The sequence below is a fragment of the Prosthecobacter dejongeii genome (genome assembly GCF_014203045.1).
Lineage (GTDB): Bacteria > Verrucomicrobiota > Verrucomicrobiia > Verrucomicrobiales > Verrucomicrobiaceae > Prosthecobacter > Prosthecobacter dejongeii.
Genome location: NZ_JACHIF010000006.1, coordinates 1 through 57192, shown reverse-complemented (window position 1 = coordinate 57192; position 57192 = coordinate 1). Strand labels below are relative to the sequence as shown.

Below are 57192 nucleotides of genomic sequence, written 5' to 3'. Positions count from 1 at the left end.
CGCTTATTTCTTGCGGCGGGAGACACGCACGCCCATGCGGCTTTCCAGCGGATTCGGAGAATGCTGCGCATGGATGCGGTATTCCGTACCGGGTTCATCCGGGGTCTGGTTGCGGTCCAGCAAACCTGCAGGCTCATTGCTGCTGACGCTGCCAAATAAAGTGCCATCAGACACACGACCTTCCGCCACGGCTGGAGCAGGCTCAGGGGTGGTGGTCTTCACACGGACGAACTGCACCCCCATGCGGCTTTGCAGGGGCGTGCTGGCGCCGTAATATTTGCGCCCATCACGCTCCTCCGTGCTGCAACTGACGGAAACAAAGGCGAGGGATAACACGACCAGGGACAGGAGAGAGAGTTTCATGATTTCAGGAGATGGAACCACGGCCTCATACCACAGGCTGTGCTGCGTGGAAGAAAAAACTTCTTCCCCTCGACACCTGTTTATCTGGCAGAAACGACGCTTGAGCCACGTTCGACTCTGCCCGACTTTCCCCTTCGCATGCGCTTGCTTACTTTCCTTTGCCTTCTCCCCATCCTTGCCACCGCAGCACCGCGCACGGAGCACGTCTTCGTTTTCAGTTTCGATGGAGGCAATCCGACCATCATCCAGCAGGCTGAAATGCCTAACTTCAAGCGACTCGCGGCGGAAGGTGCCCACTCCTGGCAGGCCAATACCATCATCCCTTCTAAGACCCTGCCCTCCCACACCGCCATGCTCACCGGGGTGGACATCGCCAAACACGGCATTGACTGGAATGACTACTTTCCCCTGCGCGGCACCGTGAAAGTGCCCACGGCTTTTTCCCTCACCAAGGCCGCTCACCCAGACTATATCACCGCCCTCTTCTGCGGAAAAATCAAATTCCGCCATCTCTGGATCAAAGACAGTCTGGACATGTTTAGCTGTGGCAGCCCCTACACCTACGGCCCCATCCCGGCCACAGAGGAGAAAAAACTGGTCCCAGCCCCCCAGGTTGCCACCCAGGCAGCCGCCTACATCGTGGAAAAGAAACCTCAGCTCTGCTTCATCCACTTTCCCGATGCCGACAGCGCCGGCCACAAATACGGCTGGGGCAGCCCCGAGCAGATGGAGGCCTTCAAGGTCTGCGATGCCGCCCTTGGCGAAGTCCTGGCCGCCATCGAAAAAGCCGGGCTCACCCCCAGCAGCACCGTCATCCTCAGCGCTGACCACGGAGGTCGTGATAAAAACCACTTCGACCCTGTGGTGAATAACACCACCATCCCCTGGATCATCTGGGGCAAAGGGGTGAAAAAACAGCACGCCATCGCGAAAAAGACCATCATGACCTATGACACCGCCGCCACCGTCCTGACTCTGCTGGACGTGCCGCTGCCCGCGCATTTCGATGGGGAGCCCGTGCTGGAGGCTCTGGAGTAACTGCCCTCGCCTTTCTCCTGACCACCAGCTTTCCAAAAGGTTGCTTCCTGTGGCAGCTTGGGCATGGTAAAGCTTTGCTGTGACCCTCACTCACGACAGGCATTTACAAACAGGCATCGCCGGCTCCGTGGCGATCCATGCCGTGTTGTTACTGCTCATTGCCTGGGGAGTCAGCAGCCAGGCGGGGCGAAATTTTGCCGAACAAGAAAAAGCGGCTGCGGAAAAGCTCCCCGAGGTCGCCCTCATCTTCCCGGATCAAATCATCGTCGAGCCACCGCCGGTCATCCTCACGAACGAGCCTCAGTTCTTCATCAAAACGGATAAAAATGCAGCGGTCGCCACGGCACCGAAGAACGCCAAATTTCAGTCGGACCGCAATACCGTCGCCGCCAGCCTGCTACCGCCCACCACCACCTCTGCCCTGCCCATGCCAAAGCTGGATGGCCGCACCGATGTCAAACCCCAGCTCAACAACAGCGGCTATCAAGACGGCAGCCTCACCCCCAAGTCCCAACCCAAGCCTGCTACGCCCCTGACCGACTTGATCGCTCAAGCGGAGGCTAAAAATAGCGTCCCAGGCCAAAACCTCCTGCCGCTGGAGGTGAGGAAAGCTGAAAATTCTGAAGCGCCCCAGACCAAGCTGCAGATCCGCATCCCAGAGGACACCCCGCCCCAGATGACCAGCCCCTCTCAGGAGGATGATTTCTCGGCCTTTGATCGCATGAGCAAGTCCGAGGGCTCCGTGAGCCGGGAAGGCGAAAATGCCGTGGATGCTGCAGCCACCCCGCGCGGCATTTACCAGTCCCAGATCAAGTCCGCCATCGAACAAAAATGGCAAGCCATGGTGGAGGCCAGCACAGACATCGGCACCGGCCACGTCCACTTCCGCTTTTACGTGGATCAAAAAGGCGTACCGCAGGACCTCGTCATCCTTTCCGATGCCCGCGATGCCGACCCAAGGATGCGGGAACTCACTCTCCGCGCCATCCTTGATTCCAAAATCCCCCCGATTCCGGCCGATCTTTTGCCCACTCTCGAAGACGGGAGACTCAAGGCCGAATACAGAGCCACTCTCTACTAAATGCACCCCCTCCTCTTTCTAGCCGCCACTGGCAGCAGCCCTGGCCTTTTCACTCAGATCTACGATTTCTTGGCGATTGGCGGTTTTGTCATGCTTTTCATCGTGCTGTGCTCCATGGCAGCCGTCACGGTCATGATCTCCGCCTGGCTTCGGCTGCGGGACCCGCTGGTATTGCCGCGCCCGGTCATCGCCCAGCTCCGCAGCCTACCGCAATACGCCCTGAAGGGGGACATCAAGCCCCTGCAAGAGTTCTTGGAAAAAGACCCCTCCCTCCTCGCCCGGTTAGGGGCCCTCGCCATCAGCGGCACCTTTTCCAGCCGTCAAGAGTGTGTGGAGACCATCACCGCCCGGGCCAAAGAAGACCTGCACCACCTGGAGCGTGGCGTGTCCATCTTGGAGGTCATGGTCACTGTGGCTCCTCTGCTGGGGCTGCTGGGGACCACGGCAGGTCTAGTGGGTATGTTTTCCGCCTTTGGCAGTGATGCTGGACCTGACACGGCCACCATCGCCAAAGAGATCGGCGTGGCGCTACGTTGCACCATCGCAGGTCTGTTTGTGGCGGTGCCTTCCGTGCTGGCTCACACGTATTTTGTCCGTCGGCTGGATAACATCGCCGTAAGGTTGGAGTCCATCCTGCATGAGACCATCCAGACCTTCTTTGCCCATTTTGAGGTGAAGCGTGAGGCGGAAATCCGCAGCCCTGAACCGGAGCGCCTGAGATGAATCTCCGCCCCCGCCGCAGGCCCGTCCCTGCCATCCCCATCGTCTCCTTGATTGATATCATGGTGATCTTGCTCATCTTTTTCATCGCCACGACGTCCTTTAACGACGCTAAAAAGCAGGTCAAAGTCACCCTCCCCACCTCCGAAAGCCTGGGTGAGTCTGTGCCGCAGCAAGAGCAGCGAAAAGCCCTCACCATCACCCAGGCCCAGGAGATCTTCCTGGATGGCACCCCCGTGAAAGTCGAGGAACTAGGGGCGGCGCTGTTGCAAATGAAGGAGCGGAATCCCACCGTGAAACTGGAACTCCAGGCCGATACCCAAACCTCTTTGGGCCTGCTGCTCAAGGTCTGGGATGCCCTGCGCAAAGGTGGCCATTCCGTCAATGATGTACCGGCCCGCATCCTCAGCCCCCAATAAAAGACGTTTTCTAAGCTGCGGTTTCGAGTTAAGAAGGAGGCCGCCAAGCCGTCTTTCTAACCGTTCCAGCCCTGTCTCCCCATGGTCCTGCCCATCGTTCGTTACCCAGATCCTGTCCTCCGCGCCAAATGCCGTGCCGTGACAGAAGTCACCCCCGAGATTCGCCAATTTTCTGCGGACATGATCGAGACGATGAAAGCTGCCAATGGTGTGGGCCTCGCCGCCCCCCAGGTGGCCCGCGACATCCAACTGGCCGTCATAGACGTCTCTCACAATCCGCAGTGCATCACCTACCTGCGGATCAATGGCCAGCCTGCCGACATGGTGGCCCACATGCCCGTCATCTTTCTCAATCCCCAGCTCGAACTCGGCAAGGACAAGGACGTGGATGAGGAGGGCTGCCTCAGCTTCCCCCGCCTGCGCGGTGACATCCGCCGCAGTGAAGACGTGAAAGTGACCTTCCAAACCCTGGAAGGGGAAACTCAGACCTGGGAAACTGATGGCCTGCTGGCCCGCGCCTTCCAGCACGAGATTGATCACCTCAATGGCATTCTGTTTATTGATCGTCTCTCCGCCGCAGCCAAAGTGGGCCTGAAGCGCAAGCTGGGCCGCCTCATGCAAGAGTGGACGGAAGACGAGGGCGAATAGACCTTTTTGTGACCTTTCCTCTCTAAAGAGGAGCAAAAGAGTGCAAAAGTACCGAATTCCAGTCTTGGAATCTGGAGCACTATTTTGCAATCTCGTCACATGCGGTTAAAATTCCTCCTGGTAAATTACCTAAGCTTCTGCTTTTTAATGGCCCCAGAGGTCAGTCAGGCGAAAGACAGTGCGGCCTGGAAAGTCGGGGCTGCCAGTGTGGATATCACGCCGGAATTTCCCGTCCGCCTCAGTGGGTACGGCAGCCGCACGGGCCCGCATGAGGGCATCCAAATGCGCCTGCACGCCAAAGCATTGGCGATGACCTGGGCAGCCACACCCACCGCTGTCATGCTCACGGTGGATAATTGCGGCGTGCCCGCCACCCTGCGGGCGGAGCTGCTGAAACGCCTACAAGCCGCAGGACATCCTGTGGACGATGATCGCTTCTCCCTCCACTCCAGCCACACACACTGTGCCCCCGCTCTACCCGGCGTGCTGCCCTTTCTTTTTGGTGCCGACTTACCCGCCGAAGAACAGGCCGCTGTTCAACGCTATGCGGAAGATTTAACACAAAAACTCGTCGCCGTGGTCACTGAGGCCCTGGGTAAACAAGAACCTGCAAAACTGGACTGGTCCACGGGCAAGGTCAACTTCGCCATGAACCGCCGTTTTAAAACGGACAAAGGCTACGCCAACAGCCCAAATCCCTATGGCCCGAGCGACCGCGCCCTGCCTGTGCTACGAGTCACCACCCCCGAGGGGAAACTGCGCGCCATCTTCACCAGTTATGCCTGTCACTGCACTACCCTCGCCATCAATAAAACCCACCCCGACTGGGCAGGCTGCGCCCAAAAGGAGCTGGAATTGCGCTTTCCTGGCATCGTCGCCATGACCGCCATCGGCTGCGGTGCCGACCAAAATCCCTACCCACGCCGTGAGCTACCCCATGCGGACCGCCACGGTGTGGAACTGGCCAAAGAAGCCGTTCGGCTCATCAATGCGCCCATGAAACCCGTTCTCGGCCCCCTCACCTGCGCCAGTAAAGAGGTGCAACTGCCCTTCGACACTCCCCACGACCGCGCCACCTGGCAGCAGCGCACTCAAGATGCCAACAAATGGACCGCCCTGCACGCCCGCCACTTTCTGGCCGCCCTTGACCGTGGAGAAAAAATCCCCACCGCCCTGCCCTACACCGTTCAAGTCTGGTCCTTTGCCAATGACCTCCTCACCATCAATCTCCCCGGTGAAGTCGTGGTGGACTACTCCCTGAAGCTGAAAAAACAAAACGCGCCAGACCGCACCTGGGTCAACAGTTACACGAACGATGTCCCCTGCTACATCCCTTCGCAGCGCGTCTGGGAAGAAGGTGGCTATGAAGCGGCCGGAGCCATGATTTATTATGGCCGCCCCAATCGCTTCGCCTCCGGCATCGAAGAAATCATCGTCAACGCCGTCACTGAACTGGTCCCCGCCGGGTTTAAAGCACCGTGATTTGGTAAGTCGTTCGAGAGGTTTAAAAACATGTGGCTTCCTCATTCTTGGCCACGTGGGGAATCTGATTTCTGGGTAGGTTACACACGTCTTGAGCCTGATGTGTTACCTATGTCCTGACCTCACCGAGACCACTCCACCGCCCCTCCCCCCTGGCCCAGCTCCCCGCAAGCGGGGCAAGGGGGGATGTCTTTTCGACTCCGTTTGCTGGAGACTAAATTTCCCTCTCGCTGAAGCCGCTATCATTCGTTCCCAGGCCTAACAAGCCATGATTTTACTCTTTCCGCGTCTTCCGGCTCTTCCGTGGTTGCGCCCAGACTGTCCCGCGTGCGGGACGGGACTACAATGCACGGAGCCAAGCCCACCCTCCCTCGTTCGCCAAAGGGAACCCCTTCCGGAAAACAACGCTTCGCCAGACCTCAGGGCGATGAGCTTCTCATGACCTTGAGGAAACTCACCAGATCTCTGTTGTCACCAAGTGATCCTGCCTCTCACCCCACAAAAAAAGCACCCGGCCAAAAGGCCGGGTGCCGAGAGTGCATTTCGTGAAACGAAACTTTGCGATGGATTAAGCGAAGATGTCCACCACGGGCACGCCCTTGTCACCGACGGTGAATGGACGGTTCGAAGGTGACATGACGACTTCGTCCACAGGCAGGCCCATGGCGTGACCGATGGTGGCCAGGAAGTCCTGAGGGCTGGTCTGCTTGTCAGCAGGGCGGCGGCCTTCTTTGTCGGTGGCACCGTAGGCGAAACCACGCTTCGTACCACCGCCGGCGAAGACCGTGGAGTAAGCAAGGGGGTAATGGTCACGACCATCGTTCTCGTTGATGTCCGGCGTGCGGCCGAACTCAGAGCCGAGCACTACCAAGGTGGACTCAAGCAGGCCTTTGGCTTCCAGGTCCTGAAGCAGGGCAGAGAAGCCATTGTCCAGGGTAGTGCCGTTATTGGTCATGCCGTTATCAATGGTGTTGTGCATGTCCCAACCACCCATCTGCACTTCAACGAAGCGGACACCACTTTCCACCAGGCGGCGTGCGAGCAAGCAGCCCTGTCCGAAGCTGGTGCGACCGTACTTCTCACGCGTTTCAGCGGATTCCATCGTGAGGTCGAAGGCCTTGAGGTCTTCGCTCTTCATGAGCTTCAGCGTTTCGTCGTAGAATTCCGTGTAAGCCTTCACATCTTCGGTCTGGAACTTCTTGCGGAAAGAAGTGTCAAACTCGTTCATGAGGCTGATGCGCTTGCCAAACATGGAATCATTTTCCGTGGTGGGCTTGATGTTCTGCAGGCCGGTTTCCGGATTGGAAATCGGGATCGGAGACATGGCCGGTGGGAAGAAACCTGCCCCTGGGTAGGCGCTGCCGCTGTTGACGATGACGCTGTCTGGCAGGGTCTTGTCCTTGATCTTGCCCAGGAAATGAGAGGCCCACACGCCCATGCAAGGATGGACGATGGTGGTGCGTGGCTCATAGCCGGTCTTCATGATGTAAGTGCCAGACTCATGCACGCCCGTCTTGGAAGACATGGAGCGGATGATGGACAGCTTGTTGGCGTTTTCAGCCAGCTTCGGCAGGTAGCTGCCGAGGTAATCAATGCCTTCAGCTTTGGCCTTGATCTGTTCGCCCGGGCCTTTGGTGGCGCCAGTCTTCGGATCGAAGGTGTCCAGGTGGGTCATGCCGCCATTCATCCAGAGGAAGATGACGTGCTTGGCCTTGCCAAATCCAGGGGTGCCAGGGCCGGAAACGGAGGCACCTTCAGCGGCAGACATTTTGGAGGCGATGCCTGGAAGCAGGCTGACGCCGAGAGCCGTCTTGGCCGTGGTCAGCATGAACTGGCGGCGGCTGTGGTCGTTCAGTCGGAGTAATTCGGTTTTCATATTCAAATCAAGTCTTCGGTTATCGTTAAAGCGTTTCGTGATTACTGAATGAACATGAATTCACGGGTGTTGATGAGCGCCCAGATCATGTTGCCGTAGCCATCTTCGCCATTGGAGCTGAGGGCCCGCTTGGCGATTTCCTTCTCCTGCAGGGTTGGGCGGCGGCTCATGATGGTCATGAACATGCGCTCCACCTTGTCAGAAGGGCTGTTGACCTTGTTCATGGTGCGGAGGACCAGGGAGTCACTGCTGGTGAGCATCTTCTGCGCCTTGCCGTTCATCATCATCAGCACCTGCGGCACGTTGCCGATGCGGGAGCTGCCATCAATGATGTTGCGTGGGGACTGACCGAAATCGATCAAGAAGTGACCTCCTGGCGCTGGCTGCTGGATTTCCGAAGAGCGCATCAGGCGCATGCCTTCGTAGCTCAGGATCTTGCCTGGGCCATCCGTAGCAGCGGTTTTATCCGCAGCGGAGCCTTTGGCACCACCTTCCATCATCATGGCATCACCGCCAGCCATGTCCAGGCCGCCACCCATGAGGGCGTTTTCCTTCTGCTGCATGCGGCGGAAAGCGTCGTATTTGATCAGCACGGTCTTGGCGTCCACCTTGGTGAGGTCAAGGTCGATCGAGCGAGCGTACAAGTCTTGGAGAGGAGCCTTGTAAGCATCGGGCTGGCCGAGAACGAGGGTCATGTAGGAATCCCAAGCCTGCTCAGCCGTCATGCGGCGCAGCATCGGCCCCTGGAAGTAATAGACTTCACCCAGAGCGATGTTTTCAGAGGTGGCTTCCGACTGATAAGCGCGGGTGTTGTAGATGATGCGCATGAACTGCTTGAGGTCGAACTCAACGCGCTTCATTTCCTGAGCCAGGTGCTTGAGCAACTCAGGATTGGAGGCCTGCTCGATGTCGTCAATGTTGGTCACAGGCTCATTCACACCGGCACCAAAAGCACGCTTCCACATGCGGTTGGCGATGGTCATGGCAAAGCGTGGGTTTTCTGGATGGGTCATCCAGTTGGCGAAGGAAGTGCGCAGCTTCTCTTCGTTGTTCTTCTTCTGCTTGTAGGCAGGATTGTTCTTGTCCTGGGCGGACCAGGTGACGAACTTCGGTGCCACTGGGTCACCTGGTTTGCCGTCCTTATACTGGTAGTCATGCGGCAGCTTCATGCCATTCATGTCACGGTCTTTGATCGAAGACTGGTTGGCGCTGATGTAGTTCTCAATGCCATTGCGCACGCGGCGAATGTCTTGATCCGAGCTAGCGATCATGGCCTCAATCTGAGGCATCAGACGTGTCCGTGGATTTTCGCCATTCAGGTCCTTGCCGTTCAGACGAGTGGTGGTGGCACCGAAGAAAGAAGCCATTTCGTAGAACTGCTTCTGGGTCCACTCGGCGAAGGGGTGATCATGGCACTGGGCACAGGCCACATCGGTACCGAGGAACACGGTCAGCGTATTCGCCAAGTTATCCAGCGGCATGCCAGCATCACGCAGGAGGTAACCTGCGGCGCCGTTGTAGCTACCGTCTTCTTTTTTGTCCCACATCTTGCCCGTGGCCGTCACCATCTGATAGACGATTTTGTCCCACTTCTCGTTCTTGGCGATCTGGTCCTTGAACCAGTTGATGTAAGGAGTGCCGCGCACGTTATCCTGCTCGAAGTTGTCCTTGATGCGAAGCATCTCGGCAAAGTAGTTGAACGTGTGCGCTTTGTAGCCGTCGGACTCCAGCAGCATGTCAATCAAGTTCGCGCGCTTCTTGGGGCTGGCGTCTTTGATGAAAGCACTGGCTTCTTCATAGTTCGGGATACGACCGGCGATGTCCAGATACACACGGCGGACGAACTGCTCATCACTGGCCAGAGGGTTAAAGCTCTTGATAGGTTCCTTGCCAGCAGTTGCGCGGGCAGGGTTGGCCTTGATCAGACCATTGGCCACCAGTTGGTCAATCTTTGCAGCAGCCTGGGCCACTGTGGCGTTTGCCACCATCTGAGGGGCCGCAGCGGCAGGAGCCAGGGCTGCCTGAGCTGTCTTGGCGATGGCCTGATCTTCAGCAGAAAGGCGGGCCAGAGGGAAGCGGTGCTGGACGCCTTCGTCCGTCTGCAAAACGATGGCATCACCTTCGATCTGGACGAAGGAAGCGGAAACTTGGCGGCCTTCGACGTCGGTCCAGGTGCGTACTTCCGCCGCTGTGGCGGAAATGCCCCCGAAACCGGCGATCAAGAGACCGGCGAGCATGGATTTAGTGGCTTTCATAGGTGGTGTTGGAGAGTGGAGACGAGTCTCTGCCCCAAAAACGCACCAGTCACGGCTTCATTAGCTCTTTTCTGGCAATTTTATTCAAAAGCTACTCTTTTTGGTCCCACCTACTCTGCCAAAAAGCCAAATGCCGCTCCCGGAACCGGGAACGGCATCTGCAAAGGTTCTAAAATCTGGCTTATTTCACCAATTCGCAGGTGACAGCCCCGCTCTTATCCATCTCACCCAGCACCACAGCGCCCGTGCCCACTTTGAGGGCCTTTTTCGCCTGCTTAGCGTCCACGATGGCCACCCAGCCGATGCCCATGTTGAAAGTATCCCAGCAATCCGTCGGGTCCGCATGGCGCAGCACCTTCTGCACCACGTCATTCTGCCAGAAGGGCACTTTCAGATGGCAGCCCAGACCGCGCTTGGTGAAGATGCGGCCCAAATTTTCCACCAGACCACCGCCGGTGATGTGGGCCATGGCAGCGGGTTTCACCTTAGCCTTCTTCAGGCCCCAGCACTGCTCATGATACAAAAGGGTGGGCGTCAGCAGTTGCGCGGCGTCCTTCTTGCTCAGCTTGATGCTTTCCTTTTCCAGGATACGGCGCACGAGGCTGAAACCGTTGGCGTGGAAGCCTGCGCTGGGCCAGCCGATGAGGACATCGCCCTCTTTGATCTCGGCAGGATTTAGCACGTCTTTTTTCTCAGCAGCTCCGATGGCGAAGCCTGACAGCTCCACCATGCCGTCCAGGACAGCGCCCGGCATTTCAGCGGTTTCGCCACCGGCCAGGATACAATTGCAGGAGACGAGATACTCAGACATCCCGGCGATGATGCGCGCGAGCTGCTTTTTCTTGATCTGATTCACGCCCACATAATCGAGGAACAGGATCGGATCTGCACCGCAGGTGAGCACGTCGTTCACATTCATGGCCACCAGGTCCTTACCGGCATTTTCCAGAAGGTCGTATTTCAGCAGCAACTCAAGCTTGGTGCCCACGCCATCGCAGCCCGTAAAGATCATCGGCTCCTTGTATTTGCTGAGGTCATACCCGGCTGCAAAAAGACCAAAGGCATTCGCCAGCTTGCGCTTCTTTTGGGTGGCCTTCACCAGCGCGCCGATGTCATCCACAAAGGATGCTGCTTCATGGATATCAACGCCGGCCTGTTTGTAAGTGTGCTTGGACATGGGAAAAAACCGGCGCGCTCAGCCACCGGAAAGCCTGAGAGTGCCTCGGGAAGGGCGGGATGCAAGTGCGGGCTGAGGGCAATCCCATTTCCCAGAGAGTCACCATCGGGGCTGGCGGAAAGGGATTTGTTTTCATTTTCACACGCTCCAGGATCTGAAAGACCGGCGCGGCTGACGGTGGATGCCCGGTGCCTCCTTACCCCTGCTAAAGCAAAACCTGACCGTCCAGATACGTGCCAACCGCATGGCATTTTCCCTTCCAGGGCGTGTGGGGGTTGGGCCCCTAACTCCACCATTCGCCCCATTTTGGCCTGCCTGATCCTAGAGGCTGTGCATTGGCGCGGAATCTTTCGCGCGTTTTCCCAGTCTGCTCGTGAATGCCGTCGCAAAAGCCCAAAGTTTCATCCGCCCCTCCCGCCACTGGGGGAATAATGCCATAGCCCCTACCCGGATGGAGAGAGAGAAACCCGCCCGGAGGTGCGCCTGAAAAAGACCGTGGAGGGGCTATACCAAAGCCCGCGTCTAAAAGGCTTTGTTAGCAGCCACAATGGAACTGCTCAACATCATCACTTGGAAGTCTCTCCTATACACAGGTCTGCTGGCCAGCATCCTACCCAGCGGCTGCCAACAGCACAAGGAAGAAGCGCATGAGGCAGAAAAATCAAAGCTCATCGTCACCCGCCCTTTAAAGAAGGACACCGCCGTCACGCGTGACTATGTGTGCCAGATCCGCTCACGCAGTAACATCGAGGTGCGGGCTCTGGAGCGCGGCTACCTACAGTCCACCTTTGTCAAAGAGGGCCAGCTCGTCAAAGCTGGTGATCCGATGTTTAAGATTCAGCCTTTGGTGTACCAGGACGAGCTGAAGCGGGCGGAAGCCGAGTCCCAGGTGGTGAAGGTGGAGTATGAAAACACCAAACGACTGGTGGATAGCAAGGTGGTCTCCGAAACGGAACTGGCCATCTCCAAGGCCAAGCTGGACAAGACCCTGGCCGAGGTGAACCTGGCCCAGACACACCTGGGCTTCACCGACATCAAAGCCCCTTTCCCAGGTCTGCTGGATCGCCTCCACGTCCGCCAAGGCAGCCTGGTGGATGAGGGAGATCTGCTGACCACACTCTCTGACAACAGCGAGATGTGGGTTTACTTCAATGTGCCGGAGGCCGAGTACCTGGACTATGCCTCGCAAGAGCAGCCCGATGAACGCAAAGCCGTGAGTCTGGTGATGGCGAATGGAGAGACCTTCAAAGAAAAGGGCCGCGTGAATGTCATCGAGGCGGAGTTTAATAACGCGACGGGCACCATTCCGTTCCGTGCGGATTTCCCGAACCCTGAGGGTCTCCTCAGACATGGCGGGACGGGGAACATCCAAATGCAGAAGCTGGTCAAAGGTGCCGTGCTGATCCCGCAGAAAGCGACGTTTGAAGTCTTGGACCACCACTACGTCTTCATCGTGGGGAAAGACGGCGTGCTGACGCAGCAGCGCATCCACATCAGTGAAGAGATCGAAGATCTTTTCATTGTTAGCAAAGGCCTAACTGAAAATGACCAGATCGTGATCGAAGGGCTGCGGCAGGCCAAGAGTGGCGAGAAAGCCGAGTATGAATTTGAGGAGCCGGAAGAGGCTTTCAAGCACCTGAAACTGCGGGCTGAATAACACGGGAGCATCCGAACGACCATGTTTACCAAGATCCTCCACCGGCCAGCTCTGGCCATCGTCATCTCCCTGCTCATCCTGTTCCTGGGTGGCCTTTCCATCGTCACTCTCCCCATCTCCCAGTTCCCAGATGTGGCCCCGGTGGTGGTGATGGTCACGCTGGACTACCCAGGCGCGAGCGCCAAGGTCCTGGAAGAGTCCTGCCTCATCCCCCTGGAGCGCTCCATCAATGGCGTGCCTAACATGAAGTACATGACCTCCGATGCGACTAGCGCTGGCGAGGCCACCATCCAGGTGATCTTCAACATGGGCACCGACCCAAACCAAGCGACGGTGAACGTGATGAACCGCGTGAACCAGGTGATGAGCCGCCTTCCCCCGCTGGTGCAGCGCGAGGGCGTCGTAGTGAACAACCTGTCACCTAACATGCTCATGTACGTGAACTTGTACAGCACGGACAAGAACGCGGACATGCAGTTCCTGTTCAACTACGGCTACATCAACCTCATTCCAGAACTGAGTCGCATCCCGGGCGTGGGCTCGGCCAAGATCCTGGGCACGCGCCAGTATGCCATGCGCGTGTGGCTGAAGCCTGACCGCATGCGCGCCTACAACATCTCCACCGAAAAAGTGATGGAAGCGCTGGCGGAGCAGAGCGTCATCGGCTCCCCCGGGCGTCTGGGCCGCGCGGATAGCAAGACCTCTCAGGCCCTGGAGTATGTGCTGACGTATTCAGGCCGGTTCAATGATGTGGAGCAGTATGAAAATGTCATTCTGAGATCCACCGAAGAAGGCGAGCTGCTGCGGCTGAAGGATGTGGCGACCGTAGAACTGGGCAGTGAGTTTTATGACCTTTATTCTGACCTCGATGGCAGCCCCTCTGCGGCCATCGTCATCAAGCAAAGCTTCGGCAGCAACGCCCATGACGTGATCAAAGAGATCAAGGCGAAGCTGGCGGAGTTTAAGGTCAAATCCTTCCCCTCGGGCATGGACTACAAGGTTAGTTATGACGTGTCCAATTTCCTGGATGCCTCCATCGAGAAAGTGCTGCACACACTGGCGGAGGCCTTCATTCTGGTGGCGCTGGTGGTGTTCATTTTCCTCGGGGACTGGCGTTCCACACTCATCCCCACACTCGCGGTGCCGGTGTCCCTCATCGGCGCGTTTTTCCTGATGCAATGTTTTGGCGTCACCATCAATCTCATCACGCTCTTTGCCCTCGTGCTGGCCATCGGCATCGTGGTGGACAATGCCATCGTGGTCGTAGAGGCTGTGCATGCGAAGATGCATGGGAAGGATCATCTGTCCCCCTATGCGGCGACGAAGATGGTGCTGCATGAAATCGCGGGCGTCATCATCGCCATCACCCTGGTGATGACGGCGGTGTTTGTACCCGTCACGTTCATGCCAGGGCCGGTCGGTGTCTTTTACCGGCAGTTCTCCATCACCATGGCCGTGGCCATCGTGCTCTCAGGTGTTATGGCGCTGACCCTAGCACCGGTGCTCTGCGCCATGATCCTGAAGAAACCAGATCATGGGGACAGCCACAAACGGCGCGGGCCCATCGCCTGGCTGCTCAGCATCTTCAACCGTGTCTTTGAGCGGATCACAGACATGTATGAGTCCTTGCTGAAAAGGATCGCGCATCGGTGGATCTTGACTTTGGTCGTATTAGCAGCCTCGGGAGCGGCGGTTTATTTCATCAATCAAGAGCTGCCTTCAGGCTTCATCCCGGCGGAGGACCAGGGCATGATTTACGCCATCCTGCAGACCCCTCCAGGCTCGACACTGGAACGCACGTATGCCAAGTCCATCGAGTTGCAGAAGATCGCCAAAAGCATCGAAGGAGTGGAGTCTGTCTCCACCCTGGCTGGCTATGAGGTGCTCACGGAAGGCCGTGGCTCCAATGCGGGCACCTGCCTCATCAACCTCAAGAACTGGGGAGACCGCAAGCTGACCGCGCCGCAGATCATCGCGGAGCTGGAGGAGAAGTGCAAAGAGATCGCTGGAGCGCAGCTCGAGTTTTACGAGCCTCCAGCCGTACCCGGCTACGGTGCAGCGGGCGGCTTTTCCCTGCGGTTGCTCGACAAAAGCAACACGGGTGACTATGACCGTCTGCAGGTGGTGAATAACGAGTTCATGGCGGCGCTGCATAAGCGCAAGGAACTGCGCGGTCTGTTCACCTTTTTCAGCGCCAGCTACCCGCAGCAGGAGATCGTGATTGATAACAAGGTGGCCATGCAAAAGGGCGTCTCCATCGGCAAAGCGATGGACAATCTGGGCATCCTCATCGGCAGCACCTATGAGCAGGGATTCATCAAGTTCGGCCAGTTTTTCAAGCTTTATGTCCAGGCCGATCCGAAGTACCGACGGATGCCCAAGGATCTCGACGATCTGTACGTGGCTAACGAAAAGGGTGAAATGGTGCCCTACTCCGCCTTTATGAAGCTGGTGCCCAAGCAGGGGCTGAATGAGATCACCCGTTACAATGCCTACCCTGCCCCCTCCATCCAGGGAGCTCCGGCTGAGGGCTACAGCAGCGGCGATGCCATCAAGGCCATCCAGGAAGTGGCGGCGCAAACGCTGCCACGTGGCTACGACATCGGCTGGGCAGGCCTGTCCTTTGACGAAGTGGGTCGCGGCAACGAAGCGCTCTACATCTTCATCATCGTGCTGATGTTCGTGTACCTCGTACTCGTGGCTCAGTATGAGAGTTTCATGCTGCCGCTGGCGGTGATCCTATCGTTGCCTGTCGGCGTTATGGGCTCCTTCCTTCTACTGAAAGCCATGGGGCTGGACAATGACATCTACGCCCAGGTCGGCCTCATCATGCTCGTCGGCCTTCTGGGTAAGAACGCCATCTTGATCGTGGAATTTGCGGCCCAGCGTCACCATGAAGGGCTGCCGATCTTTGAAGCCGCCGTGGAAGGTGCCAAGGTCCGCTTCCGCCCCATTTTGATGACTTCGTTTGCCTTCATCGCTGGCATGGTCCCACTGCTGAGGGCGCAGGGTGCCGGGGCCATCGCCAACCGGACCATCGGTGCCTCCGCTGCAGGCGGCATGCTGCTGGGCACGGTGATGGGACTGCTGGTGATCCCCGGGCTGTATTACATTTTCGCCAAGCTTTCTGACCGAGGGAAGCTGCTGCCGGATGAGCATGACACACCGCTGAGCGAACTGCCTGAATACCCCTGATTTCTTGAACATGAAGACCACGATTCAATCCCTGGGTGCCCTGTGCATGCTGGCCACTCTCCCAGCCTGTTCGACCCCCCAGCGAGCCCCCCTGCCCTCCAGCGAGCCGCCGCTCCCAGCCAGCTTTCCTGAATCAGGCAGCCAACGCAGCTCTGCCACGCTGGGCTGGCGGGAGTTTTTTACCGATCCCCACCTGAAGTCCCTCATCAGTACTGCCTTGGAGAATAACCAAGAGTTAAACATCCTGATGCAGGAGATCTCCGTCTCCAAAAGCGAGGTGCTGGAGCGCAAAGGTGCCCTCTTTCCCTTCGTCACTCTGGGCGGCGGAGCCGGGCTGGAAAAAGTGGGCCGCTATACCCGCAATGGAGCTGTGGAAGAAGGCCTGGAGATCAAGGAGGGGAAAGAATTTCCTGAACCTTTGCCAGACTTCGGTCTGGTGGCCGACTTTGACTGGGAGGTGGACATCTGGAAGAAACTGCGCAACGAGCGCGGTGCTGCCGTGCAGCGCTACTTGGCGAGCCAGGAAGGCCGGAACTTCATGGTGACGCACATCATCGCAGAGATCGCCCAATCTTATTATGAGCTGATCGCCCTGGACAACCAGCTCTCCATCCTTCAGCGCACGGTCGGCATTCAGCAGGATGCTCTGGGGGCCGTGAAACACCAGAAGGACGCCGCCAAGGTGACCGAGCTGGCCGTGCGCCGATTCGAGGCCGAAGTGCTCAAAAACCAAAGCCACCTGTTCGAGATCAAGCAGAAGATCACCGTCACGGAAAACCGGCTCAACTACCTGGCAGGTCGCTACCCGCAGACGGTGAAGCGCAACTCCTCCGGCTTTGAAAGCCTGCGTCTCAAAAGCCTCTACGCCGGCCTGCCGACGGATCTGCTACGCCACCGACCCGACGTGGTGCAGGCCGAGATGCAACTGGTGGCCGCTGGCCTGGATGTGAAAGCTGCGGGGGCACGCTTTTACCCCGCGTTAAACATTTCCGCAGCACTGGGCCTGCAATCTTTCAGCCTGGACCACACGCTCTTCACCACGCCTGAATCCCTCGTCTATGGAGTGGCCGCCAACATCGCAGCTCCACTGATCAACCGCAGCGCCATCCAGGCTGCCTACCAGGGAGCCAGTGCCCGCCAGATCTCCGCCATCTACACTTACCAGCAAACCGTTTTGAAGGCCTACATCGAGGTCGTGAACCACCTCGCTGAGATGCGAAATCTGACCCAGAGCTTTGAACTCAAGAGCCAACAGGTGGCTGCCATGTCTGACTCCATCACCCTGTCCACCCAGCTCTTCAATTCTGCCCGTGCCGATTACACCGAAGTCCTGCTCACCCAGCGCGAAGCTCTTGAGGCCAGGATCGACCTCGTGGAGCTGAAACAGCAGCAGCTCAGCGCCTTTGTGAAAGCCTACAAAGCGCTCGGCGGTGGGGCCGGGCACGAGGCCGGGCCTGGCAAGGCCTCCCTTTCCACATCTATCTCAGCCAGCCCAGGCCCTTCAAATTTCCTGCGGAAGATCCTCCCCTTCCGCAGAGACGCCTAGAGCGCGGAGTCACCCAGATGCCAAGGAAAAAGGACGCACCGATTCCGTGCTGCACGGCGACGGTGACTTTTTGCCGGGCTGTGGCCAAATATTCAGTTAGAACTTGATCCACAGCCAGCCCATCCGCCATCCTGCGGCTTCTCCTTGAAAAGACTCAAAGCTTCGCGGACAAGCATCATCACGTTTGTCCTCCTGCTTTGTGAACCTCCCTTCTATGTTTACGTCGTTGAGACACTTCGGCAAAACCTCCACTGGAAGGCAGAAGAGGGACGCATGCTCATGTTCTCCACGATTCTTTTCACCGTGGGTCCCATTGCTGGCATCCATAGGTGGACCGGCAGCTACCGAAAAAAATAACTCTCGAATGCGGGAACTGGATTCGCTCTTATAGGTTAGGCGGCTTACATCATAGCCCATTAACCGATGAACGCCTCTCTCACTCGCCTCTTCTTGATCCTGTTGGTGGCTCTGGTTCCTGTTTTTGGTGGGGAAACTTTCACGCCGCAGCCAGGGAGTCCTGAGCGCAAAGCCATCGTGGATGCGCTGCGGATCCCGGTGAAGGCGGAGCTGAAAAAAGAAGTCATTTTCAAAATCAACCGCCTGAAAATCCAAGGAGGCTGGGCCTTTCTGGCGGGTGTGCCGCTAAAGCCGGATGGCAGCGAGATGGACTACCGCGACACCATCCACGCCGAAGCCATCCGCGAAGGAGCCTTCGATGGCGGCATCTTTGCCCTCCTGCAAAAGCGCAATGGCCAATGGAAAACCGTCCGCTACATCATCGGCGCCACCGACATTCCCTACGTGGACTGGCCGCAGGAATTCGGGGCACCAGAGGCGATTTTTGAACCTTGAAAGCATTTGCCGAAACGCATTCACTTCCCACCTCTCAAGGAGCCTTAGCGACACAACTTTCATGACACTTGCGGCCCTTAAATTTTTCGAAGCTGCGGCAGATCAAGTGACGGTTGAAGATGTGGTAAAGTTTTGCCCCAGTGACCCCGGCTACCCTGAGTATGTCCGCACCTTTGAGTCCATTTTAACATCACGGGTCATTCCCCTAGATTTTGATATCTCAGAAACCATCAATCTGACTCAATACAGTCATCCGGAAAAAGAATTCCATACTCAAGAAGAACTCCGATTTCGTCGCTTTCGGATCTTCACCAATGCCGTTGGCTTAGCGATCATTTTAGGGCCTAACGAAAGTGGTTGGCTCTTGGCCTGCAACTACTACGCGATCAGCCTCATCGAAGACATAGACGCACTCGAAGATGATCGTTTCGAAGATCTCCTCCTCCCCGTGCTGGTGGAAATGTACCAAAAACTTTCGCTCGAATTATGGAGTTCCGAAGAGAGTCTTTTTTATCTGCTGGCTCAGCTTTTCATCGGCTTTAGGCGCGATGCATCGCGCACCCATCTCAATGAACTCGCCGACCAATTGATGACGCATGAAGCCAAACTCGATCTCGATCTAAAAGAAGGCCGTCACGGGTTCCTCTGGCAACGCACGACTTTCGATCAAATGCATCCTCGGTGGAAGCACTTTGTTGAAAAGCTGTTTCCACCAGTGGCCACTCAAGATTCCATCTCGCGGCTGCGGGAAGCCTTGTTGCCTTAGATCTCAGGCGTTATACTTGCCCCTTTCCTAGTTTCCGCTGTTGGCCATCCTCGGCCCGTTTATCTCTCTTGATGACACCTCCTTCATACGGAGGTTCTTTTCACTCACATGGAACTCCAGGGTAATCCTTATCGAATCGCCAAGCCCACCGAAGGCATCCTGTGGAGTGGCACCTTTTGGGGAAACAAGGTCACCTATCGGGCCGTCCTTACCAGTCAATATCTATGGCTCTGGAAGGAGCTTACTATCCCGCTGGTTTCCATCAAAAAAATCATTCTGACTGAGAACGGACGCCTGATGAGAATCATCTTTCATCAAGGTCTTATCCACCGGGATTTGGCCCTTGAATTGTGCATGGTCGATTTCTTTTCCCGGCGCGATCACCGCAGGCTGGCAGAGGCATGGGCTGTCATCCACAAGGCATGGTTGGCTGCGCTTGTCCCAGCCCCGGAGAACTCAATGCCCGAGGGTTTAAAAACCCTTCTCAGCCAGGCCTCTTGTGAGGTCTGCGGAAACCCCAACGCAGCCTTACTGGAGTCCGGTTACCACATATCCTTTGGCATCCTTTTCTCTCCCATTGAGGTGGCCAAGTGGGTCCCAGTCCGTCCGTATGTTTGCACACGTCACGCCATTGCAGCCACCTGCCGCAATAATCTCGTCACTTCCCTCACCGGTTATTTCGGCATACCTGCCATCTTCACCGGCCCTTATCACGTCTGGAGGAACGCCATGCGTCTCAAACAAGTGTTCTTGGTCAGCCCTGCAGTGGCTCTTTTCGCCGGGATCTGCGGCATGCTGCTACCACTCACCGTGATCGTCCTTCTCTATCATTGGTTCGCTACGCGCTGATCTATCGAGCCATCTGCACGCTGATGATTTGGTGAAATTCATACACCGATCCTGGCCACCAATGCGCCAGGACGAAGGCCAACGAACCATGCCCCCAATCGCTCAATGGTAGAGCTATGGGGGAGCTGTAAGTCCGCGTTTTTTTACGCCGCAATCGCTTCGGCGACGCCTTTGAAGAGGTAATAACCCCAGCCTTGCTCGGCCCCGTTCCAATCGGGATCGTAGTGGGTGTTTTTGGCGATGAAGCGCTCGGGGTGCGGCATGAGGCCGAAGACGCGACCTGTATCATCTTGCAGGCCGGCGATCTGGGCGCTGGAGCCGTTGATGTCCTTGCCGTAGAGCAGGGCGGCGTGGCCATCCTTGATGTATTTTTCGGCATCGCCAGATTCACCGACAAAACGACCTTCGGCGTGGGCGACGGGCAATTCAAAGTTATCCGGCAGGGCCTTGAGGAAGGGACTGGTATTGCCGTTCTTTTTCAGCGGAGCCCAGCGGCAGATGAAACGACCAGTGTTGTTATGAATGAGGCTGCCGCGCGGGAGGAGATCGAGCTGCGTGAGGATCTGGAAACCGTTGCAGATGCCGAGCACGTAGCCGCCATCGGCCACGAACTGTTTCAGGCGCTCACCCAGCTTGTGCTTGGTAATGAGCTGGGCGATGCGGCCGCTCATGACGTAGTCGCCATAGCTGAAACCACCGGAAAACACGATCAGCTTGGCCCGGTCCAGCGAGGTGGGCTCCAGATGGGCGACGGGCAGGACTTCAGCGGAGAAACCTGCGGCTTCCAGCGCGCGGGAAGTTTCCAGGTCGCAGTTGGTGCCGGGGAATTTGATGAGAAGGGCGTGGGGCATGGAAGGCAAATCTTCAGGTCAAACAAGGATCAATAATACTGCACGAGACCGTTCTGCCAGATGGGCTTGAGGTCGGCGATGGCGGCGTCGATGAGGGTAGTGCCACGGTTGGTGACGTGCAGCCAGCGTTCGCCGGTGCTTTCACCGATGAAGACGGCACCTGCTGCGCGGACGGCTTCGACGTGCTCAGGGGCGACTTCGATGAGGAAGCGGCCGGGAGTTTCGCCAAAGAGTATCTCGGCGGTGGTGCAATCCCTCGTGGCGGGGAAGTTTTCCAGCTCGATCTTGATGCCACCTTTGCCGCTGAAAGCGAACTCAGCCAGGGCGACGGCGAGGCCGCCTTCGGAGAGATCATGGGTGGCCAGGATGGCACCTTTTTTCACCAGTTCGTGATACTTGCCGTAGTTGGCCCAGGTCTCGGTTTCGTTCCAGCTCGGGGCTCCGTTCAGGCCGGCACCCTGGGTGTATTTAGCGAAGACGCTGCCGCGCAGACCTGGGGTGGTTTTGCCCAGGATGGCTAGCTTGCTGCCCGCCCGGCGCAGGGAGGAACCGATGACGTGGGAGGCATCCTCCACGACACCAAAGCCGCTCACCAGCAGGGTGACAGGGATGGAGACAGGGCCTTCATCGGTGATGAAGTAGTTGTAAAAGCTGTCCTTACCGGAGACGAAGGGCGCGCCGTAGGCCAGGGCGGATTCCGCCATGCCTTTGGTGCACTCGATGAGGGCACCCAGCTCTTTTTCGTTGTCCGGGTTGCCCATGCAGAAGTTGTCCAGAATGGCGATGCGCTCTGGATTCGCCCCCATGGCGACAAGCTGGCGGACGCACTCGTCCACACAGGCGCGGCCCATGGCGTGAGGGTCGGTCTTGCCCCATTCAGGAAGCAGGGCGCAGGAAAGGGCGACGAGTTGGTTGCTGCCATCTACCTTGATGACGGAGCCATCTTGAGGGGCATCGCCACTGGCACCGGCCAGCGGTTTCAGGACGGTATTGCCCTGCACTTCGTGGTCATACTCGCGGATGATGGGCTCGCGGGAGACGATGGAGAAATCACCCAGCACGGTCTTCAGCACCTGGGTCCAGGATTCTGGACGCACGGCCACCTTTGGCGGCAGGGCGGCAGGCTGGCGCCAGTGGGCCTTCATCTCACGGCGTGGGGCCCCGTGCAGCTTATCCACCGGCAGGTCGCACACGGACTGGCCGTGGTGCCACACCTTCAGGCGCTTCTGGCCATCGGCCTTGGCGAGGACAAAAATCTCGGTCTGCCAAGTATCGGCGATTTTCTGGAGGGCGGGCAGATTGTGCTCTTCGACGGCCAGCACCATGCGCTCCTGCGACTCTGAAATGAAGACCTGCCAGCTATCCAGGCCGGGCTCCTTCAGCGGGCAATTTTCCAGCCACACTTCACCGCCGACTTCGCTCAGCATCTCGCCAGCCGCGCTGGAGAAACCACCTGCACCGCAGTCGGTCACGAACTCGATGAGGCCCGCCTCACGGGCGGCGAGGACAAAGTCCGCCACCTTCTTTTCTTCGATCGGGTTGCCGATCTGCACCGCCGTCTGGTCTTCCTCATGGGAATCCGTAGTCAGCTCGGCGGAGGAGAAAGTCGCACCTTTGAGGCCGTCCTTACCCGTGCGTCCACCGGCGGCGATGAGCAGATGCCCAGGCTTCACTTCCTTGGCGATGTCCTTGATCGGGATCACGCCTGCGGTGCCACAGAACACGAGGGGGTTGTAAATGAAGGTGTCGTCAAACTGGATCGCGCCATTGACCGTCGGGATGCCCATGCGGTTGCCGTAATCACGCACGCCGCGCACCACGCCACGCATCACGCCTAGGGGGTGGATGACGTCTTTCGCCTTCAGGTCTTCCTGCTTGGTGTCTGGGGGGCCAAAGCAGAACACGTCAATGGAGGCCACGGGCTTGGAGCCCTTGCCTGCACCCAGGATGTCGCGGATCACGCCGCCCAGGCCCGTATTGGCCCCGGCGTAGGGTTCGATGGCGCTCGGGTGATTGTGCGTTTCCACCTTCAGGCACACGGCCTGATTGTCATCCAGCTTCACAAAACCCGCGTTGTCCACGAAGGCGCTAAGGACGAAGTCAGGCTTATCTGCCATGATCTTCTCTGTGACATTGCGGATGTAGGTCTTGAAAAGGCTGTCCACCACTTCGTCCTTACCGTTCAGGGTGTGGGCGATTTTGGCGTTGAAAATGCGGTGCTTGCAGTGCTCCGACCAAGTCTGGGCGATGACTTCCAGTTCCACGTCGGTGGGGTCGCGGCCTTCGTCATTGAAGATCTGCTGCACGGCCTGCATGTCCACCTTGGAGAGGGAGAGCTTCATCTTCTTCGACAGGTCGAGAAGCTGGTCAGCAGAGAGGTCACGAACAGAGATCGTGCGGAAAACTGCGCGTTCAGTGCGCGGCGCGGAGGAGGAGTTGGCTTGCAAGGTCTGAGGACGGTTAGGTTCTCCATTGGATTTGGCGAGGAAACCGGGCGGGTCAATGGCGGAGGTGCATCGCCACCGCCGACTTCTCAGGCAGAAAATCTGGAAAAGTGAAGGATTTCGCGCCTTTTGAGCCGCCCTTTTTTGACCTGGCACGACTGCCGAGGCAAAGAGTTTGAAGTTGGCTAGAAAGCAGCTAGTGAAAAGCTTGGCTACCCCATGAGCCGCAGATGGCCAAGCCTCTAGCGAGGCTGAATCTGCGCGGGAATCCACCAGCCCTCACCCCCCATTCAGACACCTAAAAATCCCCATGCTTACCATCGGTCATCCGTTCCCAGAATTCCGTTCCAAGGCCTGCAATGGCGTCACCAACGACGACATCATCGAAATCACCAATCAGTCCTACCCTGGCAAGTGGAAGTTCTTCCTCTTCTACCCGAAGGATTTCACCTTCGTGTGCCCCACGGAGTTGGTGGAATTTGGCAAGCGCGTGCGGGATTTCGCGGATCGCGACACTCAGCTCATCGGTGGCTCCACGGACAATGAATTCTCCCACCTGGCCTGGAAGCAGTCCCGTGAAGATCTGGCCGCGCTGAAGTATCCCCTCATCGCCGCGCAGAAGTTGGCTGGCGACCTGGGCATCCTGGATCCCGTGGAGCATGTGTGCCTGCGCGCCAGCTTCCTAGTGGACCCGAACGGCGTCATCCAGTGGGTGAACGTGAACAATCTCTCCGTGGGCCGCAGCGTGGAAGAAGCCCTGCGCGTGCTGGATGCTGTGCAGTCCGACGAGCTCTGCCCCTGCAACTGGAAGAAAGGTGAAAAGACGCTGAAGGTCTGATTTCACCCTTTTTGTTAGCTCAAAAACCTCCATGCGGGGCTGGTGCATCCGGCCCCGCCCTTCTTCCTTTTTCCCATGTCCCAAATTGACGCTCTTCGCGATAAAATGCCCGATGCCGCCAAGGATCTGCGGCTGAACCTCCAGGCTGTCCTCCGGCCCGAAAACCTCACCTCGGATCAGGTCTGGGGCATTGCCCTGGCCTCCGCCTACTTCATCAACAACGCCGAACTTCGCGAAGCCGTCCTGGCCGATGCGCTGGCTGCGGGCCTCAACGAGGACTTTGTGGATGACGCCAAAGCCTCCGCCTCCATCATGGGCATGAACACGGTGTATTACCGGTTCCGCCACCTGGTGGAAAAGGAAAGCTACGCCACCCTGCCCGCCCGCCTGCGCATGCTCCGCATGGGCCAGCCAAAGACGGACAAAGCCACCTTTGAACTCATGTCCATGGCCTGCGCTGCCCTCGCCGGCTGCGGCATGTGCATCCAGGCCCACGAGGCCACGCTGACCCAGCATCAGGTCTCCGAAGCGGCTATCCATGACAGCGTCCGCATCGCCGCTGTGCTGCAAGGCACAGTCGTGGCGCTGGGGATTGGGGTGTAGGAAACTTCTCAAGTGATGCGGGCACTCTTGCCTGCAATTCTTCGTAGGTGTCGAACTGCGTACGAGGCCTTGATTGCAGGCAGGAGTGCCCGCATCACTTTTCAAGCTTTCTCCCAATTGCGATACCTTCATTATCAGGCTAACTTTTTATGTGGTTACACAAACGCCACAAGTTTTGCTTCGCATGGCTTTCCCCGAACCCTATCCGATTGAGCACTGGCCCAAAAGCGCAGTCGACTGTTTGGGGTGGGAGTTTGATTGGTTTTGCGTAGACCGTCACGGGTTTATGGCTGTGCTTACCACAGCAGCCCGAGGCCATATCCCAGAGTCTTTTTTCCAAACGTCAGCCCAAGAATACAATGTCATCATTAGTGTCCTGGCTTCACGTGAAACATGTAAAGGTATGCGGGTTACCACAGAGTCGGGAAAACTTTCAGATTGGGAGGTCTATTCCCAACACGGTCTCTTTGCGTTTGATTTTCAAGATGTCCATCGACCGCTGTCGAAAGCTCGAAACGGCTACGACCTGATTTACAAGCCTTTTCGTCCGGCTCATCAAAGTGAACTTCCAGAATCCACGCGACATTGCTTTCCGATCATTGAAACGGACTTTTCCCTCATTGATTTTTTGCCACTTTCTCTGCTTCCAGCCTTATGAGGAAGGCCCATGCATAGATTGACGCCTCAAAGAATTGCAGACAGGAGTCCCTGCAACAGCTTTGTTAGACGTTTGAAGTAGATTCGACAACATAAAGTAGAAATAAGCGACCGATGGGAGGCCCAGGGAGCTGCTGACGTTGCTCGATAAACTCGATGACACGAAGCAAGCTACTTCCTCTTTGCACGCAATTCGCTTTCGATCTTCATCACGGGATCAAAGCCGTGTTTGGCTTTGAGATGATCAATGACCGTCTGACGATAGGCGCGGTCAAAGTCCACCCGAGGGCCAATCATGCAGCCTGAAAAGGCGACGGTGATCTGATACCTCTCTTTCGCCAGACGGCTGAGTTCGGCATCCGTCGACGAAGGTATGCCCCCAATTTCATATCGGACCATCCCCTGGGCGATGTCCTTGCGGGCAGCAGCTTCCCCCGCAGAGGCTTCCCTCTTGGCCTTGGACTTACAGAACAGTTGGCCGTGGGATTCTTGAGGCACTGCCAGACAGGCAAACACCAATGAGACGGCCAGCAAGGCTGTCATTTTGAGGGGCATCTTCAGTCTGTTCATGGCTGTTTAGATATAGCACTCTTTTTTCGCTCTGCATGACGGTCATAGATGCCGTTTCTTGTGGTTAGGCATCTGGTTCATCGTGGATATCATCCCCATGCTTCCATCGCAGAGAGATCACCTCCAAGTTTACACAAAAAAAGCCGCCGCTGAATCCACTTCCTCAAGGATCCCATCTCGAAAGAACAACTGGACCCCATCATTCTCATTCCAGGAACATCCCCCCACTATTTTAAAGGTTACTCCCCGCCCTGGTAATTGCTCAGGGATCTCAAGTAGCGACCACCCGAACAGCTGATTGACAGAGTTCACCGAATCAATCTTGGCCAACAACTCAGTCTCCCCAATATCGTCAAAGTCCTGGCATGCCTCCTCATAAAATTCAAAGAGACGCTGCTTCACCTCTTCCTCACATAGAAGCAGCAATGGAAGAGCTTGATTGAGAATTTCTCCTTGCTGATTAAAATCAGCACCTCCATTCGCTGACATCCATACTTCAAGTTCATTTCCCAGGAATGAAATCTTGGTTTTGGATCGCCAAATGTTGAGTTCGATATCGAATTCGAATGTGATTCCTGAGGCAGTCATTGTTGAAAGTGAACGGTCAGAATGTTTTCAAGTGAACAAAAAAGCCAATTACAGAATTGGTATCCTCGCATCGAAGCAGATCATACTGATTCATTGCTTTTACTCCTTTTACCGGAGTTCGGCTTGGAAGGCTGTACTTCATTTTCCGCCTGTTTCTCCCACTGCTGGCGGTAGTGATCCAGGCGTTCTTTGATGCGGCCTTCGAGGCCGTTGGTGGTGGGATCGTAGTATTGTTTGCCGCCTTCCAGGCAACGCTGGGGGACGAAGCCGCCTTCGAAGTCGTGGGGGTAGAGGTAACCTTCGCCGTGGCCGAACTGTTTGGCGCCTTTGTAGTGGGCATCGCGCAGGTGCTTGGGCACGGGGAGGGTGCGACCGTTTTTCACATCGTCGAGCGCGGCGTTGATGGCCATGTAGGCGCGGTTGCTCTTCGGCGCGGTGGCGATGTAGATGACGGCGTGGCCGAGGATGATGCGTGCCTCGGGCATGCCGATGACCTCCACCGCCTGCTGGGCGGCCACGGCCACGCGCAGGGCATTGCTATCTGCCATGCCCACGTCCTCACTGGCGGCGATGACGATGCGGCGGGCGAGGAAACGGATGTCTTCCCCGGCGTAGATCATTTTGGCCAGCCAGTAGATGGCGGCATCGGGATCGGAAGCGCGCATGGACTTGATGAAGGCGCTGGCGGTGTCGTAATGCGCATCGCCATCGCCATCATAGACCACGGTTTTTTGCTGCACGGATTCCTCCGCTGCCTGGAGGTCAATGGTGACGCGGCCCTCGGCATCGGGCGTGGAGGAGAGGACGGCCAGCTCCAGGGCATTGAGGCACTTGCGGGCATCGCCATCGGCCACGGTGGCCAGGTGCAGGCTGGCCTCAGGCGTGAGGGTGGCATTCCATTTGCCCAGGCCCCGCTCTCCATCGGCCAACGCCCGCTGCATGAGGATCTGGAGGTCTTCGATGCCCAGGGGCTCCAGAGTGAAGACCTGGGAACGGCTGACGAGGGGGCTATTGACGTAAAAGAAGGGATTGTGTGTGGTAGCGCCGATGAAGCGCAGGGTACCGCGCTCCAGGTGCGGGAGCAGGACGTCCTGCTGGGCTTTGTTAAAGCGGTGGATCTCATCCACAAACAGCACGGTACCCTGGCCGGTGAGCTTCTTCAGCTTCAGCGCGGCATCGGCTTCTTTGCGGATGTCGGCCACGCTGCTTTCCACGCCGCTGAGGGTGACGAAGCGGGCCTTGGTCTCCTGGCTGATGATGTGGGCCAGGGTGGTCTTGCCCACGCCAGGCGGGCCATACAGGATGATGGAGGAAAAACGGTCCGCCTGCACGGCGCGGCGCAGCAGCTTGCCCTCGCCCAGGATGTGCCCCTGCCCGGTGTACTCCGCCAGCACTCGCGGCCTCATGCGCGAGGCCAAGGGGGCATCTGGCTGCGCATCCACGACGGTGCCGGAGGCCTCGCTGGGGGCTTGGAAGAGGTCTTCGCTCATGAAAAAGTTTGCGGTGGTTGGCAGTTGTTTGCCGTCGTTGGCGATGGTTTCTTTAAAGCCAGTGCCCACTACTGCAATCCTTAGACCTCTACTGCCAGCCATTCTGTGAACGATTTTCTCTCCATCGAAAAAGTCTTTCGGCACTTCGGCCCGCTGCGGGCGGTGGATGGGGTGACTTTGCAGATCCGTCAGGGGGAGATCTTTTCTCTCCTGGGGCCCAGCGGCTGTGGCAAAACCACGCTGCTGAAGATGCTGGCCGGGTTTGAGAAACCGGACGCGGGGCGGCTGATCCTGAATGGCCAGGACATCACGGACCTGCCGCCGGAGCGGAGGCCGGTGAACACGGTGTTTCAAAACTACGCGCTGTTCCCGCACCTGAGCGTGTGGGAAAACATCGCCTTCGGGCTGCGCATCGCAAGACGGCCCAAGGTGGAAATCACGGCGGCGGTGGAGCGAATGCTGGCGATGATCCAGCTAGGGGATCATGCGAAGAAAAAGCCAGCCCAGCTCAGCGGTGGGCAGCGGCAGCGCGTGGCCATCGCCCGGGCGCTGGTGAATGAACCGAAACTGCTGCTGCTGGATGAGCCCCTGGCGGCACTGGACCTAAAACTGCGGCAGCACATGCTGGCGGAGCTGCAGGCCATCCATGCGCAAGTGGGCACCACCTTTATCTACGTGACGCATGACCAGGGGGAGGCCCTGAGCCTGAGCCACCGGATCGCGGTGATGGAGGCAGGCAAGGTCTCGCAGGTGGACAGTCCACGCGGCCTTTATGAAGCGCCCGCCACCAGCTTTGTAGCCGGCTTCATTGGCGATGCCAACTTCCTCGAAGGTCGTGTGGAGGAGCCGCTTTCCCATGGGCGGCTGCGCGTGACGGTGGCGGGCCTGGGCAGACTGGTAGTGACGGGACATGCCACACTTTTGGTTGGGCAAACGGTACGCGTGATGGTGCGGCCTGAGCGGCTGCACCTCACTCAGGAAAGGCCCGTGCTAACGGCAGGCGAAAATGCCCTCCCCACCCGGATCGAATCCGTCACTTACTTTGGCCCCCATGCCAAGGCTCAAGTGCGCTGCGGCCCGCACACGCTGCATGTGCAGCAGCCCAGCGGAAAGACTCTTTTAGCGACCGATACGGAAGGGTGGTTGCACTTTGAACCCGAGGCCGCGCGAGTGGTGGATTGAGGAAAGATCCCTCCGAAAACTGTCGCTACTCCATGAAATCCCGCCGTGAACTCCTGCTCACCCTGCCCTCTTTGGGTTGGCTGCTGGTGTTCTTTGCCCTGCCCTGTGTGTTGATCTTGGGGCTGGCGTTTCGGGCCAGTGATCTGCGGGGTGGTGTGGGCGATGCGTGGTCCCTGGAGACGGTGAAGTCGCTGGCGGACAGTCAGTATCTACCCGTGGTGTGTAAGACACTCTGGATGAGTGTGGCGACGACGGCGTGCTGCCTAGCCCTGGCACTTCCCGTGAGCTGGGCGCTGGCGCGCATGGGGGCTTTTTGGCGGCAGATCGTGCTGCTGCTGATCATCGTGCCCTTTCTCACGAACTTCATCATCCGCATCTTTGCGTGGCGTTCGCTGCTGCATCCGGAAGGGATCATCAAGCAGGCGCTGGTGTGGCTGCACCTAGCCACAGAGGAGACGCTTTTGCTCAATAACGCCGGGGCGGTGCTGCTGGTGATGGTTTATACCCAACTGCCCTTCGCCATTCTGCCCCTGTATGCGGCGGCGGAGAAATTCGACTTCACGCTGGTGGATGCGGCGCGAGATCTGGGAGCCTCCACATGGCAGGCGTTTCGGAAGGTATTTTTGCCGGGTGTCCGGCAGGGGTTGATCTCAGCCATCGTCATCGTGTTTGTCTGCTCGTTAGGCCAGTATGTGATTCCGAAATACGTGGGCGGCACGGGCGATGAGATGATCGGCAACAAGATCGAACAGCGCGCTTTCAGTGATCGCAACTTGCCGTTGGCCAGTGCGCTGTCGGGGGTGTTGTTGCTGGCTGTGCTGGTGCCGACCTTATGGTTAGGCCGGCTAAAAAAATGATCTAGCCACGTCTGTGCAGGGTGAAGTTTTGGGAGGTTCACACCTCGTTAGCTCTACCATTTCCAGCTCCCAAAGCGCATTCCCACTCGCCCAAGAATTGGGGGAGATGCCCAGGTGAGGGGGTGGTCGCTGCACGCAGAAAGTCCGTTCGCAAAAAGGTGCCCTTTTCTCCAAATGACGCCTCCGCCCTCCACATTCGAGAGCATTCGAACCGCCCCTCACCCCGAGCCCTTTCGCTTCGCGGCTTCGCACCCCCGCAAGCGGGGCGAGGGAGGACGTCTTTTCACCTCCGTGAGCAAAAGACCAAACAGGAAGTGAAAGTGAGATCGCCGGTGAGTGCAAGCCTACTGCGCATGTCGGCCACCTGCTGGCGCAGGCAGCTACTTCAAACCCCACCTGCTGGCGCAGGCAGCTACTCCAAACCCCACCTGCTGGCGCAGGCAGCTACTCCGAACCACGCATGCGGGCGTAGGTGGCGACGGGAATTTATCGGGCGCGGATGGCGACGGATTCGCCGTGGGCGTCCAGGCCTTCGACCGCAGCAAAGGCGCGGACGATGGGCACGGAGGCGGTGACGCTGGCTTTATCTAGGCGGATGATGCTGGTGCGGCGCTGGAACATGTCCACGGTGAGACCGGGGAAAGATTTACCCGCGCCACCGGTAGGCAGCGTGTGGCTTGGTCCTGCTAGGAAATCCCCCACGGCCACAGGGGAGTCATTGCCCAGGAAGATGGCGCCAGCGGTGCGGATGAGCGGCAGGATGTCCCCTTCCCGTTCGGTGATGAGGGTCAAGTGCTCGGGCGCGTAGGCATTCACCAGACGAGCGCCTTCTTCCAGAGAAGGCGCCAGCAGGAGGAACACACCTTTTTCCAAAACGGGGGTCAACTGCGCCTGACGGCTGAGTGTCGCGCACTGGCGGTCCACCTCAGCCACCACCGCGTCCAGCAGAGCGGCATCGTCGGTGATGAAACCGGCTTGGCTGTCCTTGCCATGCTCGGCCTGGGCCAGGATGTCAGCGGCGATGAAGGCAGGATTTCCAGACTTGTCCGCCAAGATGAGGACCTCACTAGGCCCAGGCAGGAGGTCAATGGACACGACGCCGAAGGCCTGGCGCTTGGCCTCGACCACGAAGCTGTTGCCGGGGCCGAAGATCTTTGCCACTGGGCGGATGGTTTCCGTGCCGTAGGCCATGGCGGCGATGGCTTGAGCCCCGCCGATTTTATAGACCTCCGTGGCACCGGCCAGCTTCAGGGCGGCCAGCAGGCCCGGATTCACCGTGCCATCTTTACCACAAGGGGTGCAAACCACGATCTCTGGCACGCCTGCCGCTGCGGCCAGGGTGACGGTCATGATGGCGGTGGAAACCAGGGGAGCGGAGCCGCCGGGAACGTAGCAGCCTACGCGCTCAAAGGGGTGATACACCTCTCCTACCTGCGCCCCTTGATCATTGGTGCCAGACCAGTCCTGGCGCAGGCTTTTCTGGGCAAACGAGAATACATTCCGATGGGAGGCGATGAGCGCCTGCTGCAAATCTGCGCTGGCTGTATTCCAAGCGCCAGCCAGTTCATCCTGGGAAATGGCGAGTGTTTCAGGGGTCAGCGTGGCTCCATCGAACTTCTGGGTGAGCTCGATGAGGGCCGCATCGCCGGAGGTGCGCACCTGCTTGATGACGCCGGAGACGACTTCCTGCACAGCATCGCTGGCCTCAGCGCGGCGGTTCAGGGCTGCAGCGGTCTCCTGCCAGGTGGGGTCGGTGTGGCGAATGATCTTCATGGAACGTGTCTTACGTGCCATGGAGGCGGAAGGCGTCAAGATCAAGTCCGGGGGGCCTCATTCCAAAGACTGCAACCAGTCCTGAAGTTGGTCCCGCATCTCCTCCGGCGCACCCTCGGGGTAGTGCTCCGTGAGCCAGCGTACATCCTCAGCCGCTTCTTTTTTCAAACCGAGGCGCTGTTTCATCTGGGCGCGGTTGATGCGCTGCACGGCAGCATCGGGGTCTAGCGCGATGGAGAGATCCAGGTAAGGCATGGTCTCCTTGATGGAGGCCGCATCATCCAGGGTGCTGCTGAGGAGGTTATTCAGCATGCGCAGGACGATGTCCCGCTTCTTGGCGGGCTCCAGGCTTTCTTCGGCGAATTCACCACGCTCCGTCAGTTCCATGGCGGCCTGCATGACGGTGAGTTTTTTACCCCGCTCAAACACGTCCAGTAGCTGCAGTTCCCCCTCAGGCCCTTCCCGGTAACCCACCATGAAACGACCTGGTAGAGGAATGCCGTGTACGCCTTTCACCCCGAGACGGGAGGCCAGCTCCATGTAGAGAACGGATAGGGTGATGGGGAGACCTTCGCGATCATCCAGCAGTTCATTCATGTAGCTGTTGGACTTGTTTCCATAGTCATGGCGGCTGCCGTGAAAGCCGCCTTCTTCAAACAGGTAACGATTCAGCCGCTTCACCGCTGGCAGGGTGCCCTGGAGGATTTCGGGGTCCTGCTTGAGGTCATCCACCATGCGGTTAAAACTCTGCAAGTACTGGGCGACGTCCACCTCAGGGTTGTCATGGCGGGCCAGCAGTAAGGTGGCGCGGATGAGGTCGGTCTGCTCCTCGGGTTTGGCCAGTTCCTTCACCAGTTCCCGCGTGACGGCGTGGCGGTGCAGGTCCTGTTCCAACTCGGCTAAAGCGGCGGCTTCCAGCTCAAGCTGACGACGCTTTTCCGCCAGCAAAAGGCGGCTGGCCTCGGGCTGATCCAGCAGTTGTTGGAGGGTTTTGGACTTGACGCCGGTGCTTTGAGCGAAGGTCTGCAAGGCTGCTTTGATCGTGGTGGCCACCTCCTCCGGCACAGGCTTCTGGGAGAGATCTGCCCCGAGGCGGAAGCCACGGAATTCCGCCTCCGTGTTGCGGAATTTGCACAGGCCCGCGTAGCCGCCCCGCAGGCCGCTGTCCTGCTGCACCAGCACGCGCTGGTCATTGACCCAGCAGGTGATTTGCTCTGGCTCCACCCGCACGCGAAGGAGGTTCCACTGACCTGGGCGGTAGGCCTCGGTAGGCACATCCGCCAGGATCGTCCAGGAGTACACATCTGGCCCCTCAAAGCGAGTGAGGCGCAGCTTTCCTGCTGAGGGGTAAAAGCCGTAATGAGCATCTGCCCCGTCCGAACAAAAGACGAGGCCTGCCGCGCCGGACTCATCCCCCAGCTTCACATGGGCGGCCACTTCGAAGGTTTCCCCAGGCTGCTCCGGTGCCCATAGGCAGAGGGAGCGCCCGCCAAAACCCGTGCCGGGGGTAGAGGCCTGGATGATGCCTGCGTGCTGGGTCCAGCGTGCGCCTAACAGAGGCGTCCACAGCTTCGGATTCAGCACACCGATGGTGAGCCAGCGGGCCATGGGCACTGGGTTGGGCTTTTCAATGAGGCGTTTCAGCTCATTCACCGGCATGGCAAAACCGAGGTTTTCGGTGACGGCGGATTTCATCGTGAGGATGCCCAGTACGCGCCCCTGGCGATCTAGCAGAGGCCCGCCACTGTTGCCTTTTTCAATGGGTAGGGCCAAACGGATCATGGGGATGTCATTGACGACATCGGGAAACTCAGACACCACGCCATCCACCACGCTGAAGGCGAGCCCCTGGGGATTTCCCATGGCCACGATGGGCTGGCCTTGCTGGATGGTTTCGCTATCGGCCAAGGTGAGGGGTTTCAGGCCCTTTTTCGCGATGCGCAGCAAGGCGAGGTCCCAGTGCGCATCCGTAGCGGTCACTTCCACGACTTCATGCTTCTCGCCATTCGCCATCTCCACCTCCAGCCTTCGCGCCTCGCCGATGACGTGCAGATTCGTGGCGATGAGGCCATCTTCACTCACCACAAAACCCGCGCCCAGGCCGTCCATGCCCTCTCGGCCTGATTGCAAGACCTTGACGACGGATCGCTTGGCCTCCGCTGCGATGGCCTCCACGGACTTTGCAGACGGAGCCGCCCCCAGGACGGCAGGGGCCAGAAGCAGGAGGCAGAAAAGCGTGCGCATGGAATAAAACAGGTGTGCAAGATACGCGCCGGAAAAGATAAATAGTGCGTCTGCGGTAGAACGGCTGGAAAATGGAAAAACTAGGCTCCATTGCTCCGGCTGAGCCCGTTTTCATGTCCACAGCTCCCCATCAGGTTTGTTTCTCCCGCTATGAACACGCTCCGCCTGCGCTTTCTGGATGCCCTGGTCCTTCTGCTTTCCATCTATGTCATCGTGGCGCTGCTGCTGGATCTCACCGTGCCGCTGGAGCAAAATGTGCGGGAGCTGATGTGCTACGTGGACTGGTTTGTCTGCTCCATCTTCTTCCTGGACTTTTGCCTGCGGTTTCGCCGGGCTGAATCAAAGCTGGCCTTCATGCGCTGGGGGTGGCTTGACCTCCTCTCCTGCATCCCGGCGGATATTTTCACCATTGGGCGGGCGGTGCGCATCGTCCAGATCGTGCGCATCCTGCGCGCCTTCCGCTCGGCCCGGGCCATCATGGCCTACCTGCACCAGCACCGGGCGCGCAGCATGGCAGCGACCACGATTTTGATGGCCGTGGTTCTACTATTGTTTTCCATCATCTCCATCCTGGTCTTTGAAAATGTGCCCGAATCCAACATCAAATCTCCCATGGATGCATTTTGGTGGGGCATCACCACGATGACCACGGTGGGCTATGGAGACCGCTTTCCAGTCACGCCTGAGGGGCGGCTGGTCGCCATGATCTTGATGGTTACCGGCGTGGGCTTGTTCGGCGTGCTTACAGGCCTGTTTGCCCGATTCTTTGTGGAGCCCGACCTGAAAAAAGATGACACGGAGATTAAAGAACTGATCACCGAAGTGCGCCGCCTGCGCGAGCGTCTCGAAAGTATCGAAAAGCGCCCCGACGACACGCACAGAAACTGAAAGAACGCCCGCCCCGGTCCCGACTCATTTCTTCCACTCATGAAAGCACCGCTTTTTACTTCCCTGCTCGCCCTGGCCGCCATCACCGGCTTGCGCGCTGAAAACAATGTCCCGCCTGAGGGGTTCAAACCGCTCTTTAATGGCAAAGATCTCTCCGGCTGGTATGGCTGGGGCACCCGCGACCCGAGCGAACTGTGGGCCATGACGCCTGAGCAGCAGGCCGAGTACAAAAAGAAATCCGTCGAAGGCGGTACTGTGGATGCCAAAGGCAAGGCTGCCGACGACCACGTGAACGCCCATTGGAAGGTGGAAAACGGCGAGCTGGTGAACGATGGCAAAGGCCTCTACCTCACCACCGACAAAGACTACGGCGACTTTGAACTCTGGGTGGAATACAAGGCCCTGCCAAAAGGCGACAGCGGCGTTTATCTGCGCGGCATCCCCCAGGTGCAGATCTGGGATGCGGATGAAGAAGATCCCAAGGGCCTGGGCCGTGCCAAGGGCTCTGGCGGGCTCTGGAACAACAGCGCTGGTGCTCCTGGCAAGGACCCGTCCAAGCGCATGGACAAGCCCCTGGGCGAGTGGAACAGCTTTAAAATCACCATGATCGGCGAGCGCGTGACCATCCTCTTCAACGGTGAAAAGGTGGTGGACAATGCCGTGCTGGAAAACTTCTTCGCCAACAAGAAGGCGGGTTACTTGGCTTATGTGAAACCGAAAGCTGGCGAAGTAGCCCCACCGAAACCCGCAGGTTTCATGAAGGACCCCGCCTTTGCCAAAGGCCCGATCCAGCTCCAGACGCACGGCAGCGAGATCCGCTGGCGCAATGTTTTCATTCGTGAAATCAGCCCGGAAGAGGCCAACAAAACCCTGGCTGCTGGTGAAGAAGGCTTCAAAGAAATGGTCAATGGCAAGGACCTCAGCAACTGGCAGGGCTCTGTCGAAAACTATGAAATGAAGGACGGTGCCATCTACTGCAAAGCCGGCAAAGGCGGGGATCTCCTAACGCTGGAAGAATACGGCGACTGCGTGATCCGCACCGAGTTTATCCTGCCTCCAGCAGGCAACAACGGCATCGCCCTGCGGACCCCGAAAGAGGGCAATGCTGCCTGGAACGGCTTGGAACTCCAGGTCATTGACAGCGATGGCTACAATGCCAAGTCCAAGACCCCGCTGAAGGACTACCAGTATCACGGTTCCGTGTATGGCCTCATCGGCGCGAAGCATGGCTACCTGCGCCCCGTGGGCCAGTGGAACTTCCAAGAGGTCACCGTCAAGGGCCAGCAAATCACCGTCACGCTGAACGGCACCAAGATCCTAGATGCCGACCTGAGCCAGGTGGACCGCAGCCAACTGGACCCGAAGAAGACGCCCAAGGGCCTGGACAAAACCAGCGGCTTCATCGGCTTCGCTGGCCACAGTGATCCAGTGGGCTTCCGCAGCTTCCGCGTGAAGAAGCTCTAAGCAAGCCTCTAGAAAATTCAGAGCCCGCCTTGGATCTTCCAAGGCGGGCTTTTTGTTTGGGCCGTTGTCGGCTCCATTCAGCGCATCAAGGCAGGGTGAGATAGCTGCCTTCGATCGCTTGTTTCTTGCGGATCTCTCCGTTGAAGGAGTACTCCACGGTCAAAATATTGGTGGAAGCACCACGAACGAAAACGGTGTTTGAGCCGCTGCGTCTGACGGTGACACGACCCGATTCCAGCGTAGCGGCGGAGCTCAAGTCATCTGACACCATGATTTTCACCGGTTCGGTGATGACCCCTGTGGGCACCAGTTTGGAGAGACGATTTTTGACATTGCGTGGTTGGTTACCTTCCAGGGTGTATTTGGCGCTGATGAGCACGATTTCTCCCGGTGTGAACCCGGAGGTGGCTGGCGAAATTTGTGTGGAGACCACCGGCTTAGGCGAGAGTGTCACATCCGTCTGCGCCACCACGACTTTGCGGCTATTGGCCGAGATGACGACGTAGCCCATCCGCTGTTCCAAGACGTCATACATCATGCCTTTTTTAAGAGGCATCGTCCCATCAGCCAAGTTGCGATCATTGAGCGTGCGCCCGGAAGTGGAGCGGACGAGCTCCGCCCGCATGGAAGGCGCGGCGGGAGCTGTCGGGGCGGGCTCAGGAGACTGGCCAAAACTGGCGGCTACCATGAGGAGAGAGAGGGCAGAGAGAAAAAACCTTTTCATGTGGGTGAGGAACTGATGCGAAACACTAAGCAATACATTTATCATGACAGAAGTTTATCAAGGTGACAAAAATTGCATTTCCACTTGTCCCCGCCTGCCGGGTTTCATAAAACGGCGGGCTTATGATCCACCCAACCACACGTCGTACATTCCTCCACAGGGCTGCCCTAGCCACCACCGCACTTTCAGCCAGCCGTGTGCTGGGGGCGAATGAAACGGTGCGCGTGGCGGCCATCGGTCTCGGCGGCCAGGGGATGGGCAATGCCAAACGCATGGCCAAGGTGCCTGGGGTAGAAATCGCCTACCTGTGCGATGCGGATACGGCTCAGCTGGACAAGGCAAAAGTGGCCTTTCCAAATGCCAAAACCACGCAGGACCTGCGGCATGTGATGGATGACAAAAGCATTGATGCCGTGATCGTCTCGACGGGCAATCACTGGCACGTGCTGGCCTCCATCTGGGCCTGCCAAGCAGGCAAGGATGTGTATGTGGAAAAGCCCATTTCCCACAACATCTGGGAAGGCCGCCAACTGGTGGCTGCGGCACGCAAATACAACCGCATCGTCCAGGGTGGCACGCAGCAGCGCAGCGACCCCTTTCACGATGAACTGAAGGCCTACCTGGATGGCGGCACACTGGGCGCGATGAAGTATGTGCGCTGCAATCACTACGGCATGCGGGCCACCATTGGCAAACGCCAGACACCCATCACACCGCCTACCTCGGTGGATTACAATCTCTGGTTAGGCCCAGCTCAGGATGTGCCGATCCTGCGCGAGAGATTCCACTACGACTGGCACTGGAACTGGAACACGGGCAATGGCGAACTGGGCAACTGGGGCCCGCACATCCTGGACGACCTCCGCAACGTGGTTTTCCGTGACAAGATCAGCCTGCCGAAACGCGTGCTGGCAGGCGGGGGCCGTCTGGGCTGGAATGATGCGGGTGAGACGCCGAACACCCACTTCCTCTACTACGATACGGGCGTGGTGCCGGTGATCATGGACGTGCATAACCTGCCCCGTCAAAAGGGAATGAAAGCCCCCGATGTCTATCGCCGCCGCCGCTCCAGCGCCTTCCTCATCATCGAGTGTGAAGGTGGCTACTACGCCGGTGGCCGTGGTGGTGGCTCTGCCCACGACCCGGCAGGCAAGGTCATCCAGAAATTCAAAGGCGATGGCGGTGCAACCCACGCGGCGAATTTTATTGCCGCAGTGCGCTCGCGGAAAAGCAGCGACCTGAAGGCCGAGATCGAGCAGATCCACTTCTCCAGCGCCTGGTGCCACCTGGGCAATATCTCCTGGCGTCTGGGACAAATGGCAGATCTGGATGAAGCCAAGGCCCGGCTCAAAGACTTCCAGCCTTGGCAGGAAGTCATCGAAGACCTGCCAGCTCACCTCACCGCCAATGAGGTCACTTTAAAACCTGGCGACCTGCGCGTGGGGCCTATCCTGGAGATTGATGCTGAAAAAGAAACCTTCATTGGCAGCTCTGCGACTCCTGAGGCGCTGGCCCTGCTGAAACGAGAGTATCGCGCAGGTTTCGTGGTGCCTGAAACGGTGTGATCCGGGCCGAGGAGGCTCGTTTAACCCCATAAAAAATCCCCGCTTGAAAAACTCAAGCGGGGATCAAAGGGAGATTACCTAACTAACTTTAGATTGATCCATTCCCGGATCATTTTTTCCATTCCCAAGTCTCACCAAAGAAGCCAGCATCGCTGATGCCGCCTGGGGTGCGAGTAGACTTCGGCTGAGTGAAATCCACGATCGCCCAGTCGGGCAGCTTGGCGACCTGACGCGCATTGTTCAGGTAATCGTATTCACGGTAGGTGAAGCTGCTGTTGATGACGACGTAGCGCTTGGGGTTCAGCGGATTTGGATACACCAGCACGGGGGCGTGGGTCTTGGAGTCATAGGTTTTGCCATTGGCGATCAACTTGTCCTGCGTCCACTGGATGGGCAGTTTGGCGATGATCTTGGCCAGCACAGCATTGCTCTGTGGGTCGCCCCAGAGGATGAGGTTGTTGTTGGCCATGTCAGCCTCGCTGATGTCCTTGTCAGCCTTGGCTGGGGCATCCCCGCGGAACTGGCGACGCCACTCAAAGACGGCGCGTTCCATTTCCGCTTTGCTCCAGGCTCCGACTTTGTCATTGAGCGCAGTACCCGTAGGCTTCACATAAAGGAAGCTGCCCATGAAGGCATCATCAATCGGACCAGAGAGACCATGATGTTTGGTCAGCTTGCCCTCTTCTTGGGCACTAGCGACCACTGCCCACTGGCCGTCTTGTTTGCGCAAATGCACCAGCCAGGAGCGGTCGGACTTGGGCTTGGCCACCGTCAGTTCCTTGCCGTCAATTTTCACCACCGGCGCTTCCTGCACACTGAAAGGGCAATGACCCGCAGGCATGTCCAGGCTCAGGGCCGTGACGTTGCTGGTCTTCACGGTGACTTCTTTCGCACCCGTGATTTTGGCGTCCACGCGGGCCTGCTTCCAGCTTTCGCCCAGACCATTCACGGCCACCCAATGCATTTTGTTATACCGGAGGAACCAGGTCGCGAAATGAATCTCGTCGGGGCTACGATCACGACCCACGGCGGCGATGTCTGCCAGACGGCGCTCGATCTCGATGAGGGAATCTGGATGGATTTTGTGAGCAGTCTGCGGCCCGATAATGTGGACGAGGTCAATGTTCTCGGCCTTCAGGTATTTCTCCATGATGTCAGCCGCCTGCTTCTGTTTATCAATCTCCCCGCTGTAAGCCACGGTGGGAGTGTTGAAGAGATTCACCGCGCTGTCGGTGGCGTTGTACCAATGCCATAGGGTCTTCTCATACCAAGGCACTTTGGTGACGTCTTCGGTCTGGAAGACATTGAGGAATTCAGGGGTCTCTGAGAAGCCAGCACCGGGATTCGCCGCGCACCATTTGTCCGAGTAATTCACGGCGAACTGCCACGCTGCCGCACCGCCCATGCTGAAGCCGCGCACGAGGGTGCGGTCTTCATCCACATGATAAAATTTCTTCGCGTGATCCAGCGCCTCCAGCAGATCCATCTCACCAGCAAACTTATTGGCGCAGCAGTAGCGGCCGTAAGGGTGAAGGACGATGGTATTGGCCGGGGCCACATTGCCTGTTTGTTTGCGGCGCTGATCAATGAAGGAGAGTTCGCTCAGGGTCTCGCCACGGCCATGGCACCACACGTCCAGGCGGGTGGCAGCACCATTGTAGCTGTCTGGAATCACCAAGCCGTAAGGCTGCACGGAGCCATCAATCTTGGAGCGATAACCACGCACCACGAGACCCTTTTGCGTGGTCCAGGGAGATTGTCCATTTTTAAGCTGTTCTGCGCGCAGCTTGCCTTCTGCCAGAGTTTCCAGGGCCGATTTAATCTCAGCGGGTTTGTGGATTTCTTTGAACTTCAACGCCCAATCCACGCCCTTGTAAAAGATCTCCACATCGGGCAGCAGATCAGCCAGCTTGGGATTTTTCGACTGAGCTTTGACCGCCGCATCAATGGCGGCACGCAGTTCCGTCAGGCCCTGGGTCAGCGCCTTGACATCGGCCTCAGGCACATCAATGCCGATGGGCGGCACGGGGCGGACATTATCGGCGAGGTTGTCCTTGGGCCCATCGGCCAAAGCCAGAACGGGGAGGAAAAAAAGAGGAAGATACTTCATGGTTGGGAGTGAGGGAGAGCTACGCTGAACGACGGGCTTTTTTGGCAGGTTTCGACTTCGCTGGGGCAATGAGTGGGCAGGTGTGGATTTCAAACGGGGCACCGGTGCCGCCATCAAACTCTGCGGAGGCCTGAAGGCCGGCTTTCACGATGTCCACCACGTCCTCATACTGATCATACACGGTGTGCATGGCCCCGAGGGCGAAGTCACGACCGGAACCCGCGGCCCAGAATTTGTGAAACTGCTGCGCACTGCGGTAGGAATACAGCGCAAAGATGCCGTGAGGATTGGCGATGAGGCCATAAAATTGGGTGGTCTCATACTCCTCACCTTTGTCCGGCATGGAGGCCATGAAGTACTCGGCCTTCATCCAGTGATGCGCATGGCGGAAGGTCTCAAAGATCATGTCTGTGGAGGAGAAATCTCGCGGGCGCTCGGGGTTGGCAAAGTAGCTGTTCATCACCACCAGACTGGTGGTGGTGCCGGTGAGGCCCACGTAGGTATCGCCCAGTTTCGTGATCTTGCTTTTATTCACCACATGGTGAGCGCGCTGGCGCAGGGAGCCGAGGCTGCTCATGGTATCTGCGCCGATGCAGGCGACTCCGTTCTTTTGGGCGACGACGATGGTGGACATGATGGACGGGGAGTGTGGCAGGTCTTGATTTTTGCGCAAGATGGACGTGCCGATTGATTCTTGAGCGTGGGTTGGCATTCGGTGCGCCGTTGTTTGCGCCCAGTCAGGTTGAAAGAGAAAGTCCGAAGAAATGACCGTTGTTATGAGATGCTGAAATCTGTTCTCCTGTGTCTCTTCCTCTTAGCTTTGCGATGCCCCGCTGAGGAGATGGGAGCGCAGCTTTTTCAAACGGTGTGCGCGGCCTGCCATGGCCCCAAAGGAGAAGGCAAAGATGACCTCAAGACACCCTCCATCGCCAATCTCCCCGAGTGGTATGTGCTGCGGCAACTGACCAACTTTCACGAAGGCAGACGGGGTGAGAATGGGCAGGTGGACCCCCAGGGAGCCCTCATGGCAGCCATCGCCAAGACGCTGAAGCCCGAGCAGATGAAGGCGGTGGCCAATCACGTGCAATCCCTGGCCCTGGTGGTGCCGAAAGAACGCACGCTGGAAGGTGCCCAAGTGCAGGCTGGCCAGGAGCTGTTTTACGAACGCTGCATGGAATGCCACCGCTACAATGCCAGTGGTGAACAGCTTTTCGGCAGCCCACCCTTGGTCGGCCGCCAGGGGTGGTACCTACTGGCTCAGCTCAAGAAATTTAAGAGCCTGCATCGCGGCAATGCCAAGGGGGATGATAAGGGGGCCAAGATGGTCATGATGACCACGCTTTTCATCGAGGATGAGCAGGTGATGAAAAACCTGGTGGGCTACATCCTGACACTGAACCCCGAGCCGATTAAGCCCTGAATCCATCCGCAGGCCAAAGTATATCCGCCCCACTGCCGACAACAGGCGTAAAGTGGCCATGCCCAAAATCGCCATCATCGGAGCCGGACTCGCCGGCATCGCCTGCGCCCGACGTCTGAAGCAGGAAGGAATGCCCGTGACGGTGTTTGAAAAATCGCGTGGTTATGGCGGGCGTTGCGCCACCAAACGCTGGCAGGACTGCCGCGTGGACCATGGCGCGCAGTATTTCACGCTGCGCGATCCACAGTTTCAACAAACCGTCCAGGAAGTCTGCGGTGACCAAGTGCTGTCCCTCACAGCCCCTGTGCTTCACCTTGAAAATGGCCAGTCATCCTGCACTCCTCGTTACTACCATGTGAAAGGCAATAGCCACCTGTGCCGTGATCTGGCGCAGGGTCTGGAGGTTCGTTTTGAGCAAACCCTTACCCCTGTGAGGGCTGACGGGGAGGCTTGGCAGATCCAAGATGAAGTTTATGACGAAGTGATCAGCACGGCGCCACTGCCACAGACGCTCAAGCTGTTTAACCAACCTGCGACCGTAGATCCCTACGTGCCCTGCCTGGCCATGCTGGCCCTGTATCAGCAGCCACCGCAGGGCAAAACTGCCGAGCTCTACGGCATGATGGGAAGGCCTACCGACGACATCGCCTGGTCTGCGTGTGAGAATCATAAGTTAGGCCGCATCACACCGGGGAATACCGTCATGGTGGTGCATGCAGGGGAAAGATTCAGTTACGAGCACCTGGAATCTCAGCCTGAGGAATGGTCGGCGCTTTTGCGGAAGCAACTTGAAACCCTGTGGGAGCTGCCACGGCAAAACTTCACGGCCCAGCTCACGCACCGCTGGCGATTTGCGCGCGTGAACCAGCCTGTGAGCCCACCCAGCCTCCCGGCAGGCCTGCATTTCTGTGGGGATGCCCTGGGGCAATCGCGCGTGGAGGCCGCTTGGTTGCAAGGGGTATCCCAGGCGGAAGCCTTGCTGACGGCCCTTTAACTCTGCCGCGCCCGGACCGAGGGTCCTTCGATCCACTCAGGTGGGATGAGGATCTGACGCGGCACCTCGGGCACGCCGCTTTCGTTTTGCAAAAGCTGCGTGGCCACCAAGTCCACCCCCGCAGCCGCCACGTGGTCGCGCCTTTGATAAATGCCCGCGTAACCTTTCATGGCGGAGGTCCAGTCATGGACGACGAGGCCGACGTCTTCCGGCACACGCTGGCCCATTTTTTCCAGCCAGTCGGGCACATGCTGATCGAAGGTGATAAGGGCATCCGGGCGCTCGCTTTGCATCCAGTCCATGAACTCCTTCCGGCAGCGGCTGAAGTCATTGTGCGGGAACAGCAATACGGGCACACGCTGGCCCTGCGGGATAGCCTGCTGCACATGCAGCATGGCCCCGCTATAAGCCCCCTCCGCCCGATGATCCACCCACTGAGTCACCGCCAAACCGATGCGCTGGTAACCCCGTGCCTTCAGTTGCTTCACCGCAAGCTGAATGCCGAGGTTCATGTTCCCGGCTGCGCGATGCAGCGAGGGCTGCGTGAGGCCAAAACCAAAGGTAGCCGAGGCAAAGGGGGCGTAGTCCAACTGCGCGCACAGCATCTGCGAAGACTGGGGTGAAACGATAATGCCCTCAATGCCACGCGCCTGCAGGATGCAGACCAGCCGTGCAGGATCTAACCCGTCCTTGCCTAACCAAAATTCCTCCGCGTGATACCCGTGCTGGCTGGCGCGACGGCGGATGTCCTCAATGGGTACGTATTGATAGGTGGTGCCGTGCAGTGCATCCTTAGGCACCGTCTCACGAATGACGGCGATCACAGCCCGGACACGCGATTTCTTGCGCCCACGCACCATCGTCATCATGCGCGCGAGGTGCGGGTCTGGCTGATAACCCAGAGCAGCGATGGCCTGCTGCACGCGCTCGCGTGTCTCCGCTGAGACACGCGGGGAATGATGCATCACCCGCGAGACGGTCATGGCGGAGACGCCTGCCGTCTGGGCGATTTGCTGGAGGGTGACCGACATGCCCTTCGCTCTACGCCAGGAGGGTTACTTCTGCAAAAGCTTCATCGCCGACGCATATCGCTGGCCAAAGGTCCGCAGTGAAGGAGTGTCGAAATGAACTTGGTCGCCTTTGTGTTTGAGATCCGTGGATTCGACCACAGCGGTCTTCGGCACACGAGCCGGGATGGAAGCGATCAGTTCATTCACCAGCGGCCAGTAGCTGGGCTGTTTTTCCTTGGACTCCAGCGCCAGGAACTCGCCCAGTTTCCCAGCCACGAATGGCAGCTCGCCAGAACCGAGATCCGCCCGCAGATCCACGATCATTTTAGCCAAACGATCAGCATAACTCTTGGACTTACCTTCATGGCCTGAGTCCGCTTCCCCCTGGTGCCAGAGGATGCCTTTGATGGTGCCGTCTTTCATGGCCAAGCGAGCACGCTCCAGCGCCTGAGCATAAAGGTCACCGCCTTTTTCCCAACGCTCCAGCGGCGTGCCGCCGACGGCGCAGGGGATCAAACCTATGGTGGCCTCAGGATACGCCTCCGCCATCTCACGCGCAAAGCTCATGCCCAATCCTGCGCCGACCGCCGCCGGTTTGTCATGATGCAGGGGCTCGATGCCGTGAGTCCACTTATTGTTAGGCGAGAACTTCAGCACGCGCTGCCGGGAGAGGCGCTTTTCCGTATCCAGCACGCCGCGTCCGGCCATGTTGGACTGACCGATGAGTAGGTAGAGATGCAGCTTTTCCTTGGGCGGTAGTTTGGCAGCCACTTCGGCCTCCGTGCGTTTGTCTGAATGGTTTCCATAACCGAGCGTGCGATTCACCACCAGACGCTGGGCTGAGCCTTGGGAAACAAATTTGCCAGCGCGCAGATCTTCTTCGCTGACGATGGCGACCAGCACCTCCTTTTCACCCGCATTGTAGCGCCCGTGATCATAGGTGATGTAGATGCGGCCATCCGGGGCCTGGATGGCATCGGGGTAAGAGACACTGCTGCGCTCATCCACCAGCAGACGGAGCGGCCAGGTGCGGCCTTCATCGTCTGAAAGCCAGGCCGTGAGGCGGGTGCGGGGATAGGCCCCACTCTTCAGCTTTTTAGCATCGTGGTAGATGAGGAGAAAAGCACCCGAAGCCAGCTTCATCATGCAGGCGCGGGTGGAAGGCCCTTCAAACTGCGGCATGGCGATGGCTTCGGACCAAGTTTTCCCCTCGTCTTTGGACGTGCTTTCATAGAGCCCTTTGGAGGTGCGGATGACCATCCAAATGCTGCCATCTTTTCGCTGGGCCAGGGTGGCCTCGCTGAAATTCCTCAGCGGCTCCGGGATGCTGGTGCCGCCGTGCCATTCCCAGGATTCACCTTCATTCAGGCTCAGTAGAGTGCAGGTCTCTGGCCTGCCCGCCTGGTTTCCCATGAGGAAAAAGGGGGCCAGCCAGCCGCCGCTGGAGCGGATGATGGGCTTGCCAAAAAGGATGCCGTCTTTGGCCACCAGGAAAGGGGCGGACCAGGTGGGCGTGGCCTTGTCCGGATCATCACAGCGGATGGCGCAGGTGCCGCGTAGGGTGGGGCGGGTGGCGGTCTTTTCGGTGAGCTGATTGTAAAATACCCACAGCCGCCCTTTGGGGTCCAGCCAGGGTATGGGGTCGCCGATCTTGGTGCCCTTCGGCCCTTCGATGACGAAGGGTTTCGACCAGTGTTTGCCATCGTCTCCGCTGGTCGCCACCAGCGCGTAATTGCCGATCGCGCCCTCGCCTTCATCACCGCTGTACCAGGTGGACCAAAGGCGGCCCTTGGGGGCTCTCTCGATGCCCGGGATGCCCTGCCACACCCGGGCGGTTTCGCTGTATTCTGACCCCGGGGCCAGGATCACCCGGGCCTGAGGCAGAGGTAGGTCTTCAGCCAAGGCCGTGACCACAGCCGCACCAGCCAGAAGGGACGTAAGAAAGAGACGACAAATCATGCGCCCGTGGAAACGCCAACAGCGCGAGCTTTCGCGCAGCTATCTTCGAGGAATCCCCAGCCGCACTTTGACATCCCCATCACTCCCGCCACTCTACCTTATATGTCCGATGCCCCGCTCCTCCGCACGCCCCTTTATGACAGCCATGTGGCCCTGGGAGGGAAAGTTATTCCTTTCGCCGGCTGGGAGATGCCGGTGCAGTACACGGGCATCGTGCAGGAGCACCACGCGGTGAGGAAAGCCGTCGGCGTCTTTGACATCTCGCACATGGGCCAGTTCATCGTTAGCGGCAGCGGCGCGCTGGCCTTTTTAAACCGGGCCCTGACGAATGATGTGTCCAAGCTGGAGATCGGCCAGGGGCAGTATTCCTTGCTGCTCAATGAACAAGGCGGGGTGATTGATGACCTCATCCTTTACCGCACAGAAGCGTCGGAATTTTTCCTCGTGGTCAATGCCAGCAAGATTGACGAAGACTGGGCGCAATTTCACCGCCTGATCACCGAAACTGAGAACGTATGTTTTCGCAATTACAGCTCCTCCACAGGCGGTCTAGCCATCCAAGGGCCCAAAAGCCGAGCCGTATTTGAAAAGGTCTTCGGCCCTAGCGTTACCTTTCCCGAACATAACACCATCGTCACCTCGGAAGATGAGATCGGCCCTTCCTGGCTCTGCGGCACTGGCTATACCGGGGAGGAAGGTTTTGAATTTTTCATGCCCGCCGCCACCGCACCGGAATGGTTTGACCGCCTGGTCACCGCCGCCCGCGAGGAAGGTGGTCTGCCCTGTGGCCTGGGAGCCCGTGACACGCTGCGGCTGGAAATGGGCTACCCACTGAATGGCAACGACCTCTTTCCCGACAAGACACCGCTCCAGGCGGGACTCGGATTTTTCGTCGCTTCCGACAAAGAAAACTTCGTCGGCAAAGCCGCTCTACTAGCGCAAAAGGAGGCAGGTTTGCCCAGCAAGCTCGTCGCCTTTAAAATGACTGGCACCGCACCGCCACCGCGCCCCCACTATCCGGTGCTTCACGGGGGGCAAGTCGTGGGTGAAGTCGCCAGTGGCACGCAATCCCCGAGCCTGAGCACTGGCATCGGCATGGCGTACCTGCCGCTGGAGGCTACGAAAATCGGCACCGTGATCGAGATCGAGATCCGAGGGAGAAACTTCCCAGCGGAAGTGGTGAAAAAGCCGTTTTGGAAGAAGGCCTAGTTAGGCCGATTCAGCGTGAATGTTTGTTAGGCAGACGCCAAGGAAAGACTGGCTCCCCGTGAGGGGGTCGGTCTGGTTCTAAGAAGCGATGGCTTCCGAGGAGGAAGCGGCAGGCGGTGTCTTTTTGGAGCTGGTGTTGCGGGCTTTCAGGCTGGCGGCGCGGATGCGCTTCAGCCGGCGCAAAAAGGCGGGGCTGAGGCTGTGCAGTTTCAGACGGCTGTCGAGATTCGTGTAGTTCATGGAGGGGGTTTTGTTTTAGACGTCGTCAGTGTTCGTTTGTTCGGTCAAATCTGCTGTCGGCTGCATGTGGAGAATTAACGGGCGTTTGCCGCCGTGGGTCGGCGCACCCATTCGCTGGGGGTCAGGCCCTTTTCAGCACGGAAGGCCTGGCTGAAGTGGCTGAGACTGCGGTAGCCCACTTCCAGGGCCGCCTCGCTGGCATTGGCCTGCCCCTGAGCCAGCATCTCCGCCGCGCGCTCGATGCGCAACCGACGGAGGAAGAGGCTGATGGTGGTGCCTGCCGTCTCTGAAAAGGTACGGGAAAGGTACTGGGGATTGCACCCACAGAGGCGGGCCATCTCTTCCAGCGTGGGTGGATTCTCCAAATCGGCCAGCAAGGCCGTTCGCACTTTGGCCACGCGCTCCAGTGCCAGCCGGCGGGTGCGGGTGCAAAAGAGCTCTTCTCCCCGGGACTCGGTGAGGACTTTGCGGAAGAAGAATTCGCTCATGCGGCTGCCTTCCAGCAAGTGGCGGGCCGCGGCACACAGCGTGGGGGCCATGAGGCTGCGACTCCAGGCGCGGTCCTCGGCCTCCAGCGGACGGGTGATGAGCGGGGTGACGGGGTGGGGCCCCAGCAGCAGGGTGCGGAAGTCTGCCGACATCTCCTGGCGCAGGCTGAGCAGACTGCTATGCACCCACTCCACCGGAAAGTGCAGCGCCAAGGCCTCATGGCCTGGATTGCCCACCAGGCGCAGGCTGCTGGGCAGGGCCACGGAGGTATTCAGCCAAATGAGCGTATTTCCCGCGATCTCCCGGTGGCTGGAAAGTCCCCAGTCCACTCGCACGCTGCCCTGGAGCAGGAGCAGAGCCATCACCGCACCTGGGCGCAGGGCCTGCAGCCAATGGTCGCCGCCATGCTGGGGGCTAGCCCCCAACCAGCGGCTTTCGAAAGTGGGATAAAGCAGTAACACAGCAGCAGGGGGGGGGCACCCGGCGAGGCCACAGCCACGCCTTGCCCTGCTTTTAGCGGCCCCGTCTCAGCTTGGCAATCAATATTTGCGACTGCGTATCATTTGCAGTAACAAAAAGTGTTCACTCAGGGATTTTCCGCAGACGGCTCAGCCCAGTTTGTCTTTCCACTGCTTCGCGAGGATGTCGTAAAAATACTGGCCCGCAGCCACCACATCTCCGGCCAGGTAAACCCAGCCCGGCAGGATGGCGAAAGCGCAAACGAGGCAGACCAGGCCATTTCCCACCCGCCCATGCATCATCATGCGGATGGCCAGCACCGTCATGACGGCCGCCACTCCGGCGACGATGTGCCAATTCCAAGCGGCTACACCTAGGCGGGGCAGGGCGATGATGATCATGGCCACGACCATGAGCGAGGTGGCCCAGCGGTAACTCGTCTGGGCCACGTGCTCGTGATAAGCGGCGATGTTTTTTTCGATTTCCCGCTCGCGGGCGTCAGGTCGGTTATTAGGTGAAAGGAAGGCACCACTCATCGGCGCACTATTCCAGGGCTAGGAAACGAACGCAAACACTGCCTCCGACATTCACTTTTTTGCCGGTGAAAGTCAGCTTACCTGTCTCTGCATCCACCTTAAAAAGGGCGGCGGTATTGCTGTTTTGGTGCGCGACGAGCATCCACTTGCCGGAGGGATCGAGATTGAAGTTACGCGGGATTTGCCCCTCCGCGGCAGCGTTTTGGATGAGCGTGAGCTTGCCCGTTTCAGGATCGCAGGTGAAAACGGCGATGGTATCGTGCGTGCGGTTGGAAACATAGACTACTTTGCCATTCGGGTGGACGACGGTCTCCGCCGTGCTGAAGCCTTCTTTGCCACGATCCGCCTCGGGGAGGGTGGAGACGGTGGAGATCTCCTTGAGCGCGCCTTTTTCCGCATCGTAGTCAAAGGAGGTCACCGTCATGAGCATCTCGTTGTTCACGAAGACATGCCTGCCATTCGGGTGAAAGGCCAGGTGGCGCGGGCCGCTGCCGGGGGGCACCGTGCCGTGGCCGTGGGCGGTCATCTGGCCCGTCACGGGATCGATCTTGTAGATGAGTACCTTGTCCAGGCCCAGGTCACAGGCGAGGGCAAAGCGGTTATCCGGGCTGGGATTGATGCTATGGCCGTGGGGACCGGCCTGGCGCTTGGCATTCACACTGCTGCCTTCATGCTGCACAAACGTGGCCGCCTCTCCCAGGGAGCCATCCTGCCCCAGGGCGTAACTGGCCACACTACCGCCGCCGTAGTTCGCCACCATGGCCATCTTGCCCGTGCGGTCCAGAGAGACATGGCAGGGCCCTGCCCCAACGGAGGAGACTTGATTGATGGGGGTCAGTTTCCCCTCAGGTAAGGCGATGCTAAAAGCGCTGACGCCACCGGCTTTTTTATCTGCTGTGGGCATTTCCCCCACGGCGTAGAGATACTTCTTGCTGGGGTGGATGGCGAGAAAGCTGGGGCTGCCCGTTTCCACGGCCAGTTGGGGATCGCTAATCTCACCGCTGGCGCTGTTGAAATTCGAGACGTAGATACCCTTGCTACCGGACTTCGCATTCGTGTAACAGCCAAAGTAAACGAGGTAGTTATCCCCCGCGATGGCGGTGGTGGTCAGGGCGGCAAAAAGAAAGGAAAGGGAAGCGCGGTTCATAAAGAATCTAAGAGAGCCTGAGGAAAACGCGGCGACAGGTCAAGCCCTCGCAAAAGAATGATCGGGCCACGATATGCCCCCCCGGGAGGTGAAGGCAGGACTCCGCCTCTTTACCCATCCGGCGTCTTTCCAAAGGTCATCACCTGCTCTAAGAAGTTTTAAAGATCGGCTGCAAGTGTTCTTGTGTCCTGGCAGGGATCAAGGAATGGTATCGGTTTAGTCCAGCCCACCTTTTTTGATTCCCCCATGTCCGACCCCATTTATGTCATCGGCCACCGCAATCCGGATACGGACGCGATCTGCGCGGCCATCGGTTACGCCGCTTACTTGCGCTGTGTGCGTGAGGATGAAGTCATCGCGGCCTGTTGTGGGGAGATCAATGCCCGGACAAACTGGGTGCTGAAACTGGCCGGTGCGGCCGCGCCAAAGCTGCTGCTGGATGTGCGCCCGACGGCGGCCATCGTGGGTCGCAAGGAAGTGCTCACCGCCTCCCCCAATGAGACGTTTCTCTCCGTCTATCGCAAGATGCTGGAGCACAATTTCCGCTCCATCCCCGTGGTGAATGGCGAGCAAAAGCTCATCGGCATGCCGACCATCCAGGAGATGGCGCAGCTTTTCCTGCCCAGTGAATCCACCCACAAAGCGGCTAACCGCGAGGTGCGCACCTGTGTGAGAAACATGGTCACCGCCCTCGGGGGGCAGTTGATCGGAGATACCTCGGGCGTGGATGAGGTGGAAGACTTGATCCTCGTCGTCGCGGCCTCCAGCGAAGACACCTCACGCGACCGAGCCAAACAATTCCCGCCCCGCCAGCTCGTGCTCGTCACGGGAGATCGCCCAGAGATTCACAAACTGGCGCTGGAACTGGGCGTTCGTTGCCTCGTCGTCACCGGTGGTTTCATGCCGCAGGATGACCTGCTAAAACAGGCGCAGGAAAAAGGCATCTGTGTGATCGTGGCCCCGCAGGATACAGCCAGTGCCTCGCAGCTCATCCGTTTCTCTCGCCCCATCGGCGAGGCAGCGCATGAGTATCTCTCCTTCACCTCTCGCACCCCTTTGCGGGAAATGATCCACGTGGTGCAAAATTCGCATCAGCCTCTGTTCCCCGTCATTGATGAGGAATCGGGCAAACTGGAAGGTGTGTTTTCCAAGTCCGACCTGGTGGAGGTGCCGCGCACCAAACTGGTGCTGGTGGACCACAATGAATTTAGCCAGGCCGTGGCCGGAGCGGATGAGGCGGAAATCATTGAGGTGATTGATCACCACCGCCTCAGCGGCAATCTGCGCACGAAAGAACCTGTGCGTTTCATCAATGAACCCGTGGGCAGCACCAGCACCATCGTGGGCATCATGTATAAGATGCGCGGGCTGACACCCGATAAGTCCACCTCCATCTGCCTGTGTGCGGGATTGATCTCTGACACGCTGAATCTCACCAGCCCGACCACGACGAACACGGACCGGGAAATCCTGGCCTGGCTGGCCGAGGTGGCGGGCATTGATGCCGCGCAGTTTGTGAAAGACTTCTTTGCCGCAGGTTCCCTGCTCCGCGAGGCCACCCCAGCCCGTGCCATCGAGGGAGATCGCAAGGTCTTCGAGGAAAACGGCTGGCGCATCAGCATCAGCCAGATCGAAGAAATGGGCCTGGACGAATTCTGGAAAAAGCAGGCCGAGTTGCACGCTGCGCTGGTGGCGCTGTGCGCCGCGCATGACCTGCATTTTGCCTGCCTCATGGTCACAGACATCACCGCTCACCACAGCGTGCTGCTGGTCGCCGGGGATAAGCGGGTGGAAGCCGCCATTGATGTAGATTACCACGAACGCAGCCCGCAGATCTATGACATGCCGGGCGTGGTCAGCCGCAAGAAACAGCTCTTCCCTTACCTGAGCAATTTGGTCAGCAAGCTGACGCCGCCCTGATTCCACTCCTTTGGTTAGGCTGAAAAAAATCGGCCTTGCCTGATCAATCCACCTGCTCCTCACCGTTCGCTTCTTCCCATGCGCTTTTCCCTTCTCCTGCCCGCTCTTCTCGCCACGGCCACTGCCTCTTGGGCAGCCGACCAACCTGCCGCCCTGCTCCTCTGGGAAAAAGGTGCCCCCGGCTCCGAAGCCCGCGCTGCAGAGCCTGAGAAGCAGGAAGGCAGCAATGTGATGAACGTGCATGCGCCGACGATCACCCCCTACATCCCGACGAAGGATGCCACGGGAGTGGCTGTCATCATTGCCCCTGGCGGTGGGCACTCGAAGCTGTGCCTGGGCCACGAAGGTTACGCCCTGGCCGAGTGGTTTCGCGACCATGGCATCGCCGCGTTTGTTTTAAAGTACCGCCTCGCCCGGGAAAAAGGCAGCACCTACACCATCCAGGATCACGCCATGGCAGATGCCCGCCGCGCCATCCGCACGGTGCGTAGCCGCGCGCAGGAATGGGGCATCAATCCCGAACGCATCGGCATCATGGGCTTTTCCGCTGGCGGTGAACTGGCTGCCTTTGCCGCCATGAAAAATGACCCTGGTCAGGCCGATGCCGCTGATGTCATCGAGCGCGTCAGCAGCCGCCCCGATTTCCAGGCCCTGATCTATCCCGGCACCTCCGGCCTCTTCTCTGCGGAAAAGGGCATGCCCCCACTCTTCATCGCCTGTGGTTACAGCGACCGCCCCGACATCTCCGAAGGCATGGCCTCTCTGTATCTCAAATACAAGGCCGCCGGTGTGAAAGCGGAACTGCACATTTACAGCGAAGCCGGCCACGGCTTTGGCTACAAGCCCGGAACGAAAACCGCCGCAGGTCGCTGGCCCCAGCGCTTCACGGAATGGCTGCAAGACAGCGGGCTGATGAACCACGAAATCAAACCAACAAAATGATTCATGACTATTGATATCCTGCTTTGCATTATCCTCCCAATTTCGCTTTTGATCGGCTTTCGAACTGGAAAAGAGAGTGCAGCTAAAAACGCTTCAAGCATTGCAATCGGGGTAATAACTTTTTTAGCATTCAGCCTGTTTGCGGGAAAAGATTCAGGAATTGATGGATCGATAGTTTTTGGGGCGGTTTTCGTCGCTCTGATAGTAGGCGGGCTTGGGGTCGTAGTTCGTGAAAAATGGGATGATCGAAAAGGTAAAACTTCATCTGCTAAAGATGACAAATAAGTCTCGCTCTAATCGTGCGAGACCAATTTTCAGAAATTAACAGCCATTCGGTTAGATCAAATGCAGCTCGTTCGTCTTGTTCGCATCCGATCATGACTGCCGACTTTCCACCTGCCTTCTCCCGACGCCGATTTCTCGGCGGAGCAGGCGTGGGGCTGTCCAGTGTGGCCTTTTCGCATTTGTTGGGTTCGGAGTCGTTGTCCGTTCAGCGCTCGCACTTTCCGGCGAAGGCGAAACGGGTGATCTGGCTCTTCATGCATGGCGGGCCTAGCCATGTGGACTTGCTGGACCCAAAGCCAGAACTCATCAAACACGCAGGAAAACCTTTGCCCGAAAGTTTCGGCGCCGTGGAGACAAGGCGCAAGGTCGCGCACAACCCCTTGTTAGGCCCCGTGAAACCCTTCCGCCCCCGAGGGCAGAGCGGGATCGAGATCAGCGACTTCCTCCCCCACATGGCAGAGTTGGCGGATGAGATGTGCGTGATCCGCAGTTGCCATGGCGACAGTGTCAATCACCCGCAGTCGGTCTATCAGATGAACACAGGGTCTATCCTCATGGGCAAACCTAGCCTGGGAAGCTGGGTGGCGTATGGACTGGGATCGGAAAATCAAAACATGCCCTCCTTTGTCGTGATGCCGGACCCTGGCGGCGGTCTCAAAGGTGGCCCTCCGGCCTGGGGCAATGGCTTCCTGCCTGCCACTTATCAAGGCACCACGATGAGACCGGGTGCGAACCCCATCTTGCATTTACAATCAGCCTCCGAGCGCTCGCCAGCGAGGCAACGGGCGACCCTGGATCTGGTGAATCAATTCAACGCGATGCACCAGGCGCAGCGCGGAGCCGACTCACACCTAGAGGCCCGCATTCGCGCTTATGAGCTGGCTTTCCGGATGCAGTCCGCTGCGCCTGACGCGGTGGACATTTCCGAAGAATCCGCAGCGACTCAAACCCTGTACGGACTGGATGACCCGACCACCCGGGAATTCGGCACCCGCTGTCTGCTGGCCCGGCGCATGATCGAGCGGGGCGTGCGTTTTGTGCAGCTCTACTCAGGCGATACGAATGGCTGGGATGCGCATGAGGACGTGCTGAAAAACCATACGGAATACTGCGCGCGCACGGACAAGCCGGTGGCGGGTCTCATCCGGGACCTGAAACAGCGCGGGCTGCTGGAAGATACGCTGGTGATCTGGGGCGGTGAATTTGGCCGCATGCCCATGAGTGAAAAAGGCGTGGGCCGCGATCACAACCCGTGGGGTTACAGCACGGTCTTTTTTGGGGCAGGTGTGAAACACGGTCATGTCCACGGAGCAACCGATGATGTGGGCCTGCGCGCAGTGCAGGACAAAGTGCATGTGCATGACCTGCACGCCACCATCCTGCACCTCCTAGGCATGGATCACGAAAGCCTGACCTACCGCCACAATGGCCGGGATGAACGCCTGACGGATGTAGCGGGCCATGTGGTGAAGGGTATCCTGACCTGAAGCCATGAAGCTGCAGATCCTCACTTTGTCACTGATCCTCGGCGTAATGTCTGCCCATGGGCGCGCGATCCGCGCCTCGACCGATCCAGTGAAGGACGAAGCACCGATCACGGCCAAAGATCAAGAGCACTGGGCTTTTCAGCCATTGCCGAAGAAAGCCGAGGGTTCATTGGACGCCTTCATTGAGGCCCAACTCACCGAGGCGGGGCTCAAACGCTCTCCCCAGGCCCCGGCGGAGACGTTGATCCGGCGAATCACCTTTGACCTCACAGGGCTGCCACCAGTACCGGAGCAAGTTGCAGCGTTTAAGATCGCTTTCCAGAAGGCCCCTCAGCAAGCGCTGGAGGCACTGATGGATGACCTGCTAGCCAGCCCCCAGTATGGCGAACACTGGGCGCAGTGGTGGCTGGACATGGCCCGCTTTGCCGAGACGGACGGGTTTGAGCATGATCGCGAACGCAGCCGGGCCTGGCAGTATCGCGACTGGGTGGTCGAGGCGCTGAACAAGGACCAGCCCTTTGATGACTTCGTGCGGCAGCAGATAGCCGGCGACCTTTTGCCCCAGGGTGAGGCCGTGGCCACGGGATTTCTTTTCTCGGGTCCCGACATGCCCGACCTCAACAATCAGGACGAGCGCCGCCATGTGTTGCTGAATGAAATCACTACCACGGTGGGCTCCGTCTTTCTTGGCCTAACCATTGGTTGCGCACAGTGTCATGACCATGCTTATGATCCCCTGAGCCAAGCGGACTTCTACCGGCTGCGGGCTTTTTTTAGCCGAGCGGTGCTGACGAAAAGTGATCGCCCGTTAGGCCCGTCCGTGCGTGAATACACGGAAAGAGTACCTGCCAGCGTGGTCTATGTGAGGGGAGATTTCCGCCGCCCTGGACCTGCCATTGATCCAGGCTTTCCACGCATCGGCGGTGGCTTAAACCAGCCTGCTCAGGACCGCACGGACCTCGCCCACTGGATCACACGCCCAGACAATGCCCTATTCCTGCGGACCATGGCCAATCGTCTCTGGCAGCAGCACTTTGGCAGACCTCTGGCTCCCACTCCAGGTGATCTCGGCGTGCAGAGTGAGGTCCCCACACATCCGGCTTTGTTAAACTGGCTGGCGGCAGAACTTCCACGGCAAGGCTGGAGCCTGAAAAAGATGCACAAGCTCATCCTCATGTCCGCCACTTACCAGCAGACCACCCAGCCCGCAGCGATGAATGAAGAGGCGGTGAATCTTTATGCGGCCATGCCGAGACGGCGGCTCACGGGTGAGATGCTGCGCGATGCGATGCTGAGGGTCACGGGCCAGCTCAATCTCAAAGCGGGAGGTCCAGGAGTACACCTGCCACTGCCGAAAGAGATCAGCGGGACGCTGCTGAAAAAACAGGCCGCCGTGACGGAAGACCTCACCGAGCAGAAACGCCGCAGCCTCTACATCTTTGCCCGGCGAAATGCCCGCCAGCCCATTTTTGACCTCTTTGATCGGCCAGATGCCCTTGCGAGTTGCTCACGCCGTGAGCAATCCACCACGGCACCGCAGGCTCTGCTGATGATGAATTCTGAGTTTACCCAGTCCATGGCCTTCTCCTTGGCCCAACAAGCGCAGGAACGGCACGGATCAGATACCCCAAGTCTGATCACCTGGATTGCACAGCGCTGTTTTGCACGCCGGGCGACGGCAGCCGAACAAAGCCTGGGGGAGTCCTTCATTCAGGCCCAGATTCCCCGGGCAGGCAGTTTCCAGGAGGCTTTGGCGGATTATTGCCTGGCGGTGTTGAATGCGAATGAGTTCGTCTATATAGACTGACTCATGACACCCCCTACCCCGGAACGTGGCGCCTTGCTGGCCAAAATCGGCGCCTTCCTACAGCCTGCCCAGGTGATCGGCTTCATGCTCAGTTGGTTCAGCATGCGCGAGGCGATGAGCCTGGGGGCCTCTGCGGTGCCGGAGGGAGGCGTGGTCATCAAAGACGTCACGGCAGATGCCAGCCAAGCCTTCGACTACTTCCTCTTTGGCATCGGCATCGCCGTGGTGGGGCTGATCCTGGTCATCATCGCTGCAACTTGGTTCCGCTACCGGGCGAGCTGGTTTTTTTGGTTCATGTGCATCTACGGCGGTGCGATGATCATGTCCTACATGGCCCCCTTTGGCCTCTTTCTGGTGATCTATGCGCTGGTGAAAAAGCGCGAGTTCCCTCTGGACCCACCGCCCACCCCTGGGACGATGGTTTAACCCGGACTATGCAGTAGAGTAGACCAGAGGTGCGGTTAGAGTCTCGATTTTGCTAAAGATGGCGTCCATCCAGGGGCGTTTTTTGCGGGG

General features: G+C 58.4%; 49 protein-coding genes. 29 read left to right on the top strand and 20 right to left on the bottom strand.

The annotated features are described in order from the left end of the window. Positions 1-3: 3 nt before the first annotated feature. Positions 4-363 (bottom strand): hypothetical protein, encoded by a 360-nt coding sequence (locus tag HNQ64_RS14640; protein ID WP_184209877.1) that lies wholly within the window; start codon positions 361-363, stop codon positions 4-6. A gap of 138 nt (positions 364-501) precedes the next feature. On the opposite strand from HNQ64_RS14640, the gene HNQ64_RS14635 reads away from it, so the two are divergent. From HNQ64_RS14635 to HNQ64_RS14610, 6 genes are all read left to right on the top strand, one after another. Further along, on the top strand, positions 502-1401 hold the full coding sequence (locus HNQ64_RS14635) for an alkaline phosphatase family protein (RefSeq protein WP_184209875.1): 900 nt from the start codon (positions 502-504) through the stop codon (positions 1399-1401). Between the two features lie 79 nt (positions 1402-1480). Then, the gene (locus HNQ64_RS14630) at positions 1481-2482 is read left to right on the top strand and encodes a hypothetical protein (RefSeq protein WP_184209873.1); all 1002 of its coding nucleotides are present in this window, start codon (positions 1481-1483) and stop codon (positions 2480-2482) included. Beyond that, on the top strand, positions 2483-3205 hold the full coding sequence (locus tag HNQ64_RS14625; protein ID WP_184209871.1) for a MotA/TolQ/ExbB proton channel family protein: 723 nt from the start codon (positions 2483-2485) through the stop codon (positions 3203-3205). It abuts the gene before it with no gap. Continuing rightward, positions 3202-3621 (top strand): ExbD/TolR family protein, encoded by a 420-nt coding sequence (locus tag HNQ64_RS14620; RefSeq protein WP_184209869.1) that lies wholly within the window; start codon positions 3202-3204, stop codon positions 3619-3621. The genes HNQ64_RS14625 and HNQ64_RS14620 overlap by 4 nt, the downstream gene beginning before the upstream one ends. Before the next feature lie 81 nt (positions 3622-3702). Next, a complete protein-coding gene (gene def, locus HNQ64_RS14615) occupies positions 3703-4269 on the top strand; it encodes a peptide deformylase (protein ID WP_184209867.1) in 567 nt (188 codons plus the stop codon). Positions 4270-4368: 99 nt separating this feature from the next. Then, positions 4369-5751, top strand: coding sequence for a neutral/alkaline non-lysosomal ceramidase N-terminal domain-containing protein (locus tag HNQ64_RS14610; protein ID WP_184209864.1), 1383 nt, complete (start codon positions 4369-4371; stop codon positions 5749-5751). Between the two features lie 568 nt (positions 5752-6319). On the opposite strand, the gene HNQ64_RS14605 is transcribed toward HNQ64_RS14610, so the two are convergent. The 3 genes from HNQ64_RS14605 to purM form a co-directional block, all read right to left on the bottom strand. Then, a complete protein-coding gene (locus HNQ64_RS14605; RefSeq protein ID WP_184209862.1) occupies positions 6320-7627 on the bottom strand; it encodes a DUF1501 domain-containing protein in 1308 nt (435 codons plus the stop codon). A gap of 41 nt (positions 7628-7668) precedes the next feature. Continuing rightward, positions 7669-9882, bottom strand: a complete 2214-nt coding sequence (locus HNQ64_RS14600) for a DUF1549 domain-containing protein (protein ID WP_184209861.1) — start codon at positions 9880-9882, stop codon at positions 7669-7671. A gap of 181 nt (positions 9883-10063) precedes the next feature. Continuing rightward, the gene (gene purM / locus HNQ64_RS14595; RefSeq protein ID WP_184209859.1) at positions 10064-11059 is read right to left on the bottom strand and encodes a phosphoribosylformylglycinamidine cyclo-ligase; all 996 of its coding nucleotides are present in this window, start codon (positions 11057-11059) and stop codon (positions 10064-10066) included. Between the two features lie 532 nt (positions 11060-11591). Between purM and HNQ64_RS14590 the strand changes: the two genes are divergently transcribed. From HNQ64_RS14590 to HNQ64_RS14565, 6 genes are all read left to right on the top strand, one after another. Then, complete coding sequence (locus HNQ64_RS14590) at positions 11592-12716, top strand: efflux RND transporter periplasmic adaptor subunit (RefSeq protein WP_221305463.1); 1125 nt, start codon at positions 11592-11594, stop codon at positions 12714-12716. 21 nt (positions 12717-12737) lie between these two features. Beyond that, the gene (locus tag HNQ64_RS14585; RefSeq protein WP_184209855.1) at positions 12738-15911 is read left to right on the top strand and encodes an efflux RND transporter permease subunit; all 3174 of its coding nucleotides are present in this window, start codon (positions 12738-12740) and stop codon (positions 15909-15911) included. A 10-nt stretch (positions 15912-15921) separates the two neighbouring features. Further along, positions 15922-17457: a TolC family protein gene (locus tag HNQ64_RS14580; RefSeq protein WP_184209853.1), complete on the top strand. Its 1536-nt coding sequence runs from the start codon at positions 15922-15924 to the stop codon at positions 17455-17457. Positions 17458-17880: 423 nt separating this feature from the next. Next, positions 17881-18309, top strand: coding sequence for a hypothetical protein (locus tag HNQ64_RS14575; RefSeq protein WP_184209851.1), 429 nt, complete (start codon positions 17881-17883; stop codon positions 18307-18309). A gap of 61 nt (positions 18310-18370) precedes the next feature. After that, complete coding sequence (locus HNQ64_RS14570; RefSeq protein WP_184209850.1) at positions 18371-19075, top strand: hypothetical protein; 705 nt, start codon at positions 18371-18373, stop codon at positions 19073-19075. Between the two features lie 108 nt (positions 19076-19183). Further along, positions 19184-19924: a hypothetical protein gene (locus HNQ64_RS14565; protein ID WP_184209848.1), complete on the top strand. Its 741-nt coding sequence runs from the start codon at positions 19184-19186 to the stop codon at positions 19922-19924. A gap of 143 nt (positions 19925-20067) precedes the next feature. On the opposite strand, the gene purQ is transcribed toward HNQ64_RS14565, so the two are convergent. Next, positions 20068-20775 (bottom strand): phosphoribosylformylglycinamidine synthase I, encoded by a 708-nt coding sequence (gene purQ, locus HNQ64_RS14560; protein WP_246431057.1) that lies wholly within the window; start codon positions 20773-20775, stop codon positions 20068-20070. A gap of 29 nt (positions 20776-20804) precedes the next feature. Next, entirely contained in the window at positions 20805-23117 is a 2313-nt protein-coding gene (purL, locus tag HNQ64_RS14555; protein ID WP_184209844.1) for a phosphoribosylformylglycinamidine synthase subunit PurL, read from the bottom strand. Between the two features lie 412 nt (positions 23118-23529). On the opposite strand from purL, the gene HNQ64_RS14550 reads away from it, so the two are divergent. The 3 genes from HNQ64_RS14550 to HNQ64_RS14540 all read left to right on the top strand — a co-directional run bounded on the left by HNQ64_RS14550 (position 23530) and on the right by HNQ64_RS14540 (position 25318). Further along, positions 23530-24057, top strand: coding sequence for a peroxiredoxin (locus HNQ64_RS14550; protein WP_184209842.1), 528 nt, complete (start codon positions 23530-23532; stop codon positions 24055-24057). A 75-nt stretch (positions 24058-24132) separates the two neighbouring features. Beyond that, a complete protein-coding gene (locus tag HNQ64_RS14545) occupies positions 24133-24660 on the top strand; it encodes a carboxymuconolactone decarboxylase family protein (RefSeq protein WP_184209840.1) in 528 nt (175 codons plus the stop codon). A 286-nt stretch (positions 24661-24946) separates the two neighbouring features. Beyond that, positions 24947-25318 (top strand): hypothetical protein, encoded by a 372-nt coding sequence (locus HNQ64_RS14540; protein WP_221305462.1) that lies wholly within the window; start codon positions 24947-24949, stop codon positions 25316-25318. Between the two features lie 170 nt (positions 25319-25488). On the opposite strand, the gene HNQ64_RS14535 is transcribed toward HNQ64_RS14540, so the two are convergent. The 3 genes from HNQ64_RS14535 to HNQ64_RS14525 form a co-directional block, all read right to left on the bottom strand. Continuing rightward, positions 25489-25887: a hypothetical protein gene (locus tag HNQ64_RS14535; protein ID WP_184209837.1), complete on the bottom strand. Its 399-nt coding sequence runs from the start codon at positions 25885-25887 to the stop codon at positions 25489-25491. Positions 25888-26016: 129 nt separating this feature from the next. Continuing rightward, positions 26017-26475 (bottom strand): DUF6985 domain-containing protein, encoded by a 459-nt coding sequence (locus HNQ64_RS14530; protein WP_184209835.1) that lies wholly within the window; start codon positions 26473-26475, stop codon positions 26017-26019. Positions 26476-26555: 80 nt separating this feature from the next. Beyond that, positions 26556-28067: a replication-associated recombination protein A gene (locus HNQ64_RS14525; protein ID WP_246431056.1), complete on the bottom strand. Its 1512-nt coding sequence runs from the start codon at positions 28065-28067 to the stop codon at positions 26556-26558. Between the two features lie 3 nt (positions 28068-28070). Here HNQ64_RS14525 and HNQ64_RS14520 point away from each other — a divergent pair, with 3 nt between their 5' ends. Continuing rightward, positions 28071-29147, top strand: coding sequence for a polyamine ABC transporter ATP-binding protein (locus HNQ64_RS14520; protein WP_184209833.1), 1077 nt, complete (start codon positions 28071-28073; stop codon positions 29145-29147). Positions 29148-29179: 32 nt separating this feature from the next. After that, positions 29180-30004, top strand: coding sequence for an ABC transporter permease (locus HNQ64_RS14515; protein ID WP_184209831.1), 825 nt, complete (start codon positions 29180-29182; stop codon positions 30002-30004). Positions 30005-30490: 486 nt separating this feature from the next. On the opposite strand, the gene hisD is transcribed toward HNQ64_RS14515, so the two are convergent. Together hisD and HNQ64_RS14505 are read right to left on the bottom strand one after the other, a co-directional pair. Then, on the bottom strand, positions 30491-31777 hold the full coding sequence (hisD, locus tag HNQ64_RS14510) for a histidinol dehydrogenase (RefSeq protein ID WP_184209829.1): 1287 nt from the start codon (positions 31775-31777) through the stop codon (positions 30491-30493). 57 nt (positions 31778-31834) lie between these two features. Next, complete coding sequence (locus HNQ64_RS14505) at positions 31835-34021, bottom strand: transglutaminase family protein (protein ID WP_184209827.1); 2187 nt, start codon at positions 34019-34021, stop codon at positions 31835-31837. 150 nt (positions 34022-34171) lie between these two features. On the opposite strand from HNQ64_RS14505, the gene HNQ64_RS14500 reads away from it, so the two are divergent. Both HNQ64_RS14500 and HNQ64_RS14495 read left to right on the top strand, forming a co-directional pair. Further along, a complete protein-coding gene (locus HNQ64_RS14500) occupies positions 34172-34909 on the top strand; it encodes an ion transporter (protein ID WP_184209825.1) in 738 nt (245 codons plus the stop codon). 39 nt (positions 34910-34948) lie between these two features. Continuing rightward, a complete protein-coding gene (locus tag HNQ64_RS14495) occupies positions 34949-36373 on the top strand; it encodes a 3-keto-disaccharide hydrolase (RefSeq protein ID WP_184209823.1) in 1425 nt (474 codons plus the stop codon). A gap of 85 nt (positions 36374-36458) precedes the next feature. Here the strand turns inward: HNQ64_RS14495 and HNQ64_RS14490 are convergent, their stop codons facing one another. Then, positions 36459-37097: a hypothetical protein gene (locus HNQ64_RS14490; protein ID WP_184209821.1), complete on the bottom strand. Its 639-nt coding sequence runs from the start codon at positions 37095-37097 to the stop codon at positions 36459-36461. 122 nt (positions 37098-37219) lie between these two features. Between HNQ64_RS14490 and HNQ64_RS14485 the strand changes: the two genes are divergently transcribed. Next, entirely contained in the window at positions 37220-38662 is a 1443-nt protein-coding gene (locus HNQ64_RS14485) for a Gfo/Idh/MocA family protein (RefSeq protein WP_184209819.1), read from the top strand. A gap of 109 nt (positions 38663-38771) precedes the next feature. Here HNQ64_RS14485 and HNQ64_RS14480 read toward each other — a convergent pair whose 3' ends face one another. Further along, entirely contained in the window at positions 38772-40772 is a 2001-nt protein-coding gene (locus HNQ64_RS14480; RefSeq protein WP_184209817.1) for a prolyl oligopeptidase family serine peptidase, read from the bottom strand. 19 nt (positions 40773-40791) lie between these two features. Continuing rightward, positions 40792-41406: an Ntn hydrolase family protein gene (locus HNQ64_RS14475; protein WP_184209815.1), complete on the bottom strand. Its 615-nt coding sequence runs from the start codon at positions 41404-41406 to the stop codon at positions 40792-40794. Between the two features lie 207 nt (positions 41407-41613). Between HNQ64_RS14475 and HNQ64_RS14470 the strand changes: the two genes are divergently transcribed. Together HNQ64_RS14470 and HNQ64_RS14465 are read left to right on the top strand one after the other, a co-directional pair. Beyond that, positions 41614-42192, top strand: a complete 579-nt coding sequence (locus HNQ64_RS14470; RefSeq protein ID WP_184209813.1) for a c-type cytochrome — start codon at positions 41614-41616, stop codon at positions 42190-42192. Positions 42193-42250: 58 nt separating this feature from the next. Further along, entirely contained in the window at positions 42251-43186 is a 936-nt protein-coding gene (locus HNQ64_RS14465; RefSeq protein ID WP_184209811.1) for an NAD(P)/FAD-dependent oxidoreductase, read from the top strand. Here HNQ64_RS14465 and HNQ64_RS14460 read toward each other — a convergent pair. Both HNQ64_RS14460 and HNQ64_RS14455 read right to left on the bottom strand, forming a co-directional pair. Beyond that, on the bottom strand, positions 43183-44217 hold the full coding sequence (locus HNQ64_RS14460) for a LacI family DNA-binding transcriptional regulator (protein ID WP_184209809.1): 1035 nt from the start codon (positions 44215-44217) through the stop codon (positions 43183-43185). The genes HNQ64_RS14465 and HNQ64_RS14460 overlap by 4 nt on opposite strands. Positions 44218-44241: 24 nt before the next feature. Continuing rightward, positions 44242-46155 carry a sialate O-acetylesterase gene (locus HNQ64_RS14455; RefSeq protein WP_184209807.1) on the bottom strand — a complete coding sequence of 638 codons (1914 nt, stop codon included), beginning with the start codon at positions 46153-46155 and terminating at the stop codon, positions 44242-44244. 102 nt (positions 46156-46257) lie between these two features. On the opposite strand from HNQ64_RS14455, the gene gcvT reads away from it, so the two are divergent. Next, complete coding sequence (gcvT, locus tag HNQ64_RS14450) at positions 46258-47364, top strand: glycine cleavage system aminomethyltransferase GcvT (protein ID WP_184209805.1); 1107 nt, start codon at positions 46258-46260, stop codon at positions 47362-47364. Between the two features lie 78 nt (positions 47365-47442). On the opposite strand, the gene HNQ64_RS14445 is transcribed toward gcvT, so the two are convergent. The 4 genes from HNQ64_RS14445 to HNQ64_RS14430 form a co-directional block, all read right to left on the bottom strand. Beyond that, the gene (locus HNQ64_RS14445) at positions 47443-47604 is read right to left on the bottom strand and encodes a hypothetical protein (RefSeq protein ID WP_184209803.1); all 162 of its coding nucleotides are present in this window, start codon (positions 47602-47604) and stop codon (positions 47443-47445) included. Between the two features lie 74 nt (positions 47605-47678). Next, positions 47679-48554 carry a helix-turn-helix domain-containing protein gene (locus HNQ64_RS14440; protein ID WP_184209801.1) on the bottom strand — a complete coding sequence of 292 codons (876 nt, stop codon included), beginning with the start codon at positions 48552-48554 and terminating at the stop codon, positions 47679-47681. 147 nt (positions 48555-48701) lie between these two features. Continuing rightward, positions 48702-49088, bottom strand: a complete 387-nt coding sequence (locus HNQ64_RS14435; protein WP_184209799.1) for a hypothetical protein — start codon at positions 49086-49088, stop codon at positions 48702-48704. 7 nt (positions 49089-49095) lie between these two features. After that, positions 49096-50235: a lactonase family protein gene (locus HNQ64_RS14430; protein ID WP_184209797.1), complete on the bottom strand. Its 1140-nt coding sequence runs from the start codon at positions 50233-50235 to the stop codon at positions 49096-49098. 246 nt (positions 50236-50481) lie between these two features. Between HNQ64_RS14430 and HNQ64_RS14425 the strand changes: the two genes are divergently transcribed. The 6 genes from HNQ64_RS14425 to HNQ64_RS14400 all read left to right on the top strand — a co-directional run bounded on the left by HNQ64_RS14425 (position 50482) and on the right by HNQ64_RS14400 (position 57102). Further along, positions 50482-52155 carry a putative manganese-dependent inorganic diphosphatase gene (locus HNQ64_RS14425; protein WP_184209795.1) on the top strand — a complete coding sequence of 558 codons (1674 nt, stop codon included), beginning with the start codon at positions 50482-50484 and terminating at the stop codon, positions 52153-52155. A 78-nt stretch (positions 52156-52233) separates the two neighbouring features. Beyond that, the gene (locus tag HNQ64_RS14420; protein ID WP_184209793.1) at positions 52234-53097 is read left to right on the top strand and encodes an alpha/beta hydrolase; all 864 of its coding nucleotides are present in this window, start codon (positions 52234-52236) and stop codon (positions 53095-53097) included. A gap of 3 nt (positions 53098-53100) precedes the next feature. Beyond that, a complete protein-coding gene (locus tag HNQ64_RS14415; protein ID WP_184209791.1) occupies positions 53101-53382 on the top strand; it encodes a hypothetical protein in 282 nt (93 codons plus the stop codon). A 92-nt stretch (positions 53383-53474) separates the two neighbouring features. Continuing rightward, positions 53475-54869 (top strand): DUF1501 domain-containing protein, encoded by a 1395-nt coding sequence (locus HNQ64_RS14410; protein WP_184209789.1) that lies wholly within the window; start codon positions 53475-53477, stop codon positions 54867-54869. Positions 54870-54873: 4 nt separating this feature from the next. Then, the gene (locus tag HNQ64_RS14405; RefSeq protein ID WP_184209787.1) at positions 54874-56676 is read left to right on the top strand and encodes a DUF1549 and DUF1553 domain-containing protein; all 1803 of its coding nucleotides are present in this window, start codon (positions 54874-54876) and stop codon (positions 56674-56676) included. A gap of 3 nt (positions 56677-56679) precedes the next feature. Continuing rightward, complete coding sequence (locus tag HNQ64_RS14400; protein WP_184209786.1) at positions 56680-57102, top strand: hypothetical protein; 423 nt, start codon at positions 56680-56682, stop codon at positions 57100-57102. Positions 57103-57192: the final 90 nt, after the last annotated feature.

What these genes read in the sequence shown, in the direction of transcription:
- HNQ64_RS14640 (WP_184209877.1), bottom strand. Translation starts at nt 363, where the DNA reads ATGAAACTCTCTCTCCTGTCCCTGGTCGTGTTATCCCTCGCCTTTGTT.
- HNQ64_RS14635 (WP_184209875.1), top strand. Translation starts at nt 502, where the DNA reads ATGCGCTTGCTTACTTTCCTTTGCCTTCTCCCCATCCTTGCCACCGCA.
- HNQ64_RS14625 (WP_184209871.1), top strand. Translation starts at nt 2,483, where the DNA reads ATGCACCCCCTCCTCTTTCTAGCCGCCACTGGCAGCAGCCCTGGCCTT.
- HNQ64_RS14620 (WP_184209869.1), top strand. Translation starts at nt 3,202, where the DNA reads ATGAATCTCCGCCCCCGCCGCAGGCCCGTCCCTGCCATCCCCATCGTC.
- def (WP_184209867.1), top strand. Translation starts at nt 3,703, where the DNA reads ATGGTCCTGCCCATCGTTCGTTACCCAGATCCTGTCCTCCGCGCCAAA.
- HNQ64_RS14610 (WP_184209864.1), top strand. Translation starts at nt 4,369, where the DNA reads ATGCGGTTAAAATTCCTCCTGGTAAATTACCTAAGCTTCTGCTTTTTA.
- HNQ64_RS14605 (WP_184209862.1), bottom strand. Translation starts at nt 7,627, where the DNA reads ATGAAAACCGAATTACTCCGACTGAACGACCACAGCCGCCGCCAGTTC.
- HNQ64_RS14600 (WP_184209861.1), bottom strand. Translation starts at nt 9,882, where the DNA reads ATGAAAGCCACTAAATCCATGCTCGCCGGTCTCTTGATCGCCGGTTTC.
- purM (WP_184209859.1), bottom strand. Translation starts at nt 11,059, where the DNA reads ATGTCCAAGCACACTTACAAACAGGCCGGCGTTGATATCCATGAAGCA.
- HNQ64_RS14585 (WP_184209855.1), top strand. Translation starts at nt 12,738, where the DNA reads ATGTTTACCAAGATCCTCCACCGGCCAGCTCTGGCCATCGTCATCTCC.
- HNQ64_RS14580 (WP_184209853.1), top strand. Translation starts at nt 15,922, where the DNA reads ATGAAGACCACGATTCAATCCCTGGGTGCCCTGTGCATGCTGGCCACT.
- HNQ64_RS14575 (WP_184209851.1), top strand. Translation starts at nt 17,881, where the DNA reads ATGAACGCCTCTCTCACTCGCCTCTTCTTGATCCTGTTGGTGGCTCTG.
- HNQ64_RS14570 (WP_184209850.1), top strand. Translation starts at nt 18,371, where the DNA reads ATGACACTTGCGGCCCTTAAATTTTTCGAAGCTGCGGCAGATCAAGTG.
- HNQ64_RS14565 (WP_184209848.1), top strand. Translation starts at nt 19,184, where the DNA reads ATGGAACTCCAGGGTAATCCTTATCGAATCGCCAAGCCCACCGAAGGC.
- purQ (WP_246431057.1), bottom strand. Translation starts at nt 20,775, where the DNA reads ATGCCCCACGCCCTTCTCATCAAATTCCCCGGCACCAACTGCGACCTG.
- purL (WP_184209844.1), bottom strand. Translation starts at nt 23,117, where the DNA reads ATGAAGCTCTCCCTCTCCAAGGTGGACATGCAGGCCGTGCAGCAGATC.
- HNQ64_RS14550 (WP_184209842.1), top strand. Translation starts at nt 23,530, where the DNA reads ATGCTTACCATCGGTCATCCGTTCCCAGAATTCCGTTCCAAGGCCTGC.
- HNQ64_RS14545 (WP_184209840.1), top strand. Translation starts at nt 24,133, where the DNA reads ATGTCCCAAATTGACGCTCTTCGCGATAAAATGCCCGATGCCGCCAAG.
- HNQ64_RS14540 (WP_221305462.1), top strand. Translation starts at nt 24,947, where the DNA reads ATGGCTGTGCTTACCACAGCAGCCCGAGGCCATATCCCAGAGTCTTTT.
- HNQ64_RS14535 (WP_184209837.1), bottom strand. Translation starts at nt 25,887, where the DNA reads ATGAACAGACTGAAGATGCCCCTCAAAATGACAGCCTTGCTGGCCGTC.
- HNQ64_RS14530 (WP_184209835.1), bottom strand. Translation starts at nt 26,475, where the DNA reads ATGACTGCCTCAGGAATCACATTCGAATTCGATATCGAACTCAACATT.
- HNQ64_RS14525 (WP_246431056.1), bottom strand. Translation starts at nt 28,067, where the DNA reads ATGGCTGGCAGTAGAGGTCTAAGGATTGCAGTAGTGGGCACTGGCTTT.
- HNQ64_RS14515 (WP_184209831.1), top strand. Translation starts at nt 29,180, where the DNA reads ATGAAATCCCGCCGTGAACTCCTGCTCACCCTGCCCTCTTTGGGTTGG.
- hisD (WP_184209829.1), bottom strand. Translation starts at nt 31,777, where the DNA reads ATGAAGATCATTCGCCACACCGACCCCACCTGGCAGGAGACCGCTGCA.
- HNQ64_RS14505 (WP_184209827.1), bottom strand. Translation starts at nt 34,021, where the DNA reads ATGCGCACGCTTTTCTGCCTCCTGCTTCTGGCCCCTGCCGTCCTGGGG.
- HNQ64_RS14500 (WP_184209825.1), top strand. Translation starts at nt 34,172, where the DNA reads ATGAACACGCTCCGCCTGCGCTTTCTGGATGCCCTGGTCCTTCTGCTT.
- HNQ64_RS14495 (WP_184209823.1), top strand. Translation starts at nt 34,949, where the DNA reads ATGAAAGCACCGCTTTTTACTTCCCTGCTCGCCCTGGCCGCCATCACC.
- HNQ64_RS14490 (WP_184209821.1), bottom strand. Translation starts at nt 37,097, where the DNA reads ATGAAAAGGTTTTTTCTCTCTGCCCTCTCTCTCCTCATGGTAGCCGCC.
- HNQ64_RS14485 (WP_184209819.1), top strand. Translation starts at nt 37,220, where the DNA reads ATGATCCACCCAACCACACGTCGTACATTCCTCCACAGGGCTGCCCTA.
- HNQ64_RS14480 (WP_184209817.1), bottom strand. Translation starts at nt 40,772, where the DNA reads ATGAAGTATCTTCCTCTTTTTTTCCTCCCCGTTCTGGCTTTGGCCGAT.
- HNQ64_RS14475 (WP_184209815.1), bottom strand. Translation starts at nt 41,406, where the DNA reads ATGTCCACCATCGTCGTCGCCCAAAAGAACGGAGTCGCCTGCATCGGC.
- HNQ64_RS14470 (WP_184209813.1), top strand. Translation starts at nt 41,614, where the DNA reads ATGGGAGCGCAGCTTTTTCAAACGGTGTGCGCGGCCTGCCATGGCCCC.
- HNQ64_RS14465 (WP_184209811.1), top strand. Translation starts at nt 42,251, where the DNA reads ATGCCCAAAATCGCCATCATCGGAGCCGGACTCGCCGGCATCGCCTGC.
- HNQ64_RS14460 (WP_184209809.1), bottom strand. Translation starts at nt 44,217, where the DNA reads ATGTCGGTCACCCTCCAGCAAATCGCCCAGACGGCAGGCGTCTCCGCC.
- HNQ64_RS14455 (WP_184209807.1), bottom strand. Translation starts at nt 46,155, where the DNA reads ATGATTTGTCGTCTCTTTCTTACGTCCCTTCTGGCTGGTGCGGCTGTG.
- gcvT (WP_184209805.1), top strand. Translation starts at nt 46,258, where the DNA reads ATGTCCGATGCCCCGCTCCTCCGCACGCCCCTTTATGACAGCCATGTG.
- HNQ64_RS14445 (WP_184209803.1), bottom strand. Translation starts at nt 47,604, where the DNA reads ATGAACTACACGAATCTCGACAGCCGTCTGAAACTGCACAGCCTCAGC.
- HNQ64_RS14435 (WP_184209799.1), bottom strand. Translation starts at nt 49,088, where the DNA reads ATGAGTGGTGCCTTCCTTTCACCTAATAACCGACCTGACGCCCGCGAG.
- HNQ64_RS14430 (WP_184209797.1), bottom strand. Translation starts at nt 50,235, where the DNA reads ATGAACCGCGCTTCCCTTTCCTTTCTTTTTGCCGCCCTGACCACCACC.
- HNQ64_RS14425 (WP_184209795.1), top strand. Translation starts at nt 50,482, where the DNA reads ATGTCCGACCCCATTTATGTCATCGGCCACCGCAATCCGGATACGGAC.
- HNQ64_RS14420 (WP_184209793.1), top strand. Translation starts at nt 52,234, where the DNA reads ATGCGCTTTTCCCTTCTCCTGCCCGCTCTTCTCGCCACGGCCACTGCC.
- HNQ64_RS14415 (WP_184209791.1), top strand. Translation starts at nt 53,101, where the DNA reads ATGACTATTGATATCCTGCTTTGCATTATCCTCCCAATTTCGCTTTTG.
- HNQ64_RS14410 (WP_184209789.1), top strand. Translation starts at nt 53,475, where the DNA reads ATGACTGCCGACTTTCCACCTGCCTTCTCCCGACGCCGATTTCTCGGC.
- HNQ64_RS14405 (WP_184209787.1), top strand. Translation starts at nt 54,874, where the DNA reads ATGAAGCTGCAGATCCTCACTTTGTCACTGATCCTCGGCGTAATGTCT.
- HNQ64_RS14400 (WP_184209786.1), top strand. Translation starts at nt 56,680, where the DNA reads ATGACACCCCCTACCCCGGAACGTGGCGCCTTGCTGGCCAAAATCGGC.